A 57,671-nucleotide genomic window follows, 5' to 3' on the forward strand; every position below is an offset into this window, starting at 1 on the left:
GCGAATCGCCCTCGTACACAATTGCTGTGGCGTCGGGTGTGCGCACACACTGTGCGTCGAAACCGTCGAGCAGTCGGGCGTCCGGCACGGCGAAGGCGGTCGCATTTCGCGCGACCAGGAGTTCGCGCCGCTCGGCCGCGTCGAGCAGCTCGACATCGCCGACCGCGCGCTCGGGATCTGCTGCGACCGCGGACAGAAACTGCACAAGCCGATTGGCGAGCAGTTGGATCGACGACTCGTCGAACAGATCGGTCGCGTAGGTGAACAGGGCACCCAGGCTTCCCTGCACGTCGTCATCCGGTACCGACACGGTCAACTGCAGATCGAATTTGGCCAGCACACCACCGAAGTCGACGCTCTCGACGTGTAGTCCCGGCAGTTCCAATTCCGCTGTCGCCATGTTCTGGAAGAACAACGCGACCTGAAAGAGCGGATGGTGCGCGGCCGTGCGCACCGGGTCGAGCACCTCGACGAGCCGCTCGAACGGTACGTCGGCGTTGGTGAAGGCAGCGAGATCGTCGTCCCGGACCGATACCAAGAGATTGGTGAACGGGCGCGCCGGATCGATCTCGGTCCGCAACACCAGAGTGTTGACGAACATGCCGACCATGTCGTCCAGAGCTTCGTCGCCACGCCCAGCGATCGGCGTCCCAATCGTGACATCCGTCGTCGCCGAGATTCGGCCGAGCAGCACGGCGAACGCGGCGTGGACGACCATGAACAGCGACGCCTCATGAATGCGACCGAGTTCCTCGAGCGCCTTGCGCAGCGCGTCGTCGATGCCGAACTCGTAAGTGGCGCCCGCATTGGATTCGACGGCTGGCCGTGGCCGGTCGATCGGTAGATCGATCCGATCGGGCAGGCCTTCGAGTCGGCCCCGCCAGTGGGCCAGCTGCTGGGCAGCAAGAGAATTCGGATCGTCCTCGGCCCCGAGCAGCGCCCGCTGCCACAGGGTGTAGTCGGCATATTGCACCGGCAGCGGCGGCAGTTCGGGCATCTTTCCGGCGCTGCGCGCCAGATACGCGCCGACGAGGTCGCGCACCATGGGCGCGAGCGAGGCACCATCGGCAGCGATGTGATGGATCACGATCACGAGGATGTGTTCGGTTGCACCGAGTTCGAGCAGGGCGATCCGCAGTGGGACAGCCTCGGTGACGTCGAAGCCACCCAACGCGAATTCGGTTATCCAACCTGCCGTTTCGCATTCACGAACGGTGATTGGTTCCAGATCGGTGAGGACTTCGGTCGCCTCGACGACGACCTGGTGGCCGACCCCGCCGTCCTCCGGGTACTTCGTACGCAGTGATTCGTGCCGATCGATGACGTCGCGCAGCGCGGCACCGAAAACGACAGTATCGAGCCGGCCCGTCAGCCGGATGGCGAAAGGAATGTTGTTGAGCGCGGACCCGGGGTCGAAACGGTTGAGGAACCACATTCGCTGCTGCGCAAGCGACAGCGGAATCCGTTCCGGTCGAGATCCGGCCACCAGGCGCGGCCGGCCGCCTTCGCCGCGCCGCCCCTGAACCGCAGCGGCGAGTGCGCTGACGGTGCTGGCCTCGAACACCGTCCGCGCAGGAATGCGCGCGTCCAGCATGGCACCGAGTCGAGCAGCCACCTTCGTTGCGATCAGCGAGTTTCCGCCGAGATCGAAGAAGTCGTCGTCGCGACCGACCCGTTCGAGCGACAGCACTGCGCCGAACACATTCGCGACAACTTCCTCGATCGGCGTCGCGGGAGCACTGTATTGACGCACGTCGAAAATCGGTTCCGGCAGCGCCTCCCGATCCAACTTGCCTACCGGGGTCAGCGGAATCCGATCGAGGACAACGACCAGAGCCGGGACCATGTGCGCCGGCAGATACCCGGCTACGAACTCGAGTACGCCGTCGGTGTCGATGTGCCGGCCGGCGAGGGGCAGCACATAGGACACGAGCGCAGCGGGCCCGGAGCGAGTTTCACGACCGACGGTCACGGCGAACGAGATATCGGGATGATCCGTCAGCGCGGCGTCGATCTCGCCGGGCTCGATACGGAAGCCCCGAATCTTGAGCTGGGCATCGTTGCGGCCGACGAACTCCACCGCGCCGGATTCGCGCAACCGGACGATGTCGCCCGTCCGATACATCCGCTCACCGGACTCGGACGAATACGGATTCGCGACGAACCGACTCGTCGTGAGGTCGCCACGCCCGTGGTAGCCGCGCGCCAACTGCAGCCCGGACAGATACAGCTCACCTGCCACACCGACCGGAACGCGCCGAAGCCGCGTGTCGAGTACGTGCGCCGACATGTTCCGGATCGCCGGTCCGATGGTGACCGGTTCGCCTGGGACGAGCGGATCACTGATATTGGTCATGATGGTTGTCTCGGTCGGGCCGTACCCGTTGAAGAACTCCCGGCCGGGCGCCGCCCATCGGTTCACCAGTTCCGGCGGGCACGCCTCACCACCGGCCACGACCACCCGCAGGTCAACGAGCCCGTCCGGATCGATCGACGCCAACGCGGCGGGTGTGACGAACGCATGCGTGACGCGCTCGGTGGCGAGCAGCGACGCCAGCTCGGCGCCCCCGTAGATGTTCGGCGCGACGATCACCATGGTCGATCCGGCACCGACCGCGAGCAGCAACTCGAGCACCGACGCGTCGAAACTCGGCGATGCGAAGTGCAGCGTCCTCGACTCGGGCGTCAGGCGGTAGCGCTCCCGCTGCTCCACACAGAAGTTCGCGAGCCCCGACTGGGTGACCACGACCCCCTTGGGCTTTCCCGTCGAACCGGAGGTGTAGATCACGTAGGCCGCATTCTGCGCTCGCAGCGGGCGCACACGATCTGCGTACGTCACGGATTCCGGTGATGCGGTGGCCAATTCGGCTTCGATCACGGCACCATCGAGGACCAGCCATTCCAACGACGTCGTCGCCAGCCCGTCCAGTGCCGCAGCGACCGTGATCCCGATCGCGACCCCCGAATCCTTCACCATGTGCGCAACCCGGTCGCGGGGATACCTCGGATCGATCGGGACGAACGCGGCGCCGGCCTTCGCGATCGCCCAGACCGCAAGGACGGACTCGATCGAGCGTGCGATACCAACCGCCACTCGATCGTCGGGGCCGAGCCCACGGTCGATGAGGACGCGGGCCAGACGCGACGACCGGTCGTCGAGATCTGCGTAGCTGACTTCCCGCCCGTCGAACGACAGCGCAGTTCCCGTGGGATTCGACTCCACTGCCGCGCCGAGCAGGTTGGGCAGCGACACGAACGTGCCGCGCCGCTTCCGGTCTACACCTCGGGCACTCGCACGCCGCGGCCGCTGCGGACGTGTCGGATTCGGCTCCCCCGAGTCCGTCATCGAGCGACCTTCCCCTCATCGTTGCCCGTCCGTGCGGACATTTCGGCGCGCAGCACGCTCAGTCCCAGCACCACCCGATCGTCGAACCACGCGTCGTCGGTCGGCAACGGCCCCTCGACCACGACCGCCGCCAGCAGTTCCAGCGCTGCGGGGTCCAGTGCCGCGACCACCTCGGACGATGCGAGCAGCACCGTGATCTCCGCGTCGTCCAGCGTATCTCCCGACACCGACCTGCCCGACGAAGGGATGACCGACGTGGCTCCGGCGGTGCCCGCAACCACGAGCTCGAGGAGCCCGGCCAGCACATTCGGTTCCCCGGCGTGCAGAGTGCGTGACTCGTAGTCGACGAAGGCACGTTCGCGAATGTGGCCGGCCAACGCAGCGAGTTCGACCACCGTCACCGCTCCGTCCCCTGTTGCGTCGCGGTAGGCGAGATCGCTCGCCTCGGGTGCACGCAGCCGGTGTGCGTGGGTAATCGGCCCGGCCGAACGCGTGGCGATGCGCTCGGCCATAGCGGGGTCGTCCAGCACGATCCACTCGACCGTATCGAGCGCAGCGGTCGCGGCCAGCCGATCGACGTGCGCTGCGGTCGTGATTCCGATGGTCGGCACGGACTCGGATGCTATGTCGACAGCCCGCGGGTCGACTGGCACGACCGCCGCGCCGGCCTTGAGCACAGCCCATGCGGCAACGGCCCAGTCGACGCCACGGTTCAGCGCGACCAACACACCGTCACCGGGTCCGCCACCGGCCTCGATGACGGCCCGCCCGAGTTGCGACGAACGCCCGTCGAGTTCACGGTAGGGCATCTCGTCCTCGCCGAAGCTCAGCGCCGGGGCATCCGGGTCGTCCTCGACGACGGTCGCCAACTGCTGTGCGAGGGCGGCAGCGCCGATGGACCCGGTGCGCACGGTGGCCGACTCCTCGGGGGCGGGCTCGAACAGCTGCTGTTCGGTTTCGTCGAGCACATCGATGTCGCCGACCACCGCGGCCGGATCTTCCGCAACAGCCTCGAAAATCGTCACCAGACGGCGAGCGAAACTGTCGACCGTCGATTCGTCGAAAAGATCGGTCGCGTAGGTGAACACTGCGCCGAACCCGGCCGGCGATCCATCGGATCGGTGCCGCGCTTCCACGGTGAGCTGCAGATCGAACTTCGCGACGGCCTCGCCCGGTTCGAGCGCCTGCACCGTCAGCCCAGCCACTTCGAGTTGCACCGGCTCCAGGTTCTGGAACACCAGCATGACCTGCGGCAACTGGCTCGATCGACCTCGTGCAGGCCGCACGGCGTCGACCACCGATTCGAACGGGACATCCGCGTTCGCGAAAGCCGTCAGATCCACTTCGCGCGTGCGCTCGACCAGGTCGGCAAAGGCCGCCTGCGGCGCAACCTCGGTCCGGAGCACCAGCGTGTTGACGAACATGCCGACCAGGTCGTCGAGGGCACGTTCACCGCGCCCGGCGATCGGCGAGCCGATGGCGATGTCGCTGCTACCCGACAAACGCGCCAGCAGTACCGCCAGCGCGGCGTGGATGACCATGAACAACGAAGCGTTGCGTTCGCGCGCGATTCGGTCGAGACCCACGTGCGCACCTTCGGGAACCTCGAAAGCAAACCGGGCGCCACGCAGTGACGGGACCGGCGGCCGGGGGCGATCGGTGGGCAGGTCGAACTGCTCGGCAAGCCCGGACAACGCCGTCGACCAGTACGCCAACTGCTGCGCGGCCACCGACTCGGGATCGTGCTCGGAACCCAACACCGCACGTTGCCAGAGCGTGTAGTCCGCGTACTGGATCTCGAGCGGCGACCAGGACGGGGCGGCGCCCCCGGCGCGAGCCGCGTAGGCGATCATCATGTCTCGCACGAGTGGGGCCATGGACGCGCCGTCCGCCGCGATGTGATGCACCACGAGGGTGAGCACGAGATCGTCCTCGCCCACCGCGAACAGTTCGACCCGCAGCGGCGGGTCCACTGTGACGTCGAACGGCCGTGTCACCAGGCCGACGACGCGGTCGCGCACTTCGGGCGCCGCGACGGGAACCGGAGTGAGATCGAAACGCACCTCCCCGGCAGGCAGGATCTCCTGGTACGGGGTGTCACCGGCCAATGGATACCTGGTACGCAGCGCCTCGTGCCGTTCGACGAGATCGCCGAACGCGCGCGCAAGCGCGTCGGCGTCGAGCTGGCCGGTCAGCCTGATCGCGAACGGGATGTTATACGTCGCGGCATCCGGATCTGCCTGATTGATCACCCACATGCGTTGCTGGGCAAGCGAAAGCGGAATCCGGTCCGGACGCGGGGCGCGCACCAGAGCCGGTCGGCGCGCACCCGTGGTGGCGGCACCGACACGTTCGGCCAGCGCCGCGACCGTCGACGCCTCGAAAAGCGCACGCACGCCGATGGACTTGCCGAGAGCGTCGTTCACCCGTGCGACCGCGCGGGTGGCGATCAGCGAGTTGCCGCCCAGCGCGAAGAAATCGTCATCGAGCCCGACCTGCGCAGCACCGAGCAATTCGGCGAACACGTTCGCCACCGTCTGCTCGATCGGCGTGCCCGGCTCGCGGTACGCTGCGCCCGTGCCGGTGAACTCCGGCGCGGGCAAGGCCTTCCGATCGAGCTTGCCGTTGGGTGTCAGCGGCAACTCGTCCAGGCTCAGTACGGCGTCCGGAACCATGTATGCCGCGAGAAACTCGGTGGCGTGCCTGCGCACGTCGGCGGCATCGACAGGCGAATCCGATTCGGCGACGACATATCCGACGAGGCGGTCGCCGAGCCGGTCGTCCGCGCGAACCGACGCGACCGCCTGTGCGACGCCCGGGTAGCGCAGCAGCACCGATTCGACCTCGCCGAGCTCGATGCGGAAGCCGCGAAGCTGGACCTGCTCGTCACTACGGCCGGCGTATTCGAGCTGCCCGTCGCGGTTCCAGCGTGCGACATCGCCGGTGCGGTACATCCTCGCGCCCGGCGCGGCGAACGGGTCGGCGATGAACCGGGCGCTCACCAGGTCCGGCCGCCCGACGTATCCGCGTGACACTTGCCCGCCGCTCACGTACACCTCGCCGGGCACACCGACCGGAACCGGTTCCAGTCTCGAATCCAGAACGTAGGTCGCCAGACCCGGGAGACCTCGACCGATCGTGCTGCCCAGTGATCGTTGCGCGAGTTCACTGTCGAGCGCGAGGTAGGAGACGTGCACCGTGGTCTCGGTGATGCCATACATGTTGACCAGCTGCGGCCGGTTCGGCCGCCGCTCGTACCAGCCTCGCAACTGACGCAGGTCGAGTGCCTCGCCGCCGAAGACGACATGCCGCAGTGCCAGACCATCCGGCGATCCGGCAGCGCGATCGGCCTCGGCGAGCTGGTAGAAGGCCGACGGGGTCTGATTCAGTACCGTCACCTGCTCGCGGACCAGCAGCTCGAGGAACTGCTCGGGCGAGCGGGAGGTGAGGTAATCGACGATCACCAGGACGCCGCCGTACGCGAGCGCGCCCCACATTTCCCACACCGAGAAATCGAAGGCGAACGAGTGGAACATGGTCCACACGTCGTTCTCGTCGAATCCGAAGTGCCCCTCCGTGTTCGCGAGGAGTTGGACGGCATTGCGGTGTGTGACCGCAACCCCCTTCGGCCGCCCGGTCGATCCGGATGTGTAGATCACGTACGCGACGTTGCTCTGGCGCAGCGGGCCGATTCGCTCGGCATCGGTGATCGGCGCATCGTCGCGACTCGCGTCGTTCATACCGTCCAGAACGATGATCCGCGCATCGGTACCGGGCAGCAGATCGCGCTCGGCCGCGGTGGTCAAAACGCATGCCGGCGCGGCGTCGGCGAGGATGTAGCTCAATCGATCGGCCGGGTACGTCACGTCGAGCGGCAGATAACCGGCTCCGGCCTTCATCGTGGCGAGCATCGCGACAATCTGAGCGGGACCGCGTTCGGTTCCGATCGCGACCAACGATTCGGGGCCGACTCCGGCGTCGATCAGCTTGCGCGCCAGCCTGTTCGAGCGTAGATCGAGCTCGCGGTAGCTGATCTCCGATCCGTCGAAGCGCAGCGCGGCAGCCGCACCCCGCCGCTGTGCCTGATGGGAAAACATGCCGATGAGCGTCGTGTCCGCGACCGGGGCACCGGGGGTGTTCCACGCCGTGAGCAGCGTGTCCCGCTCCCTCGGCGTGGTCAGCGCGAGGTCACCGACCGCGGTATCGGCATCACTGCCAACCGCTTCGAGGATGCGCAGCAGTCGGTCCGCGAAGCCCGCCACGGTCGTTTCGTCGAACAGATCGGTGGCATAGGTGAAGAACGCGGCGAGCCCGGCGTCCGGAGCGTCGGCGCCACTCGCGGAGGCGGGATTGTCGGCAATCGTGAGCTGGAGATCGAACTTGGCCAGCGGAACGTCGAAATCTACTGCATCGATACGCAATTCGGGCAGTTCGAAGCTCTGCATCGACATGTTCTGGAAGGTCAACATCACCTGGAACAACGGGGTGCGCGCGGTCGAGCGAACTGGATTCAGCACCTCGACGACGCGCTCGAAGGGGATGTCGGCGTGCCCGAACGCGGCGACGTCCACGTCGCGCACCCGGCCGAGCAACTCGGCGAACGACATGTCCGGCTCGATGTCGGTCCGCAGCACGAGCGTGTTGACGAACATGCCGATCAGGTCGTCGAGCGCAGCGTCACCGCGGCCGGCGACGGGCGTACCGACGGCGATGTCGGTGGTCGCCGAGAGCCGAGACAGGAGCACCGCCAGTGCCGAGTGCATCACCATGAACATCGTCACGTTGTGCCGGGTGGCAAGCGCCCGCAGCCGGGCCCGCAGCGGCCCGTCGATGGCGAACACGACATTGGCGCCGCCGTTGGAACTCACCACCGGTCGCGGCCGATCCGTGGGGAGATCGAGCTGGTCGGGCAGGCCGCGCAGCGTCTCGCGCCAGAACGCCTCCTGTTGCGAAAGCAGGGATTCCGGATCGTCGGCGGAGCCGAGCACGGCGTGCTGCCACAGGGTGTAATCGGCATACTGGACGGCGAGAGCGGGCCGGTCCGGACGCTCGCCGCGGGCCCGCTCCACGTAGGCGGCCATCAGGTCCCGAGTAAGTGGTCCCATCGAGTACCCATCGGCGCTGATGTGGTGCGCCACGAATGCGAGGACGAACTCGTCGTCGGCCAGGCCGAAGAGCGTTACCCGTACCGGTGGGGCGGCGGCGACGTCGAATCCGGCCGAAACGAACTCGCCGAGCCGAGCCGGGAGGTTCTCCGCGGAGCACGCTTCGATCTCCAGCGTCGGAATCGTTTTCGGATCGTCGGCCACGACCTGCCAACCCGCGCCGTCGATCTCCGGATACCTGGTCCGGAGCACCTCGTGGCGTTCGATCAGATCTGCCACCGCCGATCGCAGGGCATCGACGTCGAGCCGGCCGGAGAGCCGCACCGCTACCGGGATGTTGTACAGCGCCGACTCGGGCGCGAAGCGGTTGAGGAACCACATCCGCTGCTGCGCGATGGACAGTGGCACGCGCTCGGGGCGTGGTTGTGCCACCAGGGCGGCATGTCCGCGGGTACCGACGTGGGACTCGAGCCGAGCTGCGAGCGCCGCGACCGTGGGTGCTTCGAAGACCAGCCGTACCGGAACCTTGGCCTCGAGTTCGGCCCCGAGCCGCGCGGCCACCTGGGTGGCCGAGATGGACGTGCCACCGAGGTCGAAGAAGTTGTCGTCCAGTCCGACTCGTTCGACGTCCAGCACGGCGGCGACCGTCTGCGCGAGAATCTCCTCGATCGGCGTGCTCGGAGCGCGGTACACCTTCGCCTCGAAAACGGGCTTCGGCAACGACTTTCGATCGATCTTCCCACTGGAGTTCAGCGGCATCGCGTCGATCACCAGGACGCTGCTGGGCACCATGTACGGCGGCAGCCGCCGAGCTGCCGCCGCGACGGCATCGGCCGATTCCACCACCGCATCCCCGGCGGGAACCACATAGCCGACCAGTTGGTCGCCGGTCCGATCGCCGCGATGGACCGCAACGACCGCCGCGGCGACACCGGGAACAGCCGCGAGCACGGCTTCGATCTCGCCCAGTTCGATGCGCTGGCCACGCAACTTCACCTGAAAATCGGTGCGGCCCAGGTATTCCAGTACACCGCTCTCATGCCAACGCACCAGGTCGCCGGTGCGGTACATCCGATCACCATCGCTGCCATGCGGATTCGCGATGAACCGTTCCGCCGTCAGGGCCGATCGGTCGTCGTATCCGCGGGCAAGCTGAGCGCCTGCGAGGTAGAGTTCGCCGGCCAGACCCACGGGCGTCGGACGCAACCGGTCATCGAGGACGAGGGCCGCCGAGTTCCACACCGGCGTCCCGATCGGCACCGGGCCGCTGACATCGCGCTCGACCGGTGTCGCGGTGGCGTGCACGGTGTATTCGGTCGGACCGTACAGGTTGAACAGTGGCGCAGCGCTGACGCGCTGGAATGCCGCGACGGTCGGTCCGGTCAGCGCTTCGCCGGCCACCAGCAGGGCGCGCAGCGAATCGACCGCGCCGGGGCGCACTGCCGCTGCGAAGGCCGCCAGCATCGAGGGTACGAACGAGGTGATGGTCACCCCGTGCGCCGCGATGGCGTCTGCGAGATACGCGGGATCACGGTGTCCGTCGGGACTTGCGACGACCAATCGTGCACCGGCCAGCACCGTGCCGAACAGTTCCCACACCGAGACGTCGAACGTCGCCGGGGTCTTCAGCAGTACGACGTCGCTGGGTGCAAGCGCGTATTCGGAGGTCAACCAGCGCAATTGGTTGACGACGGCGTCATGGCGGACGACGACGCCCTTCGGCCGGCCGGTGGAACCCGACGTGAACAACACGTAGGCGGCGTTCTCCGGGCGCAGCGGCGCGCGCCGGTCGTCGTCGGACACCGACGTCACGGGGAAGTCGGAAAGGTCCAGTTCCTCGATCAGTTCGACCGCGGTGCCGGCGAAATCGTCACGGCGCGTCGAAAGAACGAGCAGCGGCGCAGCCGTCGCGAGCACGTACTCGGTCCGCTCGGCAGGATGGTCGGGATCGATCGGGACGTAGGCGCCACCAGCCTCGACGACGGCATACATCGCCACGAGCAGGTCCAACGACCGTCGCATCGCCAGGCCGACGCGGGCCTCGGGCCGCACTCCTCGATCGATCAGCCAGTGCGCCAACCGGTGCACTCGCTCGCCGAACTCGCGGTAGGTCAGTTGGGCTTCGGTCTCGGGCACGATGACCGCGATGGCGTCGGGCGTGCGCGCAAAGCTCTCCGCGATCGCCCCGGCCAACGTCCGCGGGTCCCCGATCGCCGCTGCGGTGGCGTTCCAGTCGCGCAGCACCTGCTGCCGTTCGGCGGCGTCCAAGAGGTCGATGTCGGCCACCGGCAGCTTCGGGTCGCCGATGATCGTGGCGAGGACTCTGCTGAATTGCTTTGCAATACGGCTGATTTCGATGTCACCGAATATCTCACGCAGGTACTGCAAGGTGATTTCGAGACGAGCACCGACAACCGCGAGCACCGTCAATGGATAGTGCGTGACCGTCGTGAGGTCGACTCCGGTGATCTGCATGCCCTCGATGACGCTCGCCGCAGCGATGCCGGCCGTATCGACCGGATACGACTCGTAGACGAAGAGGCTGTCGAATTCGGCTCCCGGCCCGACGTCGGCAACGATATCGGCAAGGCCCACATAATGCTGGCCGAGCAGGCCCGCCTGTTCGCTCTGGACCCGCGCCAGCAGCTGCCCCACCGAATCGTTCGGTTCGACCCGCACGCGGACCGGAACCGTGTTGATGAACAGGCCCACCATCGACTCGACGCCGGTGATCTCGGGTGGGCGGCCCGAGACGGTCGCACCGAAGACGACGTCGTCACGACCGACCAATCGGCCGAGCAGAATTGCCCAGGCCACTTGCAGCACAGTGTTGACCGTGACACCGGTGACGACCGCGAACTCCTTGAGTCGTGCGGTGACCGCCTCGTCGAGTTCGACGGTGTGTTCACCGGAAAGCGCCTCGATGACGCGGCCCGTGTCGCGCGGTGCGAGCAGCGTGGGCTCGGTCACGCCGTCCAGCGATGCCCGCCACGCGCGCCGCGCTGCGCCGTGATCCTGCTCGCCCAGCCACTCGAGATAACGGCGATACGGCCGGACCGGCTCGACGGCGTTGCGGTCGCCATCGGTCGCGTACAGCACCAGCAGGTCCTTCATGAGCAACGGCATCGACCAGCCGTCCAGCAGGATGTGATGATTGGTCACGAGGAGACGGAAACGGTTGTCTCCCAACGACGCCAGCGTGAACCGCAGCAGCGGTGGGTGCGCCATGTCGAATCGATCGCGACGGTCGGCCTCGAGCAGGGCCACGAGCGCAGCATCGGGGTCCGGCTCATCGCTGAGATCGACTTGCACCCAGGGCAACTCGACGGAATTCAGCACAACCTGGACGGCAGCTCCGGCGGCGTCGGTGACGAATGCGGTGCGCAGGTTCGCGTGTCTGTCCACCACCACCTGCCCCGCCCGTCGCAACCGGTCGCCGTCGATCGCCCCGGTCATGGCAAGCACGACCTGCGAGGTGTAGACGTCCAGGGATGCGCTCGCGAGCTCGGAATGGAAATAGAATCCGGCCTGCAGCGGCGAGAGCGACCACAGGTCCGTGAGCCCTGGGAAACGCGTTTCCCACGAGTCGATGTCGGCCTGTGTGGTGTTCACCAGCGCGAAGTCCGAGGGTGTCCAGCCACCGGTGTCAACCGACCGGGCATGGCGCACGACCGCGTCCAGCGCATGCACCCACAGGTCTGCCAGTTCCTGGACTGATTCTCGGTCCAGCAGTCCGCGGGGGAAGGCAAACGTAGCCGACAGCTCGCCGTCGGTGACGATCGCGTTGATGTCGATCGCGGCAAGCGCGGGCATGTCCGCGTCGGCCCGTGCGGGCAGGTCGCCGAGGTCGCCGACAGGTGTCCAGCTGAGGTCACGCACGTCCTCGGGCAGCTCGCCCGCCGAAATGCGGCCCAGATAGTTGAATCCGATCTGCGGGGTGGCCAGGTCGGCGAGCTGTGCCGCCGTGTCGTCGTTGGCGTAGCGCAACATTCCGAAGCCGATACCCTTGTCCGGCACCGACCGCAGCTGTTCCTTGACCGCCTTCACCGCGACACCGGTCGAGCGTCCGCCGGCCAACGCGTCGACGAGATCGACGCCCGAGACATCGAGCCGAACCGGGAACATGCTGGTGAACCAGCCGACGGTGCGCGAAAGATCCGCACCGGGAGCGACATGCTCCTCGCGCCCGTGCCCTTCCAGCCGCAGCAGGACCGACGATTCGTCGACACCGCGCCTGCGGCGCCATTCCCGCACCGCCAGAGCCAATGCCGCCAGCAGACCGTCGGCGACCTCGCCGCGGAACGCCTCCGGCACGGCGGTGGTGACGCCCGCGCTCACCTCTCGATCGAGTCGCACACCGATCGCGTCGAGTGTCTGCGCAACATCGATCGCCGGGTCGAACGGCCGTGCGCCCAGTGCGGGATCGGGGCCGTCGAGCACGCCTCGCCAGTACCCGAGTTCGGCGACGCATGCGGGTGTCCGTGCACCGTCGGCGAGCGCGTGGGCCCAGCGGCGCATCGATGTCCCCACCGGTGGTAGCGCCGGCGCCGCGCCGGTGCTGATCTGCGCCCATGCGGTCACGAAGTCGGTGATCAAGATGCGCCACGAGACGCCGTCGACCACGAGGTGATGGGCCGCGACGACGAGTCGGCCCGCCTCCGGTGCGTCGAGCCACACGAATTGCAGCACCACGCCGTCCGCCGGATCGAGCCGTTCCAGGGCAGCGTCCAACTCGACTGCCGCGAGTTCGGTGCGCGCAGCCTCGTCGGCGGGCATGTCGACGCGATGGACCAGCGAATCCACGTCGATCGCGTCGACGGGGCGAGCCGCCAGTGCCCATTCACCAGCGGCGTCGCGAAACAGCGCCGCACGGAGCATGTCGTGCCGGGTAACAACCGCACCGATCGTCGCGACGACGCCGGCGCGGTCGATTCCGGCGGGCAACGACAGCGTGACGGTCTGGTTGAATCGGTCGAAGTGCCCGCCGCGTTCCACCATGTAGCGCACCACTGGCGGCACCGGCATGGTTCCGACGCCGCCGCCCGGAAGTTCGCCGAGCACCGTCGCGGATTGGGATCCCGCTACCGCCTTTTCGGCCAGGCGCGCAACCGTCCTGCGCTCGAACACATCGCGCGCAGTGAGTACGAGGCCGCGAGTCTTCGCCCGCGACACCAGCTGGATGGACGAGATGCTGTCCCCGCCGAGCGCGAAGAAGTCGGCGTCGACCCCCACGCTGCCGGCATCCGGCAGCCCGAGCACTTCCGCGAATACCGCTGCCAACAACCGCTCGGTATCCGTACCCGCGGAGCGAAACTCGGCGTGCGAGAACAGTTCCGGCTCCGGTAGCGCGTTGCGGTCGAGCTTGCCCGACGTGGTCAGCGGCAGATCCGAGATGACGACGAAGGCCGACGGCACCATGTATTCGGGCAGTTCCGCGGCGAGTCCGGCGCGCACCTGCTCGACATCGATCGAAGCTGTTGCCGCCGGGACGAGATAGCACACCAGCTGGTCGGCGCGCTCCGGGCTGGCCCGAACGAGCGCAACCGCATGCGACACCGAAGCATCCTGCAGCGCAAGTGCCTCGATCTCGCCGAGCTCGATTCGCAGACCACGAAGTTTGACCTGAAAATCGTTGCGGCCCAGATATTCCAACTTGCCGTCCGAATGGCGCCGGACGAGATCGCCGGTCCGGTAGAGCCGCCCGCCGGGACCCGCCGCGGCGAACGGGCTCGCGACGAATCGCTCTGCTGTCAGCGCCGCGCGGCGGTGATAGGCACGCGCCAGTTGCACACCGCCGAGGTACAGCTCGCCAGCCAGACCGATCGGCACCGGCCGCAATCGCGAATCCAGAACGTAGGCCTGCGCGTTCCATACCGGGCCACCGATCGGCACCGCGCCGGCCACCAGGTCCGGAACCCGACTGTGTGTGGCATGCACGGTAAATTCGGTCGGGCCGTAGAGGTTGTAGGTCGCGGCACTGCTGATCCGGCGGAATGCCGTGACGGTGTGCGCCGCCAGCGCCTCACCCGCGATGAGAACGCTGCGCAGCGAGTCGACCGAGCCCGGCTCGGCGCCTTCGGCAAAGACGCTCAACATCGAAGGTACGAACGACGTCATCGTGACGCGCTCCCGGTCGATCACGTCGACCAGGTAGGCCGGGTCGCGGTGACCGTCCGCCGTCGCGATCACCATCCGGCCGCCGACGATCACGGGGCCGAACAGTTCCCAGATCGAGACGTCGAAGGTCACCGGAGTCTTCTGCAGCACCACGTCGTTCGCGCCGATGCCGTACTCCGCCGTGATCCAGCGGATCTGGTTGACGACCGAAGTGTGCGACACCGACACGCCCTTGGGCCGTCCGGTCGAGCCCGAAGTGAACAGCACGTAGGCGGCGTTGTCCGGACGCAGCACCCCACGGCGTTCGGCAGGCTCGATCGCCTTGTCCGACACCTCGGTCAACTCGAGTTCGTCGACCACCACGGTGGGGCGTCCTCCGGGAGTGACGAAGGCGTCGGCGGTGGTCGTCAGCACACACCGCGGGTCCGCGGTGTCCAGGATGTGTTCGAGACGGTCCGCCGGATGGTCGGGATCGAGCGGGACGTACGCGCCCCCTGCGGCAAGTACCGCGTACATCGCCGTCACGAGATCCAGCGAACGCCGCATACCCAGCGCGACAAGAACTTCCGGTCCGACACCGAGATCGATGAGGTGCCGGGCGAGCCGACGGATCCGGCCGGCGAACTCTGCATATGTCAATGTCTCGGCACCGAAGGTCACCGCAGGCGCATTCGGCGTGGCCGCGACCTGCCGATCGAACATCCCGATCAACGTCGCCGGTTCGGCGGGGCTTTCGGTGCGGTTGAAAAAGTCGACGACCAGAGCGCGCTCGGTGTCGTCGAGCAGGTCGATGTCGCCAACGGGGCGACTCGTGTCGCCGGCCATCGCAGCGAGAATCCGCTGCATCCGTGCACCGAACGACGCGATGGTCTCCGGGTCGAAAACGCCGTGCAGGTACTGCAGCGTGAACTCGAGGCGATCGGTCAGCGTCGCGAAAACCGTCAGCGGATAATGCGTGTCGTTGGTCATCGTGACATTTGTGAGGCGCATACCGTCGATCGAGCCGGCCGCCGCGATGCCCGCGGCATCGATCGGGTACGACTCGAAGACCAGTAGCGTGTCGAACTCCGCGCCGACACCCGCACCGGCATGGATATCCGCGAGTCCGACGTAGTGGTGCGCGAGCAGGTCGGCCTGTTCGCCCTGCACGCGGCCGAGCACCTCGGCGATGGTGTCGCGGGCGGCGAACTCGACACGAACGGGCAAGGTGTTGATGAAGAGCCCGACCATGTTCTCGACGCCGGTCAGCTCCGGTGGGCGGCCCGACACCGTGGTGCCGAAGACGACATCCTCGCGGCCGAGCAGGCGGCCCAGGAGCAGTCCCCACACGACCTGGCAGACGGTGTTCACGGTGACGCCGAGGTCGGCGGCCGTCGCGGCCAGCCGTGCCGTGCCGACTTCGTCCAGCGCGAACTTGTAATCGTCCGACAGCGTGGTGATCTCGCGAGCGGGGTCGGCCGGCGCGAGTACCGTCGGCTCCGGGACACCTGCCAGGGCGTCGTGCCAGATGCGCCGGCTGGCAACCGGATCCTGCGAAACCAGCCACGACACGTAGTTCCGGTACGGCGGTGGGGCGGCCAGCGCCGATGCATCCCCCGACGTTGCGTACAACACCAGCAGTTCCCGCAGCACCAACGGCATCGACCAGCCATCGAGCAGCAGGTGATGGTTCGTCACGACCAGGCGGTTCCGGCCCGCGCCGAGAGTCACCAGCATGAACCGGATCAACGGCGGCTCGGCCAGATCGAAGCCCACCTGCATGTCGCCGTCGAGCAACCCGCGGAATGCGGCGTCCACGTCGGCGTTGCCGGTCAGATCGATTGCCGTCCAGGGTAACCGGACCGAATTCTGGACCACCTGCAGCGGTTCGCCGGCCTGGTCGGTGACGAACGCGGTATGCAGGTTCGGGTAGCGATCGAGCACCCCCTGCCCGGCCACGCGCAATCGATCCGGGTCGACATCACCTTCGAGTTCGACCACGACCTGCACCGTGTAGACGTCGACCGACGCGGCGGCCATCATCGCGTGGTACATGAGGCCCGATTGCAGTGGCGCCAACGGCCATACGTCGACGAAACCCGGGTAGCGCAAGTCCCATTCGTTCACATCGGCCTGGGTCAGCGTCGCACCGGCTCGCGCGGCGAGGCGGAAGTCCGACGGCGTACGACCGCCCGCACCCACGGTGCGGGCATGAACCGCAATTGCGTGCAAGCTATCTCGCCACACGTCGGCCAGCGTCCGCACATCTGCCTCGTCGAGCAGCGTGTCGGGGAAGGCGAAGGTCGCCGACAGCACGCCGCCAGTCACGATCGCGTTGATGTCGAGCGCGGCCATTGCGGGCATATCCGGGTCGGGTCCGGCCGTCAGCGGTCCGACGTCACCGGCGGGAATCCAGCCCATCTCCCCGATCTCGTCCGGCAGGTCCGCCGCCGAGATCCGGCCGAGGTAGTTGAAACTGATCTCCGCCGGCGCGAGCGCGGGCAACTGGCCTGCCGTCTCGTCGTTGAGGTAGCGCAGCAGCCCATATCCGATGCCGTTGTCCGGCACCGCGCGCAGTTGTTCCTTGATCGTCTGAACCGCGAGCCCGGTGGCAGGACCGCCGGCCAGCGCCTCGTCGAGGGCGATGCCCGCGGTATCGAGGCGTACCGGATACCTGCTCGTGAACCAGCCGACCGTGCGCGACAAGTCGGCGCCCGGCGCAGCGCTCTCCTCGCGACCGTGGCCTTCCAGCCACACGAGCGTCGACCGTTCGTCGACGCCGCGCGCGCGCTGCCAGGTGGCCAGCGCAAGAGCAAGTGACGCGAGCAGGCCGTCGTTCGCGCCACCGTGGAAGATCTCGGGCACCCGGGTCAGCAGGGTGTCGGTGTCGTCCGCGTCGAGTTCGACACGCACCGACCGCACTGCACCGGACACGTCGACCGTCTGATCGAAGCGACGCGGCCCGATGGGCGTGTCCGCGCCGGCGAGAATGTCTTGCCAGACTGGAAGTTCGGCCACCCGCTCGGGCCGTTGCGCATCATCGACGAGGGCGTGCGACCACGCCCGCATCGAGGTCGGCACATCGGGCAACTGCGGCGTCGCACCGCCGGCAAGCTGTGCCCACGATCCGACCAGGTCCGGGATGACGATACGCCAGGACACGCCGTCCATGACGAGGTGATGCGCGACGAAGATCAGGCGTCCGGCGCGGGCCGAATCCACCTGGTCCAGCCAGACAAACTGCAGCACAATACCTTCGAACGGATCCAGCCGCCCGAGCGCAGCGTCGTAGGCCGCGTCTGCCGCGGCGGTGGTTTCGGCGGAGTCCATTTCGCCGGTTACCTCGACCCGATGGACCAGCGCGTCGACATCCACGCTGCCCGACGCCGCAACCGCGACCGCGCGCACGCTGCCGTCCGTGGCCGCGACCAGGCGGGCGCGCAACATGTCGTGCCGATCCACCAGTGCGGCAAGGGTCGACACGATGCCCGAGCGTTCGATCCCGACCGGAAGTTCGAGCACCATGGTCTGGTTGAACCGGCCGAAATGGCCCGGACGGTCGACCATGAAGCGCACGATAGGAGTCGGCGGCATCTCCCCCACTCCACCGCCGGCCAACTCGGTCGGCCCGACCGGCGCTGCCGTTGCGTCGACCGCTTCCGCGACCGCGGCGATACCGGCAACCGTGCGATGCTCGAACACATCTCGCGGGGTGAACAGGACTCCGCGCGCTTTCGCGCGGGACACCACCTGGATCGACACGATGCTGTCGCCACCGAGACCGAAGAACGAGTCGTGCACACCGACATTCTCGAGCCCCAGTACGTCGCCGAAGACATCGGCGATGACCTGTTCGACCGGGGTCCGCGGCGCCCGGTATTCGACCTCGCCGGCAAAGACGGGCTCCGGCAATGCCTTCCGATCGAGCTTGCCGACCGGGGTGAGCGGCACCTCGTCGATCACCATGATCACCGACGGCACCATGTATGCCGGCACTCGTTGGCCGACGAAATCGGACAGCTCCTCGGTATCGAGCGATATGCCCTGCGGTGCAACCACGTACGACACGAGCGAGACCGCGCCGGCGCTACTGGAGTGACCCATCGTGACGGCGAATTCCACGTGGTCGTGCGCCGACAGCGCCGCGTCGATCTCGCCGAGTTCGATGCGGAAGCCGCGAATCTTCACCTGGAAGTCGTTGCGTCCGACGTACTCGATCTCTCGTGCTCCGTCGACCTCCGATGTCCAGCGCACGACGTCGCCGGTCCGGTACAACCGGTCACCGGGTTCGCCGTACGGATTGGCGACGAAGCGTTCGGCGCTCAGCCCCGGCCGACGGTGGTACCCCCGCGCCAACTGGGCACCCGCCAAATACAGTTCGCCCGGCGCACCGGCCGGGACCGGGCGCAGCCGATGGTCGAGAACAAGGGCGCCGACACCCGCGATCGGTACACCGATGGTGATGTTTTCCCCCGGAGTCAGCGCTCGGCTGCTCACGGAAAGGATCGTCGCCTCCGTCGGGCCGTAGCCGTTGTAGAAACGTCGCCCCGGCGCCCACCGTGCCACCAATTCGGGGGCGAACGATTCGCCCGCGACCACGACGACCTTCAGGTCCGGCAAATCGGACGGATCGACGGTCGACAGTGCACCGGGGGTGATGAGTATGTGCGACACCCGTTCGCGCTCCAGCAGCCCGGCGAGTTCGTCTCCGCCGAACGCGGACGCGGGAGCCACCACAAGGGTCGCACCGGCGGTGAATGCGAGTAGAAGCTCCAGTACCGACACGTCGAAACTCGGCGAACAAACGTGCAACATGCGCGATTGCGCGGTGACGCCGTAATGCTCGCGCTCGGCGGCAACCACACCGGGAAGGCCGGAGTGCGTGACCACCACGCCCTTCGGACGTCCGGTCGAACCGGACGTGTAGATCACGTACGCCGCGTCGTGGACATCCGGCTGCCGGATGCGATCGCGGTGCGAGATCGGATGTCTGGCCGCCTCGTCGACGGACGCTTTCGTCTCCGGGTCGTCGAGTACGAGCCAGATCGACGACTCCGGCAGCTTGTCACGGTGTGCGGCGACGGTGATACCGAGAATGGCACCGGAGTCCTCGACCATGTATTCGATGCGATCGGCCGGATAGTTCGGGTCCACCGGAACGAACCCAGCCCCCGTTTTCGCTACCGCCCACAGTGCGAGAACCGACTCCAGCGACCGGGTCAGCCCCAACGCGACGAACTGCCCCGGACCGATGCCACGCGCGATGAGCTCCCGCGCGAGTTGAGACGACCGTTCGTCGAGTTCCTGATAGCTGGTCGTCGCGCCCTCGAAGACGACCGCCGGGTGATCACGAGCTGTGTCGACAGCAGCTGTCAGCAGCTGGGGCAACAGCTCCGCGCCGGACCGCCGTCGGCGCGTGGGGCGCTCCCGCCGACCCGGCCGAGAACCAGTCCGAAACGTACCGGCACCGTCGACCGTTCGCGACATAAAGGCTGGGTCATCCTCTCATCAATCGTCGGTCACGAGGATCGACACATCACAATTAAGCGGCCGACAGCAGCTGGGAGAGCCGGGCCCTTCCCAAGCCTAAGAAGTATCGATCCGGTGGCCGAGAACGTTTCGGACCATTCATCATTCCATGTCATCCGGCCGCGGCTTCTCGTCGGCGGAGATCGCCAGCCATGCGGTCAAGACGGCCGGCTTCGAAGCCCAGCGGGCGACCGTGTCCGGGTCGGGTTCCCTATCGACGACCACGACGGTGGCAAGATCCTCGAACTCGTCATCCACGAGCTGCGCCAACTGATCAGCGCTCACGAACACGTGCGTGACCCACTCGTCCGCTATCACGTCCGCGACGCTGCGGTCGTCGTCGACCTCCGGTACCACCATCGCAGCTCCCGCAGTACCCGCGAAGAGGAATTCGAACAACTCGACCTGCCGATGCATAGGCGCGGCGATGTAAGTCCGTGATTCGTTGTCCAGGGCGTACCGGGCCCGCAGGGCACCCGCGAGCTCGGTCGCCTCCGATTGGCTGACCACACGCACCGCCGTGCCTGCGTAGGTCACGAGCGCCGGATGCTCGCCAAGCAGCGGCCCGACCCGGTCCGCATAGGAAACCGGGTGTGCAGGTGCCCGCTCGATCTGCGCAGCGACCTGCGGCTCGTCCAACACGAGCCAGTCCACGCCATCCCCGTGCCGGTTGCCAACCGAGGTGACGGTCACGCCGTGCGTGATGGACAGCTTCTCGAAAGCGCCGTCGGCGTGGTCCGGCTGCACGTGCAGCACACCCGCCCCCGCCTTTGTGACAGCCCACATCGCGACAATCGACTCCACCGAGCGCGGCACCTGCACGGCGACCACGGCTGCCGGCCCGATCCCGCGCTCGATCAGGACGCGCGCCAACCGCGACGACCGTTCGTCGAGTTCGTCGTAACTGATCTCCTTTTCGCCCGAAGCGATCGCGGGCGCGTCGGGATCGTCCTCGACGACATTCGCCAGCAACTGCGGCAGGGTTTGTGCGCTGGTCGTGGCCTCGGCCGCCCCCGTACCCGACGAATTCAGGATCTCTGCCCGCTCGTCACTGTCGAGAATCTCGATGTCGCGCACCAACGCCGTCGCGTCGGAGATCAGTTCGTCGATGACCAACCGCAGGCGCGCAGACAGCGTCTCGATCTCGACCCGGTCGAACTGCGAGGTCAGGAACTTCATCGTCAGTTCGACTGTGTCCTGCACGTGCACGAGCAGGGTGAGCGGGTAGTGCGTCGCGTCGTTCACGCCGACACCCGTCACGTGCATGCCGTCGACCGCGCTCGCCTCTTCCAGGGCGGCCTTGTCGATCGGGTACGACTCGAACACCAGCAGCGTGTCGAACATCGCAGGCACGGACGCGGCCTTCTGAATCTCGGTAAGGCTCACATAATGGTGGTCGAGCAGGTCGGCCTGCTGGCCCTGCAGCCGCTCGAGCAGTCCGGCGACCGTCGCAGCGTGGTCGAGACGTACCCGAACCGGCAGCGTGTTGATGAAAAGACCCACCATCGATTCCACGCCCGGCAGGGTTGGGGGCCGGCCGGAGACGGTCGCGCCGAAGACGACGTCATCGTGGCCGGTCATCCGACCCAGCACGACCGCCCAGGCGGTCTGGACCAAAGTGTTCACCGTGACGCCGAGGTTCGCGCAGAACTCGACGATCCGCGCTGTGTCGTCGACGCCGATGTCGGCGATCACCTTGTCGATCTCGTACGTCTCCGCGGTGGCCTCGGCCGACGTCGCGAGCAGCGTCGGCTCACTGAAACCGGCGAGTGCTCGCGTCCAGGCGCCCAACGATTCCGCGCGGTCGCGTTTGGACAGCCACTGCAGGAAGTTGCGGTACGGCGTGACACGGCCGAGGACCGACTGGTCCCCATGCACCGCGTAGAGCACCAGCAGGTCGCGCATCAGCAGCGGCATCGACCAGCCATCCAGCAGAATGTGGTGGCTCGTGATCGCGAGGTGCAGCTGCTCGGGTGCAGTACGCACGAGCGTGAAGCGGATCAGCGGCGCCGTGGCCATATCGAAGTGCTCAGCCTGATCCTGTGCCAGCACCGTCCGCAACTGCTCGATCCGGCCGTCCTCGGGCGTGGCGGTGAGGTCCACCTCCCGCCACGGCACGTCGACCCGGTCCAGCACGATTTGGACGGCCCTGCCGTCCGTATCGATCACAAAGGCGCTGCGTAGGTTGGCGTACCGATCGACGATGCCCTGGGCCGCGGCGCGCAGTCGATCGGTGTCGACCGTGCCGGTCAGGTCCAGCACCGCCTGCATCGAATACACGTCGACCGTCGTCGCCGTCATGATCGCGTGGAACAGCAGACCGGACTGCAGCGGCGCCAGCGGCCAGGCATCCGACAGTCCCGGATACTGGCGTTCCCAGAGTTCGATCTCCGCCTGCGGGATTTTCAGCAACGACAGGTCGGACGGCGTGAAGCCACCCGCGCCGGGCTGCTCGGAATGCCGGGCGAGCGCGCCGAGGGCCCGTTCCCAGCGCTGCGCGAGATCCTCGACTTCGGCCCGCGTGAGCACACCGCTCGGGAACGCGAAGCCCGCACCGAGCTGCGGTCCGGATTCACCGTCGGTGACGATCGCGTTGATGTCGACGACACCGTTCGCCGGCATGTCGGAATCCATCTCGGCGGTCAGCTCGCCCAGGTCGCCCGTGGGCACCCAGCCGAGTTCGCCGAGCTCCGAGGGCACCTCCCCGGCAGACACCCGGCCCAGGTAGTTGAAGCTGATCTGGGCGTCGCCGGCGTGCTCGAGCTCCGTTGCCGGCCGTGTCCCGAGATAGCGCAACATCCCGTATCCGATGCCCTTGTCCGGTACCGCGAGCAGCTGTTCCTTGACGGCCTTCACCGCGGACCCGGCGGCGGGACCACCGGCGAGGGCGTCGGCGATGTCGATGCCGTCCAGATCCAACCGGACCGGGTAGGAACTGGTGAACCAGCCGACGGTGCGGGACAGATCGGCCCCTGGGACCACCTCTTCTTCACGACCGTGACCCTCGAGCCGGACCAGCGTCGACGGTGCCTGCACGCCGCGGTCCGCGCGCCAGCTCTGCACCGCGAGCGCGAGGCCGGCGAGCAGTCCGTCGTTGACGCCGCCGCGGTAGAGGCGCGGAATCGCGGTCAGCAGGGCATTGGTCACCTCTGCGGACAACCGCACCTCGACCCGCTCGACGGTCGCGAAGGTATCGACCGCCGCATCGAAGGGCCGGACACCCAACTGCGGATCGGGGGTGGCGGCGATATCGCGCCACATCGCGAGTTCTGCGGCGCGCTTCGGGCTACCCGCTTCCGCGACGAGGGCGTGTGCCCAGCGACGCATCGACGTGCCGTTGGCAGGCAACGACACCGGCTGCCCGGCATGGAGCTGCGACCACGCCACGGCGAAGTCGGGTATCAGGATTCGCCAGGACACACCATCGACCACGAAGTGGTGCGCGACGACGAGCAGGATCCCGGGGCGGCGGGCGGCGAAGTCGAACCAGACGAACTGCACCATCGAACCCGCAGCCGGATCGAGGCGACCCATCGCCGCGTCCAGTTCGGTGGACGCGGCCTCGGCAAGCTCGACGCCCTCGATGCCGTCATGCACCTCGACGCGATGCAGCAACGCCGCAATGTCGACCGAACCGGGCGCGAGCGCCTCGAACACCCAGCCGTCGCCGTCGGTCCGACGCAGCCGTGACCTCAGTACGTCGTGGTGGTCGAAGACCGCCTCGATCGTTCTCGTCAGCAGATCGGCGTCGACGTCCCCGGGCAACCGCAGGCTCATCGTCTGCGAGAACCGGTCATACGAGCTGCCTGCACCGAGCACAGCCGACATGATCGGAGTCAACGCAATTGTGCCGACACCGCCGCCCGGAAGTTCGGGCAGGACAGGCGGGGCGAGATCGGCCGCGGCGAGCGTCGCGACCTCGGCCAGCGAAGCGACGCTGCGACGCTCGAACACGTCACGTGGCGAGAACACGATGCCGCGCGCCTTCGCCCGCGACACCAACTGGATCGACAGGATGCTGTCGCCGCCCATGGCGAAGAAGGAGTCGTCCAGACCCACCTGCCCGACGCCGAGTACGTCCGCGAACACCGCGGCGATGATCGCCTCGACTTCGGTTGTCGGTGCCCGGAATTGCTTCGCCTCGAGGACGGGTTCCGGCAGTGCCTTACGGTCCAGCTTGCCGATCGGGGTCAACGGAATCTCGTCGAGGACGACGATCGCCGACGGCACCATATGCGGGGGCAGCAGTCGGCCCGCGAACTCGGCCAGCGCTGCGGTATCGACGGTCGCTCCCGGAACAGCGAGCACGTAGGACACGAGAATGGTTGCGCCCGCGGTGGTTTCGCGACCGATGGTGATGACGAACTCGACATCCTGGTGCCGGGCGAGCACGGTGTCGATTTCGCCGAGCTCAATACGGAAGCCGCGGACCTTGACCTGGAAGTCGGACCTGCCGACGTAGTCGAGTTCGAGCTCCGGTTCCCGCCCGGCGGCCTTGCCGATGTCGTACCAGCGCACCACGTCACCGGTGCGGTACATACGTGCGCCCGGCTCGCCCCACGGATTCGGCAGGAACCGCTCCGCCGTCAGCCCCGGCCGGTTGCGGTAGCCGCGAGCGAGAGCGCCTCCCGCGAGATACAACTCGCCTGCCACACCGGCGGGAACCGGGTTCAACCGCTGGTCGAGCACCACGGCCGACATGCCGTGCACGGGCTTGCCGATGGTGATGTGCCCGTCCGGAGTCAGGTTCGCGAACGACGAGATGATCGTCGTCTCGGTGGGACCGTAGGCGTTCAGGTACTTGCGGCCGGGCTGCCACTTCGCGACAAGGTCCGGTGTCGTCACGTCGCCACCAATGGACACGACCTCGAGATCGGCCATGCCCTGCGGGTCCATGGTGCCCAGCACCGCCGGCGTGATGAGAGCGTGCGTCACGCGTTCCTCGCGCAACAACTCCGCGAGGTCGGGTCCGCCGATGATGTGCGGCGGCACGATCACCAATGTCGCGCCGTTATAGAACGCGGCCGTCCACTCCAGCACCGACGGGTCGAACGACGGCGAGCAGTTGTGCAGTAATCGGTGATGCGACCGCAAGTGGTACAGATCCGTCGCCGCATCGACGAGTCCACCCATGCCGGCGTGAGTTACCGTGACGCCCTTCGGCATACCTGTCGATCCGGACGTGTAGATGACGTAGGCCGGGTGATGCAGACGCAGTGGCGTCCACCGGTCCGCATCGGTCACCGGCGCGGGCGACTCGGCATCGCACTGCGCTCGGACCGCCGGATCGTCGAGCACCAGCCAGTCCACGTCCGTCGGCAGTGAATCGACGAACTCCGAGGACGTGATGCCGATGACCGCACCCGAATCGGTGAGCATGTGGCGAACGCGATCCTCGGGGTAGGACGGGTCGACGGGGACGTGCGCGCCGCCCGCCTTCGTCACCGCCCACACCGATGCGACCATGTCGTACGAACGCGGGAACGCCAACGCGACAAGCTGTTCCGGTCCCACCCCGCGTTCTATCAGCACTCGCGCGAGCTGTGACGAGGACTCGTCGAGTTCGCGATAGGTGATCGACCGGCCGAGGTAACGCACGGCGGTCTTGTCGGGGTTCAGTTGTGCGCCGCGAGCGAATTCATCGGGCAGTAGTCCGCCCGCCATCACGCCGTCGCCGTGCACATGCGTCAAAGCGTCGTACTCGGATTCGGACATCAAAGCCAGATCGCCGACCGCCGCGTCGGGCGACGCGGTCACCGATTCGAGCAGGGTGATGAATCGCTGCGCGAGGACCTCAACCGTGTCCTGGTCGAAGAGGTCTCGTGCATAGGAGAACTCGGCGTAGATCCCGCCGTCCGGGTTGGCGACGGGGTCGGCTTCGCGCAAGGTCAGCGAGAGGTCGAACTTGGCCACCTCGACATCGAGATCCACCGCAGATACCCGCAGGTCCGGCAGTTCGAACGCAGCGTCGGGAAGGTTTTCGAAGGACAGCGCCACCTGGAACAGCGGATGCCGCGCGGTCGACCGCTCGGGGCTGAGCAAGTCGACCAGGCGCTCGAACGGAAGGTCGGCGTGTGCGAACGCCTGTAGGTCGGTTTCCCGTGTTGCCCCCAGCAACTCGCCGAACGTCGCGTCCGATACCACGTTCGAGCGCAGCACCAGGGTGTTGACGAACATGCCGATGACATCGTCGAGCTCGGACTCGCCACGGCCGGCGATCGGGGTGCCTATGGCGATGTCGTCGGTACCGGACAACCTGGCCAGCAGCACCGCGAGTGCCGTGTGCATCACCATGAACAGCGTCGCGCCCTCCGCCCGGGCCAGATCGGCCAGTCGACGCTGTACCGCGGCGTCGATCCGGAAGTTCACCCGGCCGCCGCGGAACGTCTGCGCGGTCGGGCGCGGGCGATCGGTCGGCAGGTTCAGCTCGTCGGCCAGTCCGGCCAGTGCGCCGCGCCAGTACTCGGCCTGCGCGTAAAGCAGGCTGCTCGAATCGGATTCGTCACCGAGCACGTCGCGCTGCCAGATACTGAAGTCGCCGTATTGGACCGGCAACGGCGCCCAGTCCGGCGCATCCCCGTGGCTGCGCGCGGCGTAGGCGACCATCACGTCGCGGGTCAGCGGCCCCATCGACCACCCGTCGGCGCTGATGTGGTGCGCCACGAAGACGAGGACGTACTCGTTCGACTCGACCGCGGCGGTCCCGGAAACGCCTGCCCCGCCGTGCGGCAGCCGGAACAACGAGGCCCGGAACGGAACCTGTGCCGTCACATCGAACCCGGACGACGCCACCGCAATGACGCGATCGCGCAGTTCTGCCTCGTCGATCTCGATCGGCTCCAGGTCCGGAAGGGCCTGTGCCGCCGGAAGGACGAGCTGGTACGGGGTGCCCTCCTGCGCCGGGTAGATCGTTCGCAGCGTCTCGTGCCGCTCCACCAGGTCCGCGACCGCCGCCTGCAGCGCGGTGACATCGAGTGCGCCGGAAAGTCGCACCGCGGCCGGGATGTTGTTCACCGCCGACGCGGTGTCGAACTGGTTGAGGAACCACATGCGCTGCTGCGCAAGCGACAGTGGCACGCGATCGGGCCGCTGCACCGCCACCAGCGGGCGGCGCCCCCCGGCACCCGCGTGCCGCTCGACCAGCGCGGCCAGTGCCCCCACCGTCGGGGCCTCGAAGAGCACCCGCACCGGCACCCGAGTGTCCAGCGCGGCCCCCAGACGGGCGGTCACCTGCGTCGCGAGCAGCGAGTTACCGCCGAGGGCGAAGAAATCGTCCTCGACGCCGACGCGCGGCACTCCGAGCAACTCGACGAAGATGCCGGCCACGATCTCCTCCACCGGAGTCGACGGCGCGCGGAACTCGCGGGCCTCGAATACCGGCTCGGGCAGTGCCTTTCGATCCAGCTTGCCGTTGACATTGAGCGGCAGAGCGTCGAGCAGGACAAATGCCGCCGGGACCATGTAGGACGGCAGCCGAGTCGCGAGCACCGCCGCCAGATCCCTGGTGGTCAGGTTCGCTCCGGCAGCCGGTACGACGTACCCGACGAGCTGGGTGCCGGTGCGCGGATCGGTCCGGTCGACAACTGCCGCCGCCGACACCTCCGGCAGCGCGTAGAGCGCAGCCTCGATCTCGGGGAGTTCGATCCGGAACCCGCGCACCTTCACCTGGAAGTCCGCCCGGCCCCGGTATGCCAGCTCGCCGGCGCGGGTCCACACGGCGAGGTCGCCCGTCCGATACATCCGCGCGCCGGCACCGACACCCGGCGCGACGGCGGCGAATGGATTCGCGACAAACCGGTCGGCGGTAAGTTCCGCCCGCCCGTGATAGCCGCGGGCCAACTGGGCGCCCGCGAGGTACACCTCACCGGCCACACCCACCGGAACCGGCTGCAACCGTGCATCGAGCACGAACACCTGAGTGTTCCACTCCGGCAAGCCGATCGGCACCGTCGAGCTGTCCGCGTCGGTGACCGGGTGGGCCGTCACCGAAACGGCCGCCTCGGTGGGCCCATATAGATTGACCAGCAGCACATCGGGATTCGCCCGCCGGAACCGCTGTGCCAGAGCGCCCGGCAGCGCTTCACCGATGGCGAGCACGCGACGCAACGACGGCGCCAGCGATCCGCCCGATTCGGTCAGCAGCGCGTCCAACATCGACGGCACGGTGTGCAGCGTGGTGACGCACTGCGCCTGCAGCACGTCGTTGAGATACCCCGGATCGCGGTGGCCTTCGGGCGCCGCGATGACGAGCCGAGCACCCGACGTCAGCGCGGACCAGAACTCCCACACCGACAGATCGAAGGTCGCGGCCGTCTTGAGCAGCACGCTGTCGGTCGCGTCGAGGTTGTATTCGGCGCGCTTCCACGCGAGCTGGTTGACGACGGCCGCATGGCTGACCGCGACACCCTTCGGGCGCCCGGTGGAGCCGGAGGTGAAGATCACGTATGCCGTATTGGCAGCTAGCAGCGGCGATCGGCGCTCCGCGGGGCGGATCGGCGACGGATCGACGTCGTGCAGATCGAGCTCGTCGAGCACAATCGCACGCACGGCCGGATCGAACCCGAGCTCGGTTCCCGCAGTGGTGAGCAGCAGCTGTGCGCCGGCGGTGTGCACGATGTACGCGCTCCGCTCGGCCGGATGGTCGGGATCGATGGGCACATACGCGCCGCCGGACTTCGCGACCGCGTACATCGCGACCACGAGTTCCACCGACCGCCCAATCGCCAGCGCAACCAGCGACTCGGGGCCGACGCCTGCGGCGATCAGCCACCGCGCCAACCGGTTCACCCGCTGATCGAAGTGGGCGTAGTCGAGCTCCTCGTCGCCGAAGCAGATCGCCGTCGCTTCCGGGTGCCGCGCGACCTGTGCGTAGAACAGCGAAACCAACGTCTGGGCCGAGTCCATCTGGCGCGCCGTGTCGTTGGGGCCACCGAGTAGCTCGGCACGCTCGGCAGCATCGACGAAGTCGAGATCTCCGACCGCACGGTCCGGCCGCGCAACCACCGCGCGCAGCAACCTGACAAAACGCTGCGCGAACACCGCCACCGTGTCCGAGTCGAACAGGTCCGTGGCGTAGGTGAAGAATCCGGTGATTCCGCTCGGCGTGCCGTCTTCGTCGTAGCGGTCGGTCACGATCAGGTGCAGGTCGAACTGTGACAGCTCGACGTCGAGGTCGAAGCCTGCGACATCGACACCGGGCAGCGCCAACGCGGTCTGCGTGAGGTTCTGGAACGAAAGGCCGACCTGGAACAGCGGATGGCGCGCCGTGGACCTCGTGGGGTTGAGCACCTCCACGAGTCGCTCGAACGGGATATCCGCGTTGGCGAATGCCGCCAGATCGACTTCCCGCTGGCGAGCCAGCAGTTCGACGAACGGCTCACCGGAATCGATCCGGCTGCGGAACACCAGCTGGTTGACGAACATGCCGATCAGGTCGTCGGTGGCGCGTTCGGCGCGCCCGGCGACCGGGGTACCGATCGCGATGTCGTCGGACCCGGAGAGCCGCGCCAGCAATACGGCGAGCGCCGTGTGCACGACCATGAACGGCGTCGCGCCACGCTCTTGTGCCAATGCCACGAGGCCGCGGTGAGTTTCCGTGTCGACACTCAGTTCGACGGTGCCACCCGCGAACGACTGCACGGCCGGGCGCGGCCGATCCAATGGCAGCTCGAGCTGGTCGGGAAGCTCTGCCAACGCCTCGGTCCAGTACCGCAGCTGTGCCGCCGCAACCGAATCCGAGTCGTGCTCGTCGCCGAGCACCGCGCGCTGCCACAACGCATAGTCCGCGTATTGCACCGGCAACGCCGGCCATCCCGGCTCCGCGCCATCGAGGCGCGCCGCGTAGGCGATCATCACGTCCCGAGCCAGGGGACCGACCGACGAACCGTCACACGAGATGTGGTGCACCACGAGGGCGAGCACGTGCTCCTCGGGAGTGATGCGGAACAGCCCCACGCGCAGCGGCACTTCGGCGGTGACATCGAAGCCGGCCGCCATGAAATCCGCAACGGCTGCAGCGACGCCTGTTCCGTCGACGTCCACGATCTGCAGCTCCGGTGGGGCCTGCCCCGACGCCAACACCACCTGGACCGGCCCATCAGGGGTCTCCGGGTAGACGGTGCGCAAAATTTCATGCCGCCCAACGAGGTCCATGATCGCCGCACGCAACGCATCGAGGTCGACCGCACCGGACAGTCGCACCGCCACGGGCACGTTGTAGGCGGCCGATTCGGCGTCGAAGCGGTTGAGGAACCACATTCGCTGCTGCGCCAACGACAACGGGACGCGATCCGGCCGCGGCTGCGCAACCAGGCGTTGCCGCCGGCCCGCACCCGCATGCTGCTCCACCCGGCTCGCGAGGTCCGCCACCGTCGGTGCCTCGAAAACGGTGCGCACCGCAACCTTGCACTCCAGCGCATCGCCCACCCGCGCAGCGACCTGGGTCGCGAGCAACGAGTTACCGCCGAGCCGGAAGAAGTCGTCGTCGACACCGACGCGACCCGCCCCCAGCAGCTCCGCGAAGACTCCCGCCACGATCTCCTCGACCGGCGTGCGCGGCGCACGGAACTCGCGGGCCTCGAACACCGGCTCGGGCAGTGCCTTTCGATCCAGCTTCCCGTTCACGTTCAACGGCAATGCGGCGAGCACCACGAACGCCGCCGGCACCATATAGGACGGCAGCCGAGTCGCGAGTGCCGCACGCAGCTGCGCCGGTTCGGCGACAGCGCCGACCTCGGCGACCACGTACCCCACCAGGCGATCACCGGCATGCGGATCGCTGTGCACCGCCACGACGGCATCGGCGATGGACGGCTGATCACGCAGCGCCGCTTCGATGTCACCGAGTTCGATGCGGAATCCGCGCACCTTCACCTGGAAATCGCTGCGGCCGACATATTCGAGCCGCTCACCGCGCCGGTCCCACGCCACCAAGTCGCCGGTGCGATACATCCGCGCGCCCCCGGTGAAGGGGTTTGCGACGAACCGCTCTGCGGTCAGGTCGCTGCGCGCCTGGTAGCCACGGGCGAGTTGTTCACCGGCCAGGTACAACTCGCCGGTCACTCCGTCGGGAACCGGACGCAACCGACGATCGAGTACATAAACCTGGGTATTCCACTCCGGTGCGCCGATCGGCACGACGCCCGACGGGGCTTCGGTCACCTCGTCCACCGTCACCGAGACGGCGGCCTCCGTCGGTCCGTAGAGGTTGTACAGCGCGGGCATTGCATCCACGCGTGACGCCAACACCCGGCGCGCGGTCGCCGCCGGCAACTCCTCACCGATGGCGAGTACGCGACGCAGGGACTGCGGCAGCGCGCCCTGCGTCGCACGCGTCAGCGCGTCCAACATGGACGGCACCACGTGCAACGTCGTCACGGCTTCGGCAGCAACCAGTCCAGCGAGGTACGCCGGATCCAGGTGGCCGTCCGCGTCGGCAATCACAATGCGGCCACCGGTCACGAGCGCGGACCAGAATTCCCATACCGAGAGGTCGAAGGTCGCCGCCGTCTTGAGTAACACCGCATCGTCACTATCGAGGCCGAAATACTGCTGCTTCCACAGCAATTGGTTGACGATCGCGCGATGCGAGATCGCGACGCCCTTCGGCATACCGGTCGAACCGGAGGTGAAGATGACGTACGCCGTGTTGTCCGGAAGCACCGGCGCAGCGCGCTCGGACGCCGTGACCGGCATTTCCTCGACGTCGCCGTCACCCAGGTCGTCGATCACGATGACCGGCGTGCCCGGCCAGTCGAACCCGTCACGCCGCGTGGTGAGAACACATGCGGGCGCTGCGGTGTCGAACACACCGGCAATGCGATCGGCCGGCTGATCCGGGTCGATCGGGACGTAGGCGCCACCGGCCTGGACCACCGCGTACATTCCGACGACCAGATCGACCGAGCGACGCATGCCCAGCGCGACCAACGACTCCGTGTGGACGCCTTGGCTGATCAAACGGCGCGCCAGGCGATTGACCCGCGCCGCGAAGGCCCGATAGGTCAGCCGTTCGTCGCCCGCGACGATCGCTATGGCGTCGGGGGTAGCCGCGGCCTGCGCGTCGAACAACTCGCCGAGCGTCGCCGGCGCGAGCGCGTGGCCGGTGTTGTTGCGCTCGACCAACGTCGCGGCGCGTTCCCGCGCATCGAGCAACTCGATGTCACCGACGGCCCGGTCGGGCGTTGCCACCAATTCGGTGACCAGCCGGACGAAACGGTCGGCGATATGCGCGACGGTCGACTCGTCGAAAAGATCGGTGGCGTAACTGAACTCCGCCACGATCTCGGCAGGTTTGCCCGCCGCGTAACGGTCGGCGAGCGTCAGCTGCAGGTCCGTCTTGGCCAGCTGGGTGTCGAAATCCACGGCCGCCACGTGCAGCCCCGGCAGCTCGAATGTCGTGTCGGCGAGATTCTGGAACGTCAGGCCGACCTGGAAAAGCGGATTGCGCGCAGTCGATCGAGCAGGGTTGATCGCGTCCACGATCTGCTCGAACGGCACGTCGGAGTTGGCGAACGCCTCGAGGTCGCCCTCCCGCGCCCGTGCGACCAGGTCCGCGAACGACTCCGCGGGGTCGATCACGAGGCGGAATACCAGGGTGTTGACGAACATTCCGATCAGGTCGCCGAGTTCCGGCGCGCCGCGACCGGCGATGGGCGTGCCGACCGAGATGTCGTCGGTGTCCGACAACCGCGCGAGCAGCACCGCCAACGCCGAGTGCATGACCATGAACAACGACGCGTTGCGCTCGCGTGCGAACGTCAACAGCCGCTCGTGCAGTTCCGCATCGAGGCTGGTGCGCAACGCCCTTCCCTGGAACGACTGTGCCGGCGGTCGAGGCCGGTCGAACGGCAGATCGAGTTGATCCGGCGCGTCCGCGAGCGCGCGACGCCAGAACGCGAGCTGCTGCGCTGCAAGCGATTCCGAGTCAGTCGCGGCACCGAGCAGGGCATGCTGCCAGAGCGCGTAGTCGGCGTACTGCACCGGCAACGGGGCCCAACCGGGCTGCTCCCCCGCCGACCGGGCCAGGTATGCCGACATCACGTCGCGGGTCAGCGGCCCCATCGACGAACCATCCCCCGCGATATGGTGCGCGACGAGGGCCAACACGTGATCTGTGGCCGACAGCTCGAACAGCGCGATGCGCAGCGGCACTTCCGCCGTGACATCGAACGTCTCGGTGGCCACCTCGAAGACCTTCGCCGCCAAGTCGTCCTCATCGACGTGGACCGGCGCCACGATGCGCGTCACCGCGCTCGGCGGCAGAATCTGCTGCTGCGGACCCTGCGGCGAATCGGGGTACACGGTGCGCAGCGCCTCGTGGCGAGCGATGACGTCACCGATTGCCGCGTCCAACGCGAGCACGTCGAGCTCGCCGATCAGCCGCACGGCAACCGGGATGTTGTCCACCGCGGAGTCGATGTCGAACTGGTTGAGGAACCAATAGCGTTGCTGCGCGAGTGAAAGCGGGATCCGCGCCGGTCGTGGCGAGACGGCTTCCAGCTTCGGCCGGGTTCGACCCTTGTCCAGCTGGGTCAACCGGAGCGCGAGATCGGCAACCGTCGGCGCATCGAACAACTCGCGCACACCGACGGTGGTGTGCAGCGCCGCGCCGAGTCGTGCCGCCACCAAGGTAGCGATCAGCGAATTTCCACCGAGGGCGAAGAAGTCGTCATCCGCACCGACGCGATCGACGCCGAGCACCGTCGCGAAGGTGCTCGCCACGATTTCCTCGACCGGTGTTGCCGGAGCGCGGAACTGCGCGACCTCGAACACCGGCTGCGGCAGGGCCTTTCGATCCAGCTTGCCGGACGCGTTCAGTGGGAGTTCATCGAGCACCACGAATGCCGACGGCACCATGTAGCCCGGCAGACTCTCCGCGACGGCGCGACGGATCGACCCGGTGTCGATCGCGACACCGGAGGCGGCTACCAGATAGCCGACGATCTGTTCACCAGTACGTGGATCGACGTGCACCACGGCCGCGGCCTGGGTGACACCGGCGAGCTCCACCAGGGCCGCCTCGATCTCGCCGAGCTCGACGCGCTGACCGCGCAACTTCACCTGGAAGTCGCTGCGCCCCAGATAGGCGAGCTCGCCATCGGCGGTCCAGGCGACCACGTCGCCCGTGCGGTACATGCGCTGCCCGGCAGCGGTGGCGTACGGGTCCGCCACGAACCGGTCCGCGGTCAGATCGGAGCGCGATACGTACCCTCTGGCCAACTGCACACCGGCGAGGTACAGCTCGCCGCGAACCCCGGCGGGTACCGGCCGCAACCGCGCGTCCAGCACGTACACCCGAGTGTTGAACACCGGCGCACCGATCGGGACAGCGGCGCGGTCTGCGTCGACGACCTCGTGCGCGGTGACATCTACGGCGGCCTCCGTCGGCCCGTACAGGTTGTGCAGTGCGGCGCTGGTGAGCCTGCGCAGCTGCTGCGCGGTGCCCGCGGGCAGGGACTCCCCCGAAGCGAAGACCCGGCGCAACGACCGGGTCGCCGCCGACCCGACACGATCGCCGACCCGGGCCAGGAACACAGCGAGCATGGACGGCACGAAGTGGACCGTCGTCACGCCACGGCGAGCGATCGTGTCGAGCAGATAGTCGGGATCGCGATGTCCGTCCGGTGTCGCCACCACAAGTCGCGCGCCGACCTGTAACGGCCAGAAGAACTCCCAGACACTCACGTCGAAGGTCGCCGGAGTCTTCTGCAGCACCGCGTCGGAGGCGTCCATCGGATAGGTCGCCTGCATCCACACGAGGCGGTTCACAATCGCCCGGTGGCTGACCGCGACGCCCTTCGGCCGGCCCGTTGATCCCGAGGTGAAGATCACGTAGGCGATATGGCCGGGCTGCAACGGCGCCGTCCGCTCGTCATCGTCCACCGGCGCCGAAGAGTGCCCGGACAGCGCGAGCGCATCGATCTCGACGGTCGAAACGCGTTCGGTCGCGAAGCCGTCGAGGCTGGTGGTCAACACGCAGACCGGCTGCGCGGTGGCCAATACATAGTCGGTGCGCTCGGCGGGGTGATCCGGGTCCAGCGGCAGATATCCGCCGCCGGCGAGTTCGACGGCGTACATGCCCACGACGAGATCCACCGATCGGCGCATGGCCAGACCGACCAGCGCATCCGGGCCGACACCCTGCCCGATCAACCATCGTGCGAGCCGCCTTGCGCGGGTGGCCAACTCGGCATACGTCGCCGTTTGTCCCTCGAACTCGACCGCGATCGCGTCGGGCGTGCGGGCCACCTGTGACTCGAACAACGACGCGAGTGTCGCGGCGGTATCCGTCTCGTGGTTCGTGGCGTTCCACGACTCGAGCACCAGGCGGCGCTCGGTGGCATCCATGATGTCGACGGCACCGACCGCTCGTGCCGGATCCACCAGCAACCCGCCGAGTACGCGCTCGAAGCGATCCGCGAACGCGACGATCGACGACTCCTCGAACAGGTCGGTCGCATAGCGAATCTGCAACGCGATCCCGGCCGGCGCACCCGCCTCGTCGAACGTCTCGGAGACACCGACCTGCAGGTCGAATTTCGCTATTGGCGAGTCGAATTCGACTCCGCTCGCCCGCAGGCCGGGCAGCTCCAGCTCCGCCCCACCCGCGTTATCGAATGAAAGCATTACCTGGAACAGCGGGTGACGACCTCGCGACCGGGGCGGATCCAGCACCTCCACCAACCGCTCGAACGGCAGATCCGCATGACCGAACGCGGCCAAATCGGTTTCCCGGACCTCTGCCAGCAGCGCCTCGAACGACGCACCGGCGCGTACCCGGGTCCGCAGTGCCAGCGTGTTGACGAACATGCCGATCAGGTCATCCAGCGCGGCCTCGCCGCGCCCCGCGACCGGGGTGCCGATAACGATGTCGTCACCACCGGACAGGCGCGCGAGCAGCACCGCCAATGCGGACTGCACGGCCATGAACATGGTCACGCCGCGCGCCCGTGCCAACTCGGTGACGCGGGAATGGATCCCGGCAGGAATCTGGAACCCGTACGTGGCCCCCTGATTGGAGGCAATATCGGGCCTCGGCCGATCCGTGGGCAACTCGAGTTGGTCGGGAATGCCGGCAAGCGTGTCCGACCAGTACTGCACCTGCTGCGCGATCAGCGAATTCGGATCGTCCTCGGCGCCGAGCACCGCCCGCTGCCACAGCGTGTAGTCGGCGTACTGCAGCGGCAGCGGCAGCCACTCCGGTGCCTCATCGCGAACCCGTGCCGCGTATGCCGTCATGACGTCGCGCGCGAGCGGCGCCATCGACCAGCCGTCCGCGGAGACGTGGTGGGCGACCAGTACCAGGACATGGCTGTCCGCCGACTCCACGTGCAGCAGCGCCGCGCGGAACGGCACCTGCACGGTCACGTCGAAACCCGCACCGGCGATCTGCTCGATCTGCTCCCGAATGTCGCTCGCGGCGATGGTGATCGGCGTGAGGTCCGGCACTGCCTCCCAGGCCGGGAGGATCTTCTGTTCCGCCAGACCGTCGCGTTCGGGATAAATCGTGCGCAGCGTCTCGTGCCGCGCAACGACGTCGGCGACCGCGGTCCGCAGTGCCGCCACGTCGAGATCGCCGTCGAGCCGTACCGCGACCGGGATGTTGTTCACGGCCGAGTTCGTATCGAAGCGGTTGAGGAACCACATGCGCTGCTGCGCAAGTGAAAGCGGAATCAGCTGCGGGCGCGGCTGCGGGCCGAGCGGCAGTCGGCCGTCGCCGGCGTGTGACTCGACACGGGCCGCGAATTCGGACACCGTCGGCGCGTCGAACAGCAGCCGAACCGGAATTCGGCTGCCGAGCGCCGTGCCGACGCGCGCGACCACCTGCGTGGCGACCAGCGAGTTTCCGCCGAGTTCGAAGAAGTCGTCGTCCAGGCCCACACGCAACGGGCGCCCGTCCGTCGATCCCAACAATCCGGCGAAGACCGTCGCGACTATCTCCTGGATCGGCGTCGTCGGCGCACGGAAACTCTGCTGGGCGAACACCGGTGCCGGCAGCGACCGCCGATCGAGCTTGCCGTTGGCGTTCAACGGCATGCGGTCGAGCACCACGATCGCCGCGGGCACCATGTAGATCGGCAACACCCGCGCAAGGCTGCTACGCAGCGCGTCCACATCGATCGGGCGATGCAGTGCCGCAACGACATAGGCGACCAACTGCTCACCGCGATGCGGATCCGCGTGCACGACCGCGACCGCCTCGGCCACCTCGGGGCGGCCGGTCAGGGCGGTCTCGATCTCGCCGAGTTCGATCCGCAATCCGCGCAGCTTCACCTGGAAATCGGTGCGGCCCAAGTATTCGAGGACGCCACGCTGGTTCCAGCGCACAAGGTCGCCGGTGCGATACATCCGCGCGCCCGCCCCGAACGGGTCGGCCACGAACCGTTCTGCCGCCAGGTCCGCACGCCCGACGTAGCCGCGGGCAAGCTGGGGGCCGGAAAGGTACAGCTCCCCGGGCACGCCGTCCGGCACCGGATGCAACCGTGCATCCAGCACGTACACCGCAGTGTTGGACACCGGACCGCCGATCGGCACCGGCCCCCGGCCACCATCGGGTGCAGCCGCGGCGGTGGCGTGCACCGTGAACTCGGTCGGACCGTAGAGGTTGTGGATCTCCGCGTCCGACACCTGCCGCACCGCGGCCACGGTGTCCGCGTTGAGCGCTTCTCCCGCCACCAACAGCGCCCGGACCGGGGCCAACCCGGCTCGATCCACCGACCGGGCGAACACCGACAGCATCGAGGGCACGAACGAGGTGATCGTCACCTGCTGCTCGTCGATCACCTGCGCCAGGTACTGCGGATCTCGATGGCCGTCCGGGTCGGCGACCACCATGCGCGCACCCGCCTGCAGCGACGCGAACAGCTCCCACACCGACACATCGAAAGTCACCGGTGTCTTCCACAACACGACGTCGTCGGAATCCAACCGGTACCGCGTCACGAGCCAGCGGACCTGGTTCACCACCGAGTTGTGCCCGACAGCGACGCCCTTGGGACGCCCTGTCGAACCGGACGTGAAGATGACGTAGGCGGGGTTCATGGGTCGCAGTGGCGCACGACGCTCGCCCTCGCGCAGCGGTCCCGCCGCGAACGTGTCGAGATCGACATCGTCGAGCACAATCGTCCGCCACGCCCCCTGCGCTGCGAAATCATCGGCCCGCGTGGTCAACACAACGACCGGTGCCGCGGTGCCCAGGACATGACTCACCCGGTCCTCGGGCTGATCCGGGTCGACCGGCACGTACGCCGCGCCCGATTCCACCACCGCGTAGACGGCCACCAGCAAGTCGACCGAGCGTCGCATCGCCAGCGCCACCAGCTTTTCCGGGCCCGCACCCGCTGCAACGAGGAACCGCGCCAGGCGCGTCACGCGCCCGGCGAATGTTTCATAGTCCAGCTCGCGCCCGCCGCCGGTCAGCGCGATCGCTCGCGGAGTCCGCGCCACCTGCGCGTGGAATCCGTCGAGGAGCCGTTCGGTCGGATCGAGGTGCACCGCGGTGTCGTTGCGACGCTCGAGTGCGACGAGTTCCGGCGTCGCGAGCAACGCGATGTCTCCGACGACCGCCGCCCGGTCCGAGCTCACCGAATGCAGGATCCGCACGAACCGATCGGCGACCGAGGCAATCGTTTCCGGATCGAACAGATCTGTTGCATAGATAATTTCGACCGCAACACCGGCAGGTGCGCCCGCTTCGTCGACCCGTTCGGTCAACGTCAGCTGCAGATCGAACTTGGCCACGGCGATGTCGAGGTCGACGCCGCTCGCGGTGACACCGGGCAATTCGGCTGTGCTCTCGCCCGGGTTCTGGAACGACAGCATCACCCCGAACAGCGGGTGACGTGCCTGCGACCGGGCCGGGTTGAGCACTTCGACAAGTCGCTCGAACGGCACGTCCGCGTGCCCGAAGGCATCGAGATCGGCAGTCCTGACTCGGTCGAGTAGGTCGGTGAACGAGTCGCCTGCGCCCACCGCCGTGCGCAGCACGAGCGTGTTGACGAACATACCGACGAGGTCGTCGAGGGCCCGGTCGCCGCGGCCCGCGACGGGCGTACCGACGACGATGTCCTCGGTACCGGACAGCCGCGCGAGCAACACGGCCAGCGCGGAGTGCACCACCATGAACATGGTGGCTCCCTCGGCCCGGGCCACCTCGGCGAGTTCGCGATGCAGATCCGCCGAAATTTCGAAGGTGGAACGGGCGCCGCTGCCCGACGCGACCGGCGGCCGCGTTCGATCCGTCGGCAGGTCGAGCTGTTCGGGACTCCCGGCCAAGGTATGGACCCAGTAACCGATCTGCTCGGCGAGCAGCGAGTCCGGGTCGTCTTCCGCGCCAAGCACGGCGCGCTGCCAGAGCGCGTAGTCCGCGTACTGCACCGCCAGCGGTGACCAGCCCGGTTCTGCACCGTCGACGCGAGCCGAGTACGCCGTGATGATGTCGCGGGTCAACGGTCCCATCGAGAAACCGTCGCCGGAGATGTGGTGCACCACCATCGCGAGCACGTGCTCGGTCTGCGTGATCTCGAAAAGTGCGGCGCGCACAGGCACTTCGGCGGTCACATCGAAACCTGCGCCCACCAGCTCGCCGATCCGCATCGGGAGCTCCGCCTCGCGTAGCGGGATCGGCGAGACGTCCGGGACGACCTCGCCGCCGGCCGGAAGCACCTGCTGGTACGGCGTCCCGTCCAGATCCGGGTACACGGTGCGCAACGACTCGTGCCGGCCGATCACGTCGGCGATCGCCGCTTGCAGTGCGGGCCGATCGAGCAGACCCGAAAGCCGCACGGCGACCGGGATGTTGTTGACCGAGTCCGCCCCGCTGTCGCCGGTGCCGCTCCGGTCCGCGAACCGGTTGAGGAACCACATCCGCTGTTGCGCCAGCGACAGCGGCACCCGCTCGGGCCGCGGCTGCGGCACCAGCGCCGCCCGCGCGCCCGACCCGGCGCGTGATTCCGCCCGAGCGGCAAGCGCCGCCACCGTCGGCGCCTCGAACAGATCGCGCAGCCCGATGGTGGTGTCGAGCGCCGCACCGAGTCGAGCCACGAGCTGGGTCGCCACCAACGAGTTGCCACCGAGGGCGAAGAAGTCGTCGTCCAAACCGACTCGGCCCGCTACGTTTTCATTCGCTCCGATGCCGAGCACCTCACCGAAGGTCGCCGCGACGATCTCCTCGACGGGTGTGGTCGGCGACCGGAACTGCCGGGTCGCGAACACCGGGGCGGGCAGCGCCCGGCGATCGAGTTTGCCCGAACTGTTCAGCGGGAACGCGTCGAGCAGGACGAACGCAGCGGGCACCATGTAGCCCGGCAGCACCGTACCGGCGTGCGCGCGGACCACGTCGACGTCGATCGTTGCGCCGCGCGCCGGTGTCAGATAGGCGACCAGCTGGTCACCACGGCTTGGGTCGGACCGGATGACGACCACTGCCGCCGACACCCCGTCGTGGCCGGCCAGCGCGGTCTCGATCTCGCCGAGTTCGACGCGCAGACCGCGCAGCTTCACCTGGAAATCGGTACGGCCCAGGTACTCCAATTCACCGTCGGCAGTCCAGGTAACGAGGTCGCCGGTGCGGTACAACCGCCCGCCACCGGTCCCGAACGGATCGGCCACGAAGCGTTCGGCCGTCAGGTCCGCTCGCCCGAGATACCCCCGCGCCAATTGCGTGCCCGACAGATACAGCTCGCCGGCGATCCCGACCGGCACCGGCCGCAGCCGGCCGTCGAGAACGTAGGTTCGCGTGTTGAACACCGGCGCGCCGATGGGCACCGAGACCGTGTCGGCTTCGACCACCTCGTGCGCAGTGACGTCGACCGCTGCCTCGGTGGGGCCGTACAGGTTGTGCAGGGCCGCGCCGGTGTGGCGGCGCAACTTCTGGGCCGTCGCCCCTGGCAGTGCCTCGCCGGACGCGAACACCCGACGCAGTGGCCACGCGGTAGCGTCCGCGGTCGCCTCTATGTGCCCGACGAACACCGCCAGCATCGAGGGCACGAAGTGAGCCGTCGTGACTCCCGTGCTGCGGATGAGCTGCGCGAGATATTCCGGATCCCGATGGCCGTCCGGGCGAGCCACCTGCAGCCGTGCACCGACCTGCAAGGGCCAGAAGAACTCCCACACGCTCACATCGAACGTCGCGGGCGTCTTCTGCAGTACCACGTCGTTCGTATCGATCGGGTACGTCGTCTGCATCCAGACCAGGCGGTTCACGATCGCCCGATGGCTGACCCCAACGCCCTTCGGCCGTCCGGTCGATCCCGAAGTGAAGATCACGTAGGCGAGATCATCGGGATCGAGCGCCCTGCTGCGCTCCGCATCGGTGATCGGCGCATCGCCGAACGCCGACAGGTCGACGCTGTCGAGGAGAATCTGCGGCGTCCCGGCGGGGAGGTCGAAGTCGTCGCACCCGCGGGTCAAGACCACGACCGGCCGCGCCGTTTCCAGCACGTACACGGTGCGGTCCGCGGGGTGATCCGGATCCAGCGGCAGGTAGCCCGCACCCGCCATCGTGATCGCGTACATGCCGACGACCAGGTCCGTCGATCGCCGCATGCCGAGCCCGACCAGCGCCCCGGGCCCGACACCACGGGAAATCAACAGCCGCGCAAGACTATTGACCCGCGCGGCGAACTCGCCGTAGGACAGTTCGGTGCCCTCGAATCGAACTGCGCCCGTATCCCGGTACCGCAGCGCGGCGGCATCGAACATCGACGCGAGCGTCGCCGAGTCGTCCACTGGGTGCGCCGTGTCGTTCCACTCGTGCAGAACGAGCTGCCGCTCCCCCGCATCGAGCAAGTCCAGCTCACCAATTGTTGCGGCCGGGTGCGCCGCGATCCAGGTCAATACATGGACCAGTCGGTCCGCGATCGACCGAACGGCATCGGTGGAGAACAGCTCCGGTCGGAACCCGGCTCGAATGCGCAGCCGAGAGTCCAACTGCGCGACAAGCGTGAGCGGGTAGTGGGTGGCGTCGTCGGCGTGCACACCGGTGACCGCCATGCCGTCGATCGAGGCGGCCTGCTGCTCGATCCCGGCGACATCGACGGGGTAGGACTCGAACACCACGAGCGTGTCGAACAGCGCCGGCAGACCGGTCGTGGCCTGAATGTCGGCGAGGCCGACGTAGTGGTGGTCGAGGAGCTCGACCTGCTGACCCTGTAGCCGGCCGATCGTCGCGGCGACCGATGCTGCACTGGACAATTCGATGCGGACCGGCACCGTGTTGATGAACAACCCGACCATCGCCTCGACGCCGGACAGCTCGGCAGGCCGACCCGAGACGGTCGCGCCGAACATCACGTCCGTGCGCCCGACCATGCGCGACAGCAGGATTCCCCAGGCCGATTGCACGACGGTGTTCACGGTGACGCCGAGCTCCGAGGCGAGCGCCACGATACCGCTCGTCCGGTCCTCGTCGAGCTCGAATCGATATTCCTCGGCGGGCGCGTCGAGCAGGCGACCGTTGTCCGCGGGCGCCAGCAGGGTCGGTTCGTCGACGCCTTCCAATGCGCCTGCCCAGGCCCGCACCGACGCGGCATGATCCTGGCTCGCGATCCATTCCAGGAAGCCGGCGTACGAGCGCATCGGCGGCAGCACCGAGCTGTCCCCTCGTGCCGCGTACAGCACGAGAAGATCCTTCAGCAGCAACGGCATCGACCAGCCGTCGAGCACGATGTGGTGGTTGGACACCACCAGTTGCCACCGATCGGCGCTCGTCTGCACCAAGATGAATCGGACCAATGGCGGGGTGGCGAGGTCGAACTGCTCGGTGCGGTCCTGGCCGATCAGCTGCGCGAGGGCGCGGTCCGCGTTCTCGTCTGCGGTCAGATCGACCTGGCGCCACGGGGTTCGAACGTTGTCCAGCACGACCTGTACCGGCTCGCCCGCCGAATTGGTCGCGAACGCGGTGCGCAGATTGGGGTAGCGATCGAGGACGCCTGCCGCAGCAGCCTGGAGTCGTGCGGCGTCGACCACGCCGTCGAGTTGGACAACCACCTGTGCGGTGTAGACGTCCACCGAACTCGCCGCGAGTTGAGCATGGAACAGCAGACCGCGCTGCAGTGGCGACAGCGGCCATGCATCGGTCAGATTGGGGTATCGCGCTTCCCAGCCGTCGACATCGCGCTGGTCGGCGGCAACCAGGGACAGATCGGATGGGGTGCGCCCGCCCGCGTCGGGCCGCTGTGCGTGCCGCACGACCGCGTTGAGCGCGTCGGCCCACAGTGCGGCCATCTCCACGACCTCGTCGCGGGCGAGCAGCGTGTCCGGATAGCCGAAGGTCGCCGATAGCTTGCCACCGACGACGACGGCGTTGATGTCGACGGCCGCTGTGGCCGGCATATCCGGATCCGGATCGGCCGCCAGGTCGGTGATGTCGGACGCCGGTGTCCAGCCGTACCCGCCGAGCGCTTCCGGAATATCCGTCGTCGAAACTTGGCCGAGGTAATTGAAGCTGATCTGGCCGACCGGATCAGCCGAAAGCTGCACTGCGGTCTCGGCATTGAGATAGCGCAGCATTCCGTAGCCGATGCCCTTGTCGGGCAGTGCGCGCAACTGCTCCTTGACCGCCTTGATCGCCGCACCGACGGCAGGGCCCGCGGCGAACGCGTCGTCGACGTCGATCCCGGTGAGGTCGAGGCGCACCGGGAAGATCGTGGTGAACCAGCCTGCCGTGCGGGACAGATCCGCGCCGGGCACAGCTTCCTCTTCTCGGCCGTGGCCCTCGAGCCGGATCAGTGCCGTCGGCTCTGCGGTGCCGCGGCGCGCCCGCCAGGCGGCAACCGCGAGCGCCAGTGCAGTGAGCAGCGCGTCGTTGACACTTCCGTGGAACAGGGCCGGCACCGTGGTCAGCAGCGCGCGCGTCATATCCTCGTCGAGTTCGACGGGCAGTTTCCGAACCGACTGCGCCAGATCCACCGCCGCGTTCAGTGGCCGCGGCCCGATCAATGGATCCGGCCCCGACTCGATCTCGCGCCACAGCGGCAGTTCGGCGACCCGCGCGTCGTCCACTGCCTGATCCTGTAGCGCGTGCGCCCAACGCCGCATCGACGTCGCGGGCGCAGACAACTGTGGCGTCTGCCCGGAACTCACCTGTGCCCACGCGACCACGAAGTCCGGGACAAGGATTCGCCAGGTCACGCCATCCACAGCGAGGTGGTGAGCGGCGACGACCAGTCGGCCCGATCGCGCCGTTCCCGCGTCCGCCGGCTCGAGCCACACGAACTGCAGCAGCACGCCCGAGGCGGGGTCGAGCCGGTCGAGCGCCGCATCGAGTTCTCGGGCAGCGAGGTTCGTCAGGTCGGCATCGCCGGCCGCCGCGTCGAAGCGAACGTGCGTGAGCAGGCCGCCAACATCGAGCGCACCGGGCGGCGGCACCTCGAGCCGCCAGTCGCCGGCATCGTCGCGGAAGAGTCTGGCGCGCAGGATGTCATGCCGCTCGATTACCGCGGACACCGTCGCCAGCAGTGGTTCCCGGTCGATGCCGAACGGGAGTTCCAGGACGACGGTCTGATTGAACCTGCCGAAGCCACCTCCGCGTTCAACCATGAAACGTACGACAGGGGTGAGCGGCAGCTCGCCGACGCCACCGCCCGGCAGTTCGGCCAGGGCGGTCGCGGCCAACTCGTCCGGTTCGGCGACCTTGGCAACCTCCGCGATTCCCGCAACGGTCCGGCGTTCGAACACGTGGCGCGGGCTGAACACCACGCCGCGCGCCTTGGCCCGCGACACGAGCTGAATCGACACGATGCTATCGCCACCGAGTGCGAAGAACGAATCATCGATGCCGACCCGATCGACGCCGAGCACCTCGGCGAAGACCTCGGCGATCGTGTGCTCCACCGGTGTGCGCGGTGCCCGGAACCCGACCTCGTCGGCGAACACCGGCGCCGGCAGCGCCTTCCGGTCGAGTTTGCCCACCGGAGTGAGCGGGACACGGTCGATCGCCATCACCGACGACGGCACCATATGCGACGGCAGCGCAGCGGCGACGAATTCGGTCAGCTCGGCCGTATCGATCGAGTGTCCCTGTGCGGCAACAACGTAGGACACGAGGGAGGTTCCACCCACACCACCGTCGTAGCCGATCGTCGTCGCGAATGCCACCGTCGGGTGTGCGTTCAGCGTCGCATCGATTTCACCGAGTTCGATGCGGAAACCACGAACCTTGACCTGAAAATCGCTGCGCCCCACGTAATCGAGCTCGAACTCAGCACGGCGCGGATCGGCCGTCGTGTGCACCCCGTCGACTGCATACCAGCGCACCAAGTCCCCGGTGCGGTACATCCGTGCGCCCGGCGCCCCCCACGGATTGGGCACGAAGCGCTCCGCGGTCAACCCGCCCCGCCGGTGATAGCCGCGCGCCAACGCGCCGCCGGCCAGATACAACTCGCCTGCCACGCCCGGCGGCACCGGGTGCAGGCGCGCGTCGAGCACGATCGCGCTCATGCCCGCCACCGGCTTACCAATGGTGATGTGTCGCCCCGGCTCCAACCGGGCGTACGACGAGATGATCGTCGTCTCCGTCGGCCCGTATCCGTTGAAATACTCCCGGCCCGGCGCCCACGTGGCCAACAACTCCGGCGTGGTCACGTCACCGCCGACGGAAAGCACCTCGAGGTCGGTGATCCCGGCCGGATCCATCGTGCCCAAAACCGCCGGTGTGATGATCGTGTGCGTCACGCGCTCGGTCACGAGCAACTCGGCCAGCTCCGGGCCACCGATGATCTCCGGCGGCACGATCACCAACGTCGCTCCCACATAGAACGCCGCGGTCCACTCCAACACCGACGGATCGAAACTCGGCGAACATATGTGCAGGAACCGCCCGGACGAACTCATCCGATACAGATCCGTGGCTGCCTCGACCAACCCGCCCAGCCCGGCGTGGGTCACCGTCACGCCCTTGGGTAGGCCGGTGGAGCCCGACGTGTAGATCACATACGCGGGATGGTGGGTCCGCAGCGGCACCACTCGATCGGCATCGGTCACCGTCTGTGCGGATTTCGACGCCACCAACCGCTCCGTGGCCGGGTCGTCGAGCACCAACCAACTGTCGGGCTCGGGCAGCCCCGCCACGAACTCGCTCCCCGTTATTCGAACCGATGCGGCCGAATCGGTCAGCATGTGCCGCACCCGATCGCTCGGATACGACGGATCCACCGGTACGTGCGCCCCACCGGCCTTGGTTACTGCCCATACTGCAGCCACCATGTCGTAGCTTCGCGGAAACGCCAACGCCACCAGGATCTCTGGGCCGACGCCGCGGTCGATAAGCACGCGAGCCAGCCGAGAGGAGTACTCGTCCAACTCGCGGTAGGCGACGGACCGGCCGCGATACCGCACTGCAGTCTTGTCCGGGTCGAACCGCACACCACGGGTCAGGTCGTCGGGCATCAACCCTCGCACCATGACGTCGTCACCATGGATATGGGTCAACAACTCGTGCTCGGCCGCCGACAACACCGGCAAATCTCCAACGGCCGCGCCCGGCGCCGAAACGATCGAACGCAACAACAAGACGAAACGATCGGCAAACGCGCGCACCGTCGGCTCATCGAACAAGTCCCGCGCATACGTCAGCGACGCCGCCAGCTCACGGGCCGCACCATCGCGCAACGTCAACTGCAAATCGAACTTCGCAACGTCGGCGGCGATGTCCACCGCCGCGAGCGAAAGGCCGGGCAACTCCGCGTCGGTGGTGGGCAGATTCTCGAACGACAACGCCACCTGGAACAACGGATGGCGCGCCGTGGAGCGCTCGGGATCGAGTAGCTCCACCAGCCGCTCGAACGGCAGATCGGCATGCGCAAACGCCGCCAGATCGGTCTCCCGAACCTGCTGCAGGAAGTCGAGGAACGACAATTCCGGGCGCACCCGGCTCCGCAACACCAACGTGTTGACGAACATGCCGATCAACTCGTCCAACTCACGCTCGCCACGACCAGCGATCGGCGTACCGACCGCAACATCGTCGGTGGCCGACATCCGGCCGAGGAAGACCGCGAGCGCCGCATGCACAATCATGAAGACGGTCGCGCCGTTCTGGTGCGCGATTTCTTCCAGCGCCGAACGCAAGCCGGCATCGACAACGAAATCCACATGCCCACCGGCGAACGACTGCACGCTCGGCCGAGGACGGTCCGTGGGCAGGTTCAGCTCGGTCGGCAAGTCCGTGAGCGTCGAACGCCAGTAGGACGCCTGCTCCGCCAGCAGACTGTCGGGGTCGTCCTCGGACCCCAACACCTCGCGTTGCCACAGCGCGAAGTCGGCATACTGCACCGGAAGCGGAGTCCACGGCGGCTCCTCGCCCCGAGAACGCGCCACATATGCCGAGACCACATCGCGGGTCAGCGGCCCCATCGACCATCCATCGGCACCGATGTGATGCGCCACGACCGCGAGCACGTGCTCGGTCGGGCCTACGCGGAACAATCCGACGCGCAACGGCACCTGCTGGGCGACATCGAACCCGGCGGACACGAAATCGGTCAGGACAGCGTGCAACTCGCCGTCGGCCACCTGCGCCGGCGACAACCGAAGATCGACCTCGGCGGCGGGCACCACGACCTGATGCGGAGTCCCGCCATGTTCGGGATAACGCGTCCGCAGTGACTCGTGCCGACGAATCACGTCGTCGATCGCCGAACGCAACGCGTCCACGTCGAGCTCGCCCGACAACCGGATCACCACCGGCAAGTTGTAGGACGCCGACTGCGTGTCGTACTGATTGAGGAACCACATCCGTTGCTGGGCGAACGACAACGGGATCAAATCCGGGCGCGGCATGGCGACCAACGGCCGCCTACCGGCGCCGGGCGTGTGTGATTCGAGTCGGCGGGCCAGGCCCGCCACCGACGAAGCTTCGAACACCGTGCGCACGGACACGGTGGCATCGAGTCGAGCCCCCAGCCGCGCGGCGACTCGCGTCGCGATCAGCGAGTTACCGCCGAGGGCGAAGAAGTCGTCGTCCAGACCCACTCGCTCGATCTCGAGCACGTCGGCGAAGGTACCGGCGACGATCTCCTCGATCGGCGTCGTCGGCGCCCGGAACCGCGCCGCGTCGACGACGGGCGCCGGCAGGGCTCGACGGTCGAGCTTGCCGTTGGCGGTGAGCGGAATCGCGTCGATGATCACGAACGCGGACGGAACCATGTATGCGGGAACCAGTTCTGTGACCCCGGTCCGTACCCGATCCAGGTCGGTCACCGAACCGGCAACCGGCACGACGTAGGCGACGAGACGCTGATCGCCCGCGACGTCCTCGCGCACGATGACGCTGACCTGCGCGACCGATTCCTGGGCCAGCACAGCGGCCTCGATCTCGCCCAACTCGATCCGGAATCCACGGACCTTGACCTGATCGTCGGCGCGCCCCAGGTACTCCAGATCGCCGGCTCTGTTCCAGCGCGCCACATCGCCGGATCGATACAACAGCGTGCCCGCGGGACCGAACGGGTTCGCCACGAACCGCGACGCGGTCAAACCCGGCCGGCCAAGATAGCCGCGAGCCAATTGCGCACCCGCGACATACATTTCACCCGGCGAACCGACCGGCGCCGGCGCCATGCGCGCATCGAGCACGAATACCCGAAGACCCGCAATCGCGCGCCCGACCAAGCTCCCGGGCGTATCCACGACCGTCGCCTCGTCCAACTCCCGGTGCGAGACATGCACAGTGGTCTCGGTGATGCCGTACATATTCACCAGCCGCGGTGCATCCTCAGCGTGCCGGCCGTACCAATCGCGCAGGCGCCGCAATTCCAGCGCCTCGCCGCCGAACACCACATAACGCAACGCCAGCGGCTGCGCCGAGCGGTCCGCGATCCGATCCGCCTCCGCGAGCTGATAGAACGCCGACGGCGTCTGATTGAGCACCGTGACGCGTTGCTCGCGCAGCAATTCCAGGAACTGCTCGGGCGAACGCGACGTGTAGTAATCGACCACGACCAGCGTGCCGCCGTACAGCAGCGGGCCCCACAGCTCCCACACCGAGAAGTCGAATGCGTAGGAGTGGAACATCGTCCACACATCCCCAGCACCGAAACCGAAACTGTCGGCCGTGTTGGCGAACAAGGTCACCACGTTGCGGTGCGGAATCTGCACGCCCTTCGGGCGCCCCGTCGATCCCGACGTGTAGATCACATAAGCGACATGCGACGGCAGCAGCGTCGCACGCCGATCCCGGTCGGTGACCGGACCATCCGACACCGCCGCGGCATCGCGCCCGTCGACCGGCACCACCGTGAGGTGGGCGGGCAGTTCGACGGTATTGCCGGACTCGGCGATCACGCAGATCGGTGCCGCGTCGGCCAGCATGAAAGCGATACGATCCGCCGGATACTCCGGATCCACGGGCAGGTACCCGCCGCCCGCCTTGATCACCGCCAGCAGCGCGACCACCAAATCCGCGGACCGCGGCAATGCCACTGCGACCAACGACTCCGGCCCGACACCCGCCCCGATCAGCAACCGCGCCAACCGATTCGCCCGCGACTCCAGCTCCCGGTAGGTCAGCGAAACCGACCCGAACCGCACCGCAGTCTCGTCCGCGTGCGCCGCCACCACAGCCTCGAACATCTCCGCCAACGTCGCATCGGGCAGCACACCCGGACCCGTCGAGGTCCACCGCTCGAGTACATCGACCCGCTCGACCGAATCGAGGACATCGATCGCCCCCACCGCCGCGTTCGGCGTCTCGACGACCGCACGCAGAATCCGCACGAAGCGCTCCGCGAAACCCGAGATGGTCTCGGGATCGAAAAGCTCTGTGGCATAGGTGAACATCGCCGTGAGACCGGCCGGCGTATCGCCCGAAACATGCTCGGCGACGGTGAGCTGCAGGTCGAACTTCGCAATGCCGGGATCGAAATCGAGCACCCGCACCGCGAGACCCGGCACCGTGAACTCGGGCACCTCGACGGCCTGGAAGGTCAGCACGATCTGGACCAACGGGTGGTGTGCCTGCGACCGGACCGGGTTGAGTGCCTCGACCAGCCGGTCGAACGGCACGTCGGCATGGGCGAACGCGGCCAGATCGTCGGCGCGTACCTGGGCCAACAACTGCTCGAAGGTCGATGCCGGCGCGACGTCGGTGCGCAGCACCAGCGTATTGACGAACATGCCGATCAGGTCGTCGAGGACCTTCTCCCCGCGACCCGCGATCGGCGTGCCGATCACGATGTCGCGGGTTGCGCTGACACGCGCCACCCACGCGGAAAGCGCGGCGTGCACGACCATGAACAGCGACGCCGAGTTGTCGCGACCCAGGGTGACCAGTCGCTGATGTAGTTCCGCGTCGATCGTGAACTCGTGGTGCGCACCGCGATTCGACGCAACCTCGGGCCGTGGCCGGTCGCCGGGCAACTCGACCTGATCGGGCAGGTCGGCCAATCGCTGCGTCCAGTAGGCGATCTGAGTCGAGATCGGTGACTGCGAGTCCGATTCCGCGCCGAGAACCTCGTGCTGCCAAAGGGTGTAATCCGCGTACTGAACGCCAAGTCCCGGCCAGGTCGGGTCGAGGCGGGCGACACGGCTCTGGTAGGCGGTGATCACGTCGCGCACCAGCGGGCGCACCGAGAAGCCGTCCGCGCTGATGTGGTGGAGCACGAGGACCACGACGAATTCGGTCGCGCCGAGCTCCAACAGTGTTGCGCGCAACGGGATCTCCACCGTCACGTCGAACGGGGCAAGCGCGAGATCGAGAATGCGCGACTGCACCCCGTCGACCGAGGCGACCTCGACCGCAAAGGGGTCGGCGACGTCGGCGACCGGAACGATCACCTGCGTGCCGATTCCGTCCACGGCCGGATACATCGTGCGCAGCGCCTCGTGCCGCTCGAGCAGGTCGTAGATCGCTGCCCGCAGTGCCTCGACGTCGACCGCCCCGTTGATCCGCAGCACGATCGGCATGTTGTCCACTGCCGAGGCGGCGTCGAACCGATTCAGGAACCACATGCGCTGCTGCGCCAAGGCAAGCGGAATCTGCTGCGGCCGTTCGCGGGGGCCCAACGGCGGACGACCCTCGGCGTGCGGTGCGGCCTCGATCCGGGCGGCGAGTACCCCCACGTTCGGTGCCTCGAACAAGGCCCGTACGGGCACCTGGGTTTCCAGTGCCGCGCCGAGGCGCGCGACGACCTGGGTGGCGATCAGCGAGTTGCCGCCGAGCTCGAAGAAGTCGTCGTCGAGCCCGACCCGACCGGCGCCCAGTACTTCCGCGAAGACACCGGCGACGATCTCCTCGATCGGGTTGGCCGGTGCGCGGAAGACCCGCGCGGCGCGCAACGGTGCCGGCAGCGCGGCGCGATCGAGCTTGCCGTTGCTCGTGAGCGGCAGCGCGTGCAGCACGACGAGGGAGTCCGGCACCATGTAGCGCGGCAGGGTGCGCCCCAGCGCGCTCTTCACACCGCTGTCGTCGACGAGTGTGTCGGCGGCAACCAGATAGCCGACGAGTTGATCGCCGAGCCGCGGATCGTGATGCACCACCACGGCCGCCTCGGCGACCTTGTCGAGCGCGAGCAGCGCATGTTCGATCTCGCCCAACTCGATGCGCAGGCCGCGCAACTTGACCTGCAGGTCCGATCTGCCGATGTACTCGAGCGCACCGTCGGCGCGCCAGCGCACCACGTCGCCGGTCCGGTACAGCCGACTTCCGTTACTGCCGAATGGATTCGCGACGAACCGTTCGGCAGTGAGGCCGGCCTGTGCGTAGTACCCGCGGGTCACCTGCACGCCGCCGACGTAGAGCTCACCGCGACTGCCGCGCGGTACCGGGTGCAGCCGCTCGTCGAGCACGTACACCTGCGTGTTCCACACCGGCGTTCCAATCGGCACGAACGCACCGGTGGCAGCGCCGAACTCGGCGATCGTGGCCTGGCCGAACTGCGCGGTGGTGATCTGAATCGTCGATTCGGTGGGTCCGTAAAGATTCTGCACCGTTGCTCCGGTGGCAGCGGCGATCCGCTCGGCGTTCGCCGTCGGCAAGGGCTCGCCACCGACGAGAATCTGCTCGAGCGAGCCGCAGTCGAACGAGTTCGACGCCGCGGCGAAGCTCGGCAGCAGCGAGGGCACGAACGACAGCTTCGTCACACGTTCGCGCTCGATCGTCTCCCCCACGTAACCGGGGTCGAGGTGTCCGTCGGGCGGTGCCACCACGACTCGTGCGCCGGAGAACAGTGTCGCGAACTGCTCCCACAGCGACGCGTCGAAGGTCGGTGGCGTTTTGTGCAGCACGACGTCATGCGGTCCGAGGTCGTATTGCTGCTGCATCCAGAGCAATTGGTTCACCACCGACCGGTGGCTGACCGACACGCCCTTGGGCCGGCCCGTCGAGCCGGAGGTGAACAGCACATACGCGAGGTTGTCGGGCAACAGCGGCGCGGTCCGCTCGATGTCGCGGATGGGTTCGCCGGACAGTTCTGCCGAACGCGCCTCCGTGACGTCGACCACCCGTGCGCGAGTCGGCACCGACGTGTCGCCTGCCACGACCACCACATCGGGCCGGGTCGTGGCCATGATGTAGGCGACGCGTTCGGCCGGATGCTCGGGATCGATCGGAACATAGGCCGCGCCCGCCTTCAGCGTTGCATACGTCGCGACGATCAGATCGACGGAACGCGCGATCGGCAACGCGACGACCGACTCCGGGCCGACACCGAGCGAGATCAGCACGCGGGCAAGCCGGTTGGCCTGTGCGTCGAACTCGGCATAGGTCAACTCGCCCGCAGCCGAGGTGATCGCGACCGCTTCCGGGGAACGGACCACCTGGCGGTCGAACAGCGAGACCAGCGTTTCATCCGGCACTGGGTGACCAGTCTCATTCGGCTCGGCGAGCAGCCGATGCCGCGAGTCCGCGGACAGCAGGTCGACGTCACCGACGACGATGCCAGGATCGGCTGCCGCGGCCGCGAGCATCCGGAGGAACTGATCGCAGATCTGCGCGACGGTCCCTGCGTCGAACAGACCTTCCGAGTACACCATCTGGCCCAACAGCCGGGTCCGCCCTGCGCTGTCGGTCTCCTCGACCAGGGTGAGGACGAGGTCGAACTTCGCGGCCGGGGCGTCGATCGGGAGCTCCGCCACGGAGAGTCCCGGCATCTCGAAGGAGATCTGGCCCAGGTTCTGGAAAGCGAGCATCACCTGGAAGATCGGGTGGCGCGACTGGGACCGGGCCGGATTCAGTGTTTCGACCAGCCAGTCGAACGGAACGTCGGCATTCGCGAAGCCGGCCAGGTCGCCTTCGCGAACCGAGGCCAGCAGGTCCGCGAAACGCGCGCCGGGCTCGACGACGGAGCGCAGCGCGAGGGTGTTGACGAACATGCCGATCAGGTCGTCCAGCGCGTGCTCGCCACGACCAGCAACCGGCACCCCGACCACCACGTCGGACATACCGCTGATCCGCGAAAGCAATGCGGCGAACGCGGCGTGCACGACCATGAACAGCGTCGCTCCCTGTTCGGCGGCAACACTGTTCAGGCCTGCGACGAGGCTGTCGGCGACCTCGAATCGGTGCGTGCCGGCGTCCGTGGAGCGCACCAGCTCGCGCGGGCGGTCGAACGGGAGCGACAGCTCGTCCGCGATGCCGTCGAGCGCGGCGCACCAGAACGAGAGCTGCTGCGCTGCTACCGATTCCGCATCCTCGCGCGAACCGAGCAGATCACGTTGCCACAGTGCGTAATCCGCATACTGCACGTCGAGCCGAGACCACGCGGGCGATTCCGACCGCGTGTGGGCGACATAGGCGGTCAGCACGTCGCGAACCAGGGGGGCCATCGAGAAGCCGTCGGCCGCGATGTGATGAACGACCATCGCGAGCACACAACGGTCGGCACCGACCGTATAGAGCCGCAAGCGGATCGGTAGTTCCTCGGTCACGTCGAAGGGCTGCGCGGCGAACTCGGCCAACAGTCCACTGATCGGCCCGGTCACGGCGTCGGCAACCGAGAACTCCTCCGCGGCCGTCCATGCCGGGACGACGGACTGGAACGGCACACCGGCGTCCGACGGGTAGATCGTGCGCAGCGATTCGTGCCGGACGACGACGTCGTGCACCGCGGCACGCAGCGCCGAAATGTCGATGCGTCCATGGAGTTCCACCGCGAACGGGATGTTGTCGGCAGCCGAATCGGGTTCCAAGCGGTTGAGGAACCAGATGCGCCGCTGCGCAGGCGACAGTGGGACGAGCTCGGGGCGGATTCGTGGGCCGAGGGTCGGCCGGCTGATCGCGTCGGCGTTCGACTCCACGTTGGCCGCGAGACCCGCGACGGTCGACGCATCGAACAACGCCCGAACACCGATGTCACGACCCAGCTCGGCACTCAAGCGCGCGGCGACCTGGGTCGCGATCAGCGAGTTGCCGCCGAGTTCGAAGAAGTCGTCGTCGGCTCCGATCCGCTCCGCACCGAGCAGGTCACGCCAGATCTCGGCGACGATCTCCTCGATCGGCGTGCTCGGCGCACGGAAGGATCGCACCTGGAACACCGGCGCCGGCAACGCCTTTCGGTCCAGTTTTCCCGACGAGTTCAGCGGAAGCGTGTCGAGCACAACGAATGCCGCGGGAACCATGTAGACGGGCAGCCGCGCACCGAGGTCGGCGGTGACGTCCGCGAGGTCGATTTCGCGCTCCCGCTCGGCGACGAGATAGCCGACCAACTGCCCACCCGTCGACGGGTCGCTTCGCACGAGGACCGCGGCTTGGGAAATCGACTCCTGCGCGATGAGTGCGGCCTCGATCTCGCCGAGTTCGATCCGCAAGCCGCGCAACTTCACCTGGAAGTCGGTGCGCCCAAGGTACTTCAGCTCACCGTCACCGCGCCACGTGACGAGGTCGCCGGTGCGGTACATCCGATCACCGGGTGCACCATATGGATTGGCGACGAAACGCTCGGCCGAAAGGTCCGGACGCGCGACGTACCCGCGGGCCAGCTGAACGCCCGCCAGATACAGCTCGCCCGCGACCCCGACCGGCACCGGGCGCAAGCAGGAGTCCAAAACGAACACTGCGGTGTTGAACACCGGCGCACCGATGGGCACCGAACCGATGTCAGCAGGCTCGACGGCGTGGTAGGTGACGTCGATGGCGGCCTCGGTCGGGCCGTACAGATTGTGCAGCGGCGCCGAGGTGACCGCCCGCAACTGGCCGGCCAACGCGCTCGGCAGCGCTTCGCCGGAGGCGAATATTCGTCGCAGCGTCGCCAGGTTCGCGCGGCCCCGTTCGGCGACGAACACCGCAAGCATCGACGGCACGAAGTGGAGTGTCGTCACCCCGCGTCGATCGATCAGGTCGAACAGGTACGCCGGATCGCGGTGGCCGTCGGGGCGGGCCACCTCGAGCACCGCGCCGACCTGGAGGGGCCAGAAGAACTCCCATACGGACACGTCGAAGGTGGCCGGGGTCTTCTGCAACACGACGTCGGTGTGGTCGAGCCGATATTCGGATTGCATCCACACCAGGCGGTTGACGATCGCAGCGTGCGTGATGGCGACGCCCTTGGGCCGTCCGGTCGATCCGGACGTGAAGATGACATATGCAGTGTTGAAGGCCCGCAGCGGCGAGCGCCGTTCGGCGTCCACAAGTGGGTCGCCGGCAAACGCGTCGAGCACGAGCCGGTCGATTTCGACCACCGGCACACCGCTCACATGCGGATGTGCGTCGGCAACGGTGGTGAGCACGCACACCGGCCGTGCGCTCGCGACAATGTACTCGGTCCGCTCGGCCGGGTGGTCGGGGTCGAGCGGGACGTATGCACCGCCCGCAGCCAGTACCGCGTACATGCCGACGACGAGATCAATCGAACGGCGCATCCCCAGCGCGACAAGCGATTCCGGACCGACCCCGGCGGTGACGAGGTAGCGGGCCAGCCGGTTCACTCGCGTGTCGAACTCCGCGTAGGTCAGCTCGTCGTCACCGAACCGAACCGCGACGGCGTCGCTATGGCCAGCCGCGGACCGCGCGAACATCGAGGCCAAAGTTGCCCGCGGATCGACGGGATACTCGGTTCCTTGCCACTCGGTGAGCACGTTCGCACGTTCGCGCGCGTCGAGCAGATCGATGGCGCCGACGTCGACTCCGGGATCGGTGAGAACTGCATCCAGCACCCGTTGGAAGCGGTCGGCGAAGGACGCAATCGTCGCGGCGTCGAACAGGTCGGTGGCGAACGAGATAGCCGCGGTGAAGCCGGCCGGGCTGGTTGCCGACAGTTCGGACAGCGTCAGATGCAGGTCGAACTTCGCCAACTTCGGGTCGAAGTCGATCGTCGACACGCTCAGCCCGGGCAGGTCCAACGAGACCGGCCGGGTGTTCTGGAACGTCAGCATGACCTGGAACAGCGGGTGGCGCGCCTGGGAGCGGGAGGGGTTGAGGATCTCCACCAGCCGCTCGAAGGGCAGGTCGGCATGCCCGAAGGCCGCAAGGTCGCGCTCGCGGGCCTGCATCAGCAGGTCGACGAAGCTGGTCCCCGAATCCACCTGCGTGCGCAACACCAGGGTGTTGACGAACATACCGATGAGTTCGTCGACCGCCTCTTCCCCTCGGCCGGCCACCGGTGTGCCGATCGCGACGTCGGACGTATTCGACAGTCGGGCCAGCAGCGCCGCGAGCGCGGTGTGCATCACCATGAACAGCGATGCGTTGTGCGCCTGCGCGATTTCCAGCAAGCCCCGGTGGGTACCGGACGGGATCACGAAGGTGTGTGTCCCGCCCTGGTAGCTGGCCACGGCAGGCCGCGGCCGGTCGGCGGGGAGGGTGAGTTCGTCGGGCAGGTCGGCAAGTTGGTCGGTCCAGAACGCGACCTGCTGGGAAATGAGCGAGCTCGGGTCGTCCTCGGAGCCGAGCACTTCGCGGTGCCAGAGCGCAAAGTCCGCGTACTGCACGGGCAGCACGCTCCACGCCGGGGGCTCCCACGCGATGCGGGCGGCGTAGGCGAGCATCACGTCACGGGCGAGCGGTGCCATCGACCAGCCGTCGGCCGTGATGTGGTGCACGACGAGGCCGAGCACATACTCGTCGTCACTGAGCTCGAACAGGCGCCCGTGGAGGGGGACCTCGAGGGTCACGTCGAATGCGACGGAAGCGAAGTCGATCAGCGCCTGCTGCAATTGCGCGGCGGCGACCGGTATCGGCGTGAGGTCGGGGACGCTCTGCGGCGCATCGAGCACAATCTGCTGTGGGCCGAGCGGGGAATCCGGAAAGACGGTGCGCAGCGACTCGTGCCGGTCGATCACGTCGATGACGGCGATCTGCAACGCCGCGATGTCCAGGTCGCCGGTCATCCTGATCGCGATCGGGATGTTGTTCACCGTCGAGGTGGTGTCGAAGCGATTCAGAAACCACATCCGCTGTTGCGCGAGCGACAACGGAATCCGCTCGGGGCGGTCCTGCGGGGCGAGCGCCTTGCGGGCGCCGTTGCCGGCGTGCGTTTCCAACCGGGCGGCCAGGCCTCCGACGGTGGGGGCCTCGAACAGCAGTCGAACCGGCACACGGGCATCGAGCGCACTGCCGAGCCGCGAGGCAACCTGGGTGGCGCTCAACGAGTTTCCGCCGAGTTCGAAGAAGTCGTCATCCGCGCCCACCCGGTCGACGCCGAGGACTTCGGCGTAGATGCCGG

3 protein-coding genes (2 of these 3 only partly in view) are annotated in these 57,671 nt (G+C 67.6%); all 3 read right to left on the minus strand.

Annotation, left to right across the window (positions count from 1 at the left end):
- On the minus strand, positions 1 to 3,346 hold the 5' end (the start) of the coding sequence (locus OG921_RS22210; RefSeq protein WP_266114708.1) for a non-ribosomal peptide synthetase. Its footprint begins 10,382 nt before the window's first position; 3,346 of the gene's 13,728 nt are visible here — the first part of the coding sequence; it begins with the start codon at positions 3,344 to 3,346; its stop codon lies beyond the left edge, outside the window.
- Positions 3,343 to 19,935, minus strand: coding sequence for a non-ribosomal peptide synthetase (locus OG921_RS22215; protein ID WP_266114709.1), 16,593 nt, complete (start codon positions 19,933 to 19,935; stop codon positions 3,343 to 3,345). The genes OG921_RS22210 and OG921_RS22215 overlap by 4 nt, the downstream gene beginning before the upstream one ends.
- 243 nt (positions 19,936 to 20,178) lie before the next feature.
- On the minus strand, positions 20,179 to 57,671 hold the 3' portion of the coding sequence (locus OG921_RS22220) for a non-ribosomal peptide synthase/polyketide synthase (RefSeq protein ID WP_266114710.1). Its footprint extends 2,416 nt past the window's final position; the window shows 37,493 of its 39,909 coding nt (coding positions 2,417–39,909); the start codon falls outside the window, past its right edge; its stop codon occupies positions 20,179 to 20,181.

The organism is Aldersonia sp. NBC_00410, assembly GCF_026342035.1.
Lineage (GTDB): Bacteria > Actinomycetota > Actinomycetes > Mycobacteriales > Mycobacteriaceae > Aldersonia.